This is a genomic window from Granulicella cerasi (genome assembly GCF_025685575.1).
GTDB lineage: Bacteria > Acidobacteriota > Terriglobia > Terriglobales > Acidobacteriaceae > Granulicella > Granulicella cerasi.
This window is the reverse complement of the sequence record NZ_JAGSYD010000004.1, coordinates 229,086-286,756: the sequence shown is the minus strand read 5'-3', so window position 1 is coordinate 286,756 and position 57,671 is coordinate 229,086. Positions and strand designations below refer to the sequence as shown.

The 57,671-nt window shown below is 60.9% G+C and carries 55 protein-coding genes and 1 tRNA gene (2 of these 56 cut by a window edge); 34 read left to right on the top strand and 22 right to left on the bottom strand.

Annotated features, from left to right (window positions below):
• From OHL11_RS14890 to OHL11_RS14880, 3 genes are all read right to left on the bottom strand, one after another.
• Positions 1–343: the start of a glycosyltransferase family 4 protein gene (locus OHL11_RS14890; RefSeq protein ID WP_263372320.1), read on the bottom strand. 857 nt of this gene lie to the left of the window's left edge; the window shows 343 of its 1,200 coding nt (coding positions 1–343); its start codon is at positions 341–343; the stop codon falls past the left edge of the window.
• A gap of 66 nt (positions 344–409) precedes the next feature.
• Positions 410–496 (bottom strand) — tRNA-Leu (locus OHL11_RS14885).
• 42 nt (positions 497–538) lie between these two features.
• The gene (locus OHL11_RS14880) at positions 539–2,908 is read right to left on the bottom strand and encodes a transglycosylase SLT domain-containing protein (RefSeq protein WP_263372319.1); all 2,370 of its coding nucleotides are present in this window, start codon (positions 2,906–2,908) and stop codon (positions 539–541) included.
• A gap of 138 nt (positions 2,909–3,046) precedes the next feature.
• Between OHL11_RS14880 and OHL11_RS14875 the strand changes: the two genes are divergently transcribed.
• Both OHL11_RS14875 and OHL11_RS14870 read left to right on the top strand, forming a co-directional pair.
• Positions 3,047–3,730 carry a sigma-70 family RNA polymerase sigma factor gene (locus OHL11_RS14875; protein WP_263372318.1) on the top strand — a complete coding sequence of 228 codons (684 nt, stop codon included), beginning with the start codon at positions 3,047–3,049 and terminating at the stop codon, positions 3,728–3,730.
• The gene (locus tag OHL11_RS14870) at positions 3,727–4,020 is read left to right on the top strand and encodes an anti-sigma factor family protein (protein WP_263372317.1); all 294 of its coding nucleotides are present in this window, start codon (positions 3,727–3,729) and stop codon (positions 4,018–4,020) included. Before OHL11_RS14875 ends, OHL11_RS14870 begins: the two co-directional genes overlap by 4 nt.
• A gap of 66 nt (positions 4,021–4,086) precedes the next feature.
• Here OHL11_RS14870 and OHL11_RS14865 read toward each other — a convergent pair whose 3' ends face one another.
• The 4 genes from OHL11_RS14865 to OHL11_RS14850 all read right to left on the bottom strand — a co-directional run bounded on the left by OHL11_RS14865 (position 4,087) and on the right by OHL11_RS14850 (position 7,643).
• Entirely contained in the window at positions 4,087–5,028 is a 942-nt protein-coding gene (locus tag OHL11_RS14865) for a hypothetical protein (RefSeq protein ID WP_263372316.1), read from the bottom strand.
• 142 nt (positions 5,029–5,170) lie between these two features.
• Complete coding sequence (ftcD, locus tag OHL11_RS14860; RefSeq protein ID WP_263372315.1) at positions 5,171–6,112, bottom strand: glutamate formimidoyltransferase; 942 nt, start codon at positions 6,110–6,112, stop codon at positions 5,171–5,173.
• A complete protein-coding gene (locus OHL11_RS14855) occupies positions 6,113–6,829 on the bottom strand; it encodes an acyloxyacyl hydrolase (protein WP_263372314.1) in 717 nt (238 codons plus the stop codon).
• A gap of 73 nt (positions 6,830–6,902) precedes the next feature.
• Positions 6,903–7,643 (bottom strand): YebC/PmpR family DNA-binding transcriptional regulator, encoded by a 741-nt coding sequence (locus tag OHL11_RS14850; RefSeq protein ID WP_263372313.1) that lies wholly within the window; start codon positions 7,641–7,643, stop codon positions 6,903–6,905.
• A 310-nt stretch (positions 7,644–7,953) separates the two neighbouring features.
• Here OHL11_RS14850 and purF point away from each other — a divergent pair, with 310 nt between their 5' ends.
• From purF to OHL11_RS14810, 8 genes are read left to right on the top strand one after another with little or no spacing between them, the layout of a single operon-like run.
• Positions 7,954–9,465 carry an amidophosphoribosyltransferase gene (gene purF, locus OHL11_RS14845; RefSeq protein WP_263372312.1) on the top strand — a complete coding sequence of 504 codons (1,512 nt, stop codon included), beginning with the start codon at positions 7,954–7,956 and terminating at the stop codon, positions 9,463–9,465.
• Positions 9,449–13,270 (top strand): phosphoribosylformylglycinamidine synthase, encoded by a 3,822-nt coding sequence (gene purL / locus OHL11_RS14840; protein WP_263372311.1) that lies wholly within the window; start codon positions 9,449–9,451, stop codon positions 13,268–13,270. Before purF ends, purL begins: the two co-directional genes overlap by 17 nt.
• Positions 13,271–13,276: 6 nt before the next feature.
• Positions 13,277–14,332, top strand: a complete 1,056-nt coding sequence (gene purM, locus OHL11_RS14835) for a phosphoribosylformylglycinamidine cyclo-ligase (RefSeq protein ID WP_263372310.1) — start codon at positions 13,277–13,279, stop codon at positions 14,330–14,332.
• On the top strand, positions 14,329–15,282 hold the full coding sequence (locus OHL11_RS14830) for a phosphoribosylaminoimidazolesuccinocarboxamide synthase (RefSeq protein ID WP_263372309.1): 954 nt from the start codon (positions 14,329–14,331) through the stop codon (positions 15,280–15,282). The genes purM and OHL11_RS14830 overlap by 4 nt, the downstream gene beginning before the upstream one ends.
• Positions 15,282–16,604 (top strand): phosphoribosylamine--glycine ligase, encoded by a 1,323-nt coding sequence (gene purD, locus OHL11_RS14825; RefSeq protein ID WP_263372308.1) that lies wholly within the window; start codon positions 15,282–15,284, stop codon positions 16,602–16,604. The genes OHL11_RS14830 and purD overlap by 1 nt, the downstream gene beginning before the upstream one ends.
• Entirely contained in the window at positions 16,601–17,185 is a 585-nt protein-coding gene (purN, locus tag OHL11_RS14820; RefSeq protein WP_263372307.1) for a phosphoribosylglycinamide formyltransferase, read from the top strand. The genes purD and purN overlap by 4 nt, the downstream gene beginning before the upstream one ends.
• Positions 17,182–17,688 (top strand): 5-(carboxyamino)imidazole ribonucleotide mutase, encoded by a 507-nt coding sequence (gene purE, locus OHL11_RS14815; RefSeq protein WP_263372306.1) that lies wholly within the window; start codon positions 17,182–17,184, stop codon positions 17,686–17,688. The genes purN and purE overlap by 4 nt, the downstream gene beginning before the upstream one ends.
• Positions 17,685–18,761, top strand: a complete 1,077-nt coding sequence (locus OHL11_RS14810; RefSeq protein ID WP_263372305.1) for a 5-(carboxyamino)imidazole ribonucleotide synthase — start codon at positions 17,685–17,687, stop codon at positions 18,759–18,761. Before purE ends, OHL11_RS14810 begins: the two co-directional genes overlap by 4 nt.
• Here OHL11_RS14810 and lysA read toward each other — a convergent pair.
• From lysA to OHL11_RS14795, 3 genes are all read right to left on the bottom strand, one after another.
• Positions 18,758–20,032 (bottom strand): diaminopimelate decarboxylase, encoded by a 1,275-nt coding sequence (lysA, locus tag OHL11_RS14805; protein ID WP_263372304.1) that lies wholly within the window; start codon positions 20,030–20,032, stop codon positions 18,758–18,760. The genes OHL11_RS14810 and lysA overlap by 4 nt on opposite strands.
• A 22-nt stretch (positions 20,033–20,054) precedes the next feature.
• Positions 20,055–20,384, bottom strand: a complete 330-nt coding sequence (locus tag OHL11_RS14800) for a PspC domain-containing protein (protein ID WP_263372303.1) — start codon at positions 20,382–20,384, stop codon at positions 20,055–20,057.
• Between the two features lie 66 nt (positions 20,385–20,450).
• On the bottom strand, positions 20,451–21,674 hold the full coding sequence (locus OHL11_RS14795; RefSeq protein WP_263372302.1) for a tetratricopeptide repeat protein: 1,224 nt from the start codon (positions 21,672–21,674) through the stop codon (positions 20,451–20,453).
• Positions 21,675–21,781: 107 nt separating this feature from the next.
• Here OHL11_RS14795 and OHL11_RS14790 point away from each other — a divergent pair, with 107 nt between their 5' ends.
• The 3 genes from OHL11_RS14790 to OHL11_RS14780 are packed head-to-tail and all read left to right on the top strand — an operon-like array spanning position 21,782 to position 23,957.
• Positions 21,782–22,066, top strand: coding sequence for a hypothetical protein (locus OHL11_RS14790; protein ID WP_263372301.1), 285 nt, complete (start codon positions 21,782–21,784; stop codon positions 22,064–22,066).
• A gap of 49 nt (positions 22,067–22,115) precedes the next feature.
• Positions 22,116–23,441 (top strand): carboxypeptidase-like regulatory domain-containing protein, encoded by a 1,326-nt coding sequence (locus OHL11_RS14785; protein ID WP_263372300.1) that lies wholly within the window; start codon positions 22,116–22,118, stop codon positions 23,439–23,441.
• A gap of 12 nt (positions 23,442–23,453) precedes the next feature.
• The gene (locus OHL11_RS14780; RefSeq protein WP_263372299.1) at positions 23,454–23,957 is read left to right on the top strand and encodes a DUF4149 domain-containing protein; all 504 of its coding nucleotides are present in this window, start codon (positions 23,454–23,456) and stop codon (positions 23,955–23,957) included.
• A gap of 69 nt (positions 23,958–24,026) precedes the next feature.
• Here the strand turns inward: OHL11_RS14780 and OHL11_RS14775 are convergent, their stop codons facing one another.
• Positions 24,027–24,851, bottom strand: a complete 825-nt coding sequence (locus OHL11_RS14775) for a thiazole synthase (protein ID WP_263372298.1) — start codon at positions 24,849–24,851, stop codon at positions 24,027–24,029.
• A gap of 374 nt (positions 24,852–25,225) precedes the next feature.
• Between OHL11_RS14775 and OHL11_RS14770 the strand changes: the two genes are divergently transcribed.
• Together OHL11_RS14770 and OHL11_RS14765 are read left to right on the top strand one after the other, a co-directional pair.
• The gene (locus OHL11_RS14770; RefSeq protein ID WP_263372297.1) at positions 25,226–25,447 is read left to right on the top strand and encodes a YidH family protein; all 222 of its coding nucleotides are present in this window, start codon (positions 25,226–25,228) and stop codon (positions 25,445–25,447) included.
• A 112-nt stretch (positions 25,448–25,559) separates the two neighbouring features.
• The gene (locus OHL11_RS14765; RefSeq protein WP_263372296.1) at positions 25,560–26,990 is read left to right on the top strand and encodes a carbohydrate porin; all 1,431 of its coding nucleotides are present in this window, start codon (positions 25,560–25,562) and stop codon (positions 26,988–26,990) included.
• Here the strand turns inward: OHL11_RS14765 and OHL11_RS14760 are convergent.
• Positions 26,987–27,502 (bottom strand): DUF3592 domain-containing protein, encoded by a 516-nt coding sequence (locus tag OHL11_RS14760; RefSeq protein WP_263372295.1) that lies wholly within the window; start codon positions 27,500–27,502, stop codon positions 26,987–26,989. The genes OHL11_RS14765 and OHL11_RS14760 overlap by 4 nt on opposite strands.
• A gap of 113 nt (positions 27,503–27,615) precedes the next feature.
• Positions 27,616–28,134: a hypothetical protein gene (locus OHL11_RS14755; protein WP_263372294.1), complete on the bottom strand. Its 519-nt coding sequence runs from the start codon at positions 28,132–28,134 to the stop codon at positions 27,616–27,618.
• 152 nt (positions 28,135–28,286) lie between these two features.
• Here OHL11_RS14755 and OHL11_RS14750 point away from each other — a divergent pair, with 152 nt between their 5' ends.
• The 16 genes from OHL11_RS14750 (at position 28,287) to OHL11_RS14675 (ending at position 44,106) form a co-directional block, all read left to right on the top strand.
• Positions 28,287–29,210, top strand: a complete 924-nt coding sequence (locus OHL11_RS14750; protein ID WP_263372293.1) for a prepilin peptidase — start codon at positions 28,287–28,289, stop codon at positions 29,208–29,210.
• A 158-nt stretch (positions 29,211–29,368) separates the two neighbouring features.
• Positions 29,369–29,776 (top strand): NADH-quinone oxidoreductase subunit A, encoded by a 408-nt coding sequence (locus tag OHL11_RS14745; RefSeq protein WP_263372292.1) that lies wholly within the window; start codon positions 29,369–29,371, stop codon positions 29,774–29,776.
• A gap of 52 nt (positions 29,777–29,828) precedes the next feature.
• A complete protein-coding gene (locus OHL11_RS14740; RefSeq protein ID WP_263372291.1) occupies positions 29,829–30,338 on the top strand; it encodes an NADH-quinone oxidoreductase subunit C in 510 nt (169 codons plus the stop codon).
• A gap of 56 nt (positions 30,339–30,394) precedes the next feature.
• Positions 30,395–31,699 (top strand): NADH dehydrogenase (quinone) subunit D, encoded by a 1,305-nt coding sequence (nuoD, locus tag OHL11_RS14735; RefSeq protein ID WP_390236371.1) that lies wholly within the window; start codon positions 30,395–30,397, stop codon positions 31,697–31,699.
• Entirely contained in the window at positions 31,700–32,002 is a 303-nt protein-coding gene (locus tag OHL11_RS14730; RefSeq protein ID WP_263372290.1) for a transcriptional regulator, read from the top strand. It begins immediately after the preceding gene.
• A gap of 7 nt (positions 32,003–32,009) precedes the next feature.
• Positions 32,010–32,519, top strand: a complete 510-nt coding sequence (locus OHL11_RS14725) for an NADH-quinone oxidoreductase subunit NuoE family protein (protein WP_263372289.1) — start codon at positions 32,010–32,012, stop codon at positions 32,517–32,519.
• Complete coding sequence (nuoF, locus tag OHL11_RS14720; RefSeq protein ID WP_263372288.1) at positions 32,520–33,854, top strand: NADH-quinone oxidoreductase subunit NuoF; 1,335 nt, start codon at positions 32,520–32,522, stop codon at positions 33,852–33,854.
• Positions 33,854–34,225, top strand: coding sequence for a hypothetical protein (locus OHL11_RS14715; protein ID WP_263372287.1), 372 nt, complete (start codon positions 33,854–33,856; stop codon positions 34,223–34,225). The genes nuoF and OHL11_RS14715 overlap by 1 nt, the downstream gene beginning before the upstream one ends.
• Positions 34,225–34,701, top strand: coding sequence for a hypothetical protein (locus OHL11_RS14710; protein ID WP_263372286.1), 477 nt, complete (start codon positions 34,225–34,227; stop codon positions 34,699–34,701). Before OHL11_RS14715 ends, OHL11_RS14710 begins: the two co-directional genes overlap by 1 nt.
• A 24-nt stretch (positions 34,702–34,725) precedes the next feature.
• A complete protein-coding gene (locus tag OHL11_RS14705) occupies positions 34,726–37,068 on the top strand; it encodes a molybdopterin-dependent oxidoreductase (protein ID WP_263372285.1) in 2,343 nt (780 codons plus the stop codon).
• Between the two features lie 19 nt (positions 37,069–37,087).
• On the top strand, positions 37,088–38,164 hold the full coding sequence (nuoH, locus tag OHL11_RS14700; protein ID WP_263372284.1) for an NADH-quinone oxidoreductase subunit NuoH: 1,077 nt from the start codon (positions 37,088–37,090) through the stop codon (positions 38,162–38,164).
• Positions 38,165–38,206: 42 nt separating this feature from the next.
• The gene (locus OHL11_RS14695) at positions 38,207–38,713 is read left to right on the top strand and encodes an NADH-quinone oxidoreductase subunit J (RefSeq protein ID WP_263372283.1); all 507 of its coding nucleotides are present in this window, start codon (positions 38,207–38,209) and stop codon (positions 38,711–38,713) included.
• Positions 38,714–38,717: 4 nt separating this feature from the next.
• Positions 38,718–39,020, top strand: coding sequence for an NADH-quinone oxidoreductase subunit NuoK (gene nuoK, locus OHL11_RS14690; RefSeq protein WP_263372282.1), 303 nt, complete (start codon positions 38,718–38,720; stop codon positions 39,018–39,020).
• A 21-nt stretch (positions 39,021–39,041) separates the two neighbouring features.
• Positions 39,042–41,012, top strand: a complete 1,971-nt coding sequence (gene nuoL / locus OHL11_RS14685) for an NADH-quinone oxidoreductase subunit L (protein WP_263372281.1) — start codon at positions 39,042–39,044, stop codon at positions 41,010–41,012.
• Positions 41,012–42,577 (top strand): complex I subunit 4 family protein, encoded by a 1,566-nt coding sequence (locus OHL11_RS14680; RefSeq protein ID WP_263372280.1) that lies wholly within the window; start codon positions 41,012–41,014, stop codon positions 42,575–42,577. The genes nuoL and OHL11_RS14680 overlap by 1 nt, the downstream gene beginning before the upstream one ends.
• The gene (locus OHL11_RS14675; protein ID WP_263372279.1) at positions 42,577–44,106 is read left to right on the top strand and encodes an NADH-quinone oxidoreductase subunit N; all 1,530 of its coding nucleotides are present in this window, start codon (positions 42,577–42,579) and stop codon (positions 44,104–44,106) included. Before OHL11_RS14680 ends, OHL11_RS14675 begins: the two co-directional genes overlap by 1 nt.
• 65 nt (positions 44,107–44,171) lie before the next feature.
• Here OHL11_RS14675 and OHL11_RS14670 read toward each other — a convergent pair whose 3' ends face one another.
• The 7 genes from OHL11_RS14670 to OHL11_RS14640 all read right to left on the bottom strand — a co-directional run bounded on the left by OHL11_RS14670 (position 44,172) and on the right by OHL11_RS14640 (position 52,214).
• On the bottom strand, positions 44,172–45,296 hold the full coding sequence (locus OHL11_RS14670; RefSeq protein ID WP_263372278.1) for an acetate/propionate family kinase: 1,125 nt from the start codon (positions 45,294–45,296) through the stop codon (positions 44,172–44,174).
• A complete protein-coding gene (locus OHL11_RS14665) occupies positions 45,293–47,683 on the bottom strand; it encodes a phosphoketolase family protein (RefSeq protein WP_263372277.1) in 2,391 nt (796 codons plus the stop codon). The genes OHL11_RS14670 and OHL11_RS14665 overlap by 4 nt, the downstream gene beginning before the upstream one ends.
• A gap of 183 nt (positions 47,684–47,866) precedes the next feature.
• Entirely contained in the window at positions 47,867–50,188 is a 2,322-nt protein-coding gene (locus tag OHL11_RS14660; RefSeq protein ID WP_263372276.1) for a GH92 family glycosyl hydrolase, read from the bottom strand.
• 125 nt (positions 50,189–50,313) lie between these two features.
• Positions 50,314–50,613: an ATP synthase F0 subunit C gene (locus OHL11_RS14655; RefSeq protein WP_263372275.1), complete on the bottom strand. Its 300-nt coding sequence runs from the start codon at positions 50,611–50,613 to the stop codon at positions 50,314–50,316.
• A gap of 161 nt (positions 50,614–50,774) precedes the next feature.
• Entirely contained in the window at positions 50,775–51,506 is a 732-nt protein-coding gene (gene atpB, locus OHL11_RS14650) for a F0F1 ATP synthase subunit A (protein WP_263372274.1), read from the bottom strand.
• 30 nt (positions 51,507–51,536) lie between these two features.
• Complete coding sequence (locus tag OHL11_RS14645; protein WP_263372273.1) at positions 51,537–51,968, bottom strand: hypothetical protein; 432 nt, start codon at positions 51,966–51,968, stop codon at positions 51,537–51,539.
• A 3-nt stretch (positions 51,969–51,971) separates the two neighbouring features.
• Positions 51,972–52,214, bottom strand: coding sequence for an AtpZ/AtpI family protein (locus OHL11_RS14640; protein ID WP_263372272.1), 243 nt, complete (start codon positions 52,212–52,214; stop codon positions 51,972–51,974).
• A gap of 64 nt (positions 52,215–52,278) precedes the next feature.
• On the opposite strand from OHL11_RS14640, the gene OHL11_RS14635 reads away from it, so the two are divergent.
• Positions 52,279–54,117 carry a lysine--tRNA ligase gene (locus tag OHL11_RS14635; protein WP_263372271.1) on the top strand — a complete coding sequence of 613 codons (1,839 nt, stop codon included), beginning with the start codon at positions 52,279–52,281 and terminating at the stop codon, positions 54,115–54,117.
• A gap of 219 nt (positions 54,118–54,336) precedes the next feature.
• Here OHL11_RS14635 and OHL11_RS14630 read toward each other — a convergent pair whose 3' ends face one another.
• Entirely contained in the window at positions 54,337–54,870 is a 534-nt protein-coding gene (locus tag OHL11_RS14630; RefSeq protein ID WP_263372270.1) for a hypothetical protein, read from the bottom strand.
• A gap of 9 nt (positions 54,871–54,879) precedes the next feature.
• On the bottom strand, positions 54,880–55,944 hold the full coding sequence (locus OHL11_RS14625; RefSeq protein WP_263372269.1) for an aminotransferase-like domain-containing protein: 1,065 nt from the start codon (positions 55,942–55,944) through the stop codon (positions 54,880–54,882).
• Positions 55,945–55,991: 47 nt separating this feature from the next.
• On the opposite strand from OHL11_RS14625, the gene OHL11_RS14620 reads away from it, so the two are divergent.
• Together OHL11_RS14620 and OHL11_RS14615 are read left to right on the top strand one after the other, a co-directional pair.
• Complete coding sequence (locus OHL11_RS14620) at positions 55,992–56,786, top strand: TIGR00282 family metallophosphoesterase (protein WP_263372268.1); 795 nt, start codon at positions 55,992–55,994, stop codon at positions 56,784–56,786.
• A 3-nt stretch (positions 56,787–56,789) separates the two neighbouring features.
• Positions 56,790–57,671 carry the 5' portion of an FAD-binding oxidoreductase gene (locus OHL11_RS14615; RefSeq protein WP_263372267.1) on the top strand. Its footprint extends 609 nt past the window's final position, so 882 of the gene's 1,491 nt are visible here — the first part of the coding sequence; its start codon is at positions 56,790–56,792; the stop codon falls past the right edge of the window.

Sequence of the window (57,671 nt, the reverse complement as noted above, 5' to 3'; positions counted from 1 at the left end):
CATAGTGGCTGGCTCCGGCGATGGAGATCAGAGCTTCCGGTAAGGGTTCGCCGCGACGAAGTTGCCGCTCGAACTGGCGGATCTGCCAGCGATCGAATGTCGGAGCGACGATGGGCTGGAACCAATCATCGAGGTAGGGTGAGAGTCCGGGGACACGGCCAAGCGCGAACTGAAGTGTATGGAAGTACGGGTAGGTCGCCACCTTATCGTGCGCGAGGCCTTCGCGTTGGAGTCGACGCCAAGGCCAGGTGGAGTAAATGCGCTGAAGGTGTCCTCGGCGATCCAGCTCACGCGCAAGGTCAAAGTGATGAAAGACGCCGAATACAGCTTGAGCAATGCGCATAGTGAGCGGATGAATCGAGGGCTACGTCTCGGCATCAGAATATCTGTTATCGGACGTAGATGAACTTGGTGCCCAGAGGGGGACTTGAACCCCCACTCCCTTGCGGGATGCGGATTTTAAGTCCGCTGTGTCTGCCGATTTCACCATCTGGGCTCGGTTGCTTCCATCCTATCGCGTCCGGAGCGATGCCGCTGACTAACGTCCGCTGTAGATGGCGCGATACATTTCGCGGTTGCGGATAATGGCCTGAACGTACTCGCGGGTCTCGGTGTACGGAATGGATTCGACCCACTCCGGGATGTCCTTGTAGCCGCCCATGTTGATCCAGCGGCGGATGGGCGTGTCGCCGGCGTTGTAGCTGGCCAGCGCGTATTCGACCTGACCACCGTACTTGGCGATGCTGTTGTGGAGGTCCTCAACGCCGAGCGCGAGGTTCGTGCTGGGATCCAATAGCATGGACGTCTGGAAATGACGCATGCCTCGGCGCTTGGCGATGGCTTTGCCTGTGGACGGAATCAGCTGCATGAGGCCGTAGGCGTTCGCGTGGCTGACAGCTCCGGGGTTGAACTCGGATTCCTGCCGGATGAGTGCAGCGACGAGATACGGGTCAACTCCCTGCTCTTGTGCGTCCGCGGTCAGCTGCGACCAGTATGGCCGTGGGAAGACGATCTGCCAGTACTCCATGGGGACGTTGCTTACCGGCAAGGAAAAGAACGGAATCTTTGCGCGCTTCATCGCCTGCAGAGCGCGAGTGTTTTCACCAAAGCTCTGATAAATTTGGGCTTCGGCGAATGCGGACCACTCATTGTTGGGATCACCGAGCTGGAGTTCCGGCCGGATGTACTCGTTGAGCGAGGCGTTTGCCAGCAGGCGCGCCTTGATCAGGTGCACGTCATTCTCAGGAAGATCGGCGGTCAGGCGGTAGCCTTCGACAGGATGAATACCCGCCAAAGCCGCAGGCGGCGGCACGCTCTGTGCCTGGGATTGGATCACAGCGAGACGCTGGCGGCCGAGCATGGCGTAATAGCTGTTGATGTAGGACGCGCTCAGCGCCTGGTAGTAGTTCTCCGCCTGGCCGAGGTTGTGCTCGACGTCCTCGTACAGCCGGGCGCGCCAGTAGAGTGCGCCGGGGACCTCACTGCCTGCAGGATAGCGCTGGATCTGCTCATCCATCAGGCGAGCAGCGTCCGAAAAGCGACGCAGGCGGTAGCTGAGCCACGCTGCGTGCCAGTGCGAGGATGGAGCGTAGGTCGAGCGCGGAAAGCGGTCTACGAGCCGTTCGTAGTTGCTCTCCGCGTTCGCCATGTCGCCTTTGACGAGGTACATGTTGCCGCCGGAGTAGAGGGCCTCTTCCAGCCAGCGACTATGCGGGTACTGCTGCTCGAGCTGCGAGACGATGATGTCGTGCTGCGCGAAGTCGTTGTCGTTGCGCGCGAGCTCGGAGTCGAGATAGAGCTTGAGGGCTGCGGAGTCGTCCCCCGTTACCGGCAGGTGTGAAACGTCGGAGTGGCTCAGGCGCTTGAGGCGGAGGTCGCAGACGGCGGCATATATCTCGAGCGCGTCGCGGTCGGCCTGTGAGAGCGAGGCGTCGTTCTTCTGCAGCGCGCGGTACTCCTGCGCGGCGAGCGTGTACTGCTTGGCGTTGTAGAGCGCGTCGGCGTGCTGCTTGCTTTCAGCAGCGGTTAGCGGAACGTTCATCGCCTGCAGTTGCGTCCTGGCGGTCTGGGCCTCGGGTGCGATGGGGTCGCCGAGGTAAATGCCTCGATAGAGGCGCGCCGCTTCGGCCGTGTTGCCACGCATCTGGTTGGCGCGTGCCAGCGTGGAGCGGAAGTCGACCTTGTTCGCTGCGGGAGTTCCCTGCACGGCGCTCAGCACGCGGATCGCGTCGGCAGCGTCGTTATTGGCCAGGTACGCGTTTGCGAGAGCGGTCGGAACGTTCGGGACGAAGAGGCTGTTTGGGTGCTTTTGCGTAAAGCCCGAGAGGATCTGGATGGCGTCGTTGGCGTGGCCCGCTTGCAGAGCAGACTGTGCGCCGAGATAGTCGGCGTAATCGTCGAGCGCGTCCCCTGAGGCGGCGGCTTGCGCGTAGGCGCGCTGGGCGTCGCTGTAGTTGTGGTCGAGCTGTGCGGCGTGTCCGAGCGCGATGTACGCGGCCGCGGAGGCCTCGCCGGTGTGGGAGGCTGCGTAGGAACGGACGCCGGAGTACGCCGCTGCTGAACGCGTGGCGGCGAGCTGCTGGGCCATCGGGCGCAGCTGAGAGCTGGCGGTGAAAGCGCTGGAGAGGCGGCGGCTTTCGGCTGTCGCGGCCACGGCGGGAGCTTTCGTGTAGTGCTTGCCGTGTGCGGCCGCTCTGGAGGGCGCGGCTTTATGCGAGGAACGCGGCTGCGCATGGGCCGAGGACTTATGGCTGCTGGCGGCGGCATGGGGAGGGTGCGACGCGCTGCTCTTGGCGGCCGTAGTGTGCTTCTTTCTGGTTTGCGCTGCGGCATCGGCCGCGCAGCACAACGCTGCGCAACATGCCACCGTGGCGGCCGACATGCGCCACATCGTGAGCCCGAACTTCATCCTGCTCTCCATCAACGTACTGCCCCTCTGCATTGACTCTATGACGCTTGCGAGGTTGCGCCATGCACAGGAGAAGCTTTCGGTGAACCAACAGAGATACCGCGCTTGCATGGTGTCGTACACTGAATAGTGAACCGTATGCCCGTTACCAGCACATCGTCCGATCAGAACGTCGACGCTATCCCCTTCGTACCGGAGGCGGCAGAAGCTCCAGCGACCGGCCCCTTGTCCCCGGACAAGGACCTGGCCACGGTGGAGCGCGCGAAGGCTGGCGACACCGCCGCCTTCGAAGAACTGGTACGCCTGTACGAGCGCCAGATCTTCCGCACTGCGCAACACATTACCCAGAACCGCGAAGACGCCGAGGACATTACGCAGGACGTCTTCTTCAAGGCCTTCCAGAAGCTCGACCAGTTCCAGGGCAACTCCAAGTTTTCGACCTGGCTCGTTCGCATCGCGGTGAACGAGAGCCTGATGCGCTTGCGCCGCCGCAAGACCTCCAAGACCGTCTCCATGGACCAGGAGGTCGAGACGGACGAGGGCTCGATCCCCCGGGATTTTGCCGAGTGGAGGCCGAATCCGGAGCAGAATTACTCGCAATCCGAGCTTGCGGAGATCCTGCAGAAGACAATTGCAGGTTTACCGCCAGGTTTTCGCACCGTTTTCACACTGAGAGACATCGAAAACTTGTCGACGGAGGAAACTGCGGAGGCATTGGGGTTGAGCGTACCCGCAGTGAAATCCAGACTGCTGCGCGCACGACTACAATTACGCGAACGTCTCAGCCGCTACTTCCGGCAGACGAAAGAGGCCACGAAGTGAACTGCACAGAATTTCTCGCCAAACTCACCGACTTCTTCGACGGGACGATAGACCCGTCCATTATGGAAGAGGTGAAGACGCATCTGTGTAGCTGCCATCACTGCGAAGTGGTTGTCGACACGACCCGTCACACGATCGACTTCTATCGCAAGAACGAGCAGTACGACCTGCCCTCGCCCGTTGCCGATCGGCTTCGCGGCGCGATCATGGACCGCTGCCGTGCGATTGGCGTCAACAAAGATGGCCTGACGATCAACTCCAAGTCGGTGACGCCGTCCAAGGCGAAGTAAACAAGTTTTCAGGCAAGCGAAAGGGCGACCATCTGGTCGCCCTTTTCTATTGCTGTGATGCGATGCTTACTTCACGACCTGCTGGAACAGAGGCGAACCGAGCAGGCTGGCGAAGTTCGAGTCCGACGACGAGTAGTCCACGGTGAGCGTACCGCCGCTCGAGTCGATCGTGGTGCCGTCCATGGCCGACTTCTCGAGCGGGCTGCCCGAGGTCTTCTTCAGGATCATGACGCCCTTCATCAAGGTCGCTGCAGTGGCTGCGGTCATGGTGTCCGAGGTGACGACGTACATGTTGAACTTCACACCGTTGTTGAAGTCCATGGTGTAGCGAGCCGACTTCAGGCGCTGCTTTACGGTGTCGTAGTCAGCGAGCGAGGAAGCTTCGCCGAGCACGGACTTCATCATCGTCTGCGTGCCCTTCTGGTCGAGCAGGCTCCAGACCGGACGCGAGTCGACAGCGGTCATTTCGTTCATCATCTCGCTGTTCTGCAGGAAGTTCGAGATGATGCCGTCGCGGGCGTCCAGGGCCGACTTCACGGCTTCGCGGTCACCGAAGATCATGGTGGTCTGGTTCAGGAAGGCAACGCTCATGCCTGCCGAGCCCATCGGCCAGATCTCCGTGTGGCGGAGCATGACCGGCTTGGTCTTCTGCTTGGCGAAGTTTGCCATGATCTGTGCGTTCTGGAACTGACCCTGGGCCACACCGAGAATGCGAGCGCCGTCCGCACCGGGAGCGCGGAAGGCGGCGAAGGCGAGCGTTTCCGCGTCGCGATCCACCTTGAGGCCGGAGGTCTTCAGCGCGGTTTCGAGGCGCTTCAGCTCGGGCGGAAGTACGCGGTCCTTCAGCTGCATCGCGGCCGGCGACTGCTGCATCGCCTTGTAGTCGACAACGATGATCTGCTGAACGTCCTTCGGAATGGAGGAACGAGCGTCTACGCTCAACTGTGCGGCATGAGCGGCGGTGGCGGCCATCATGGCGAGCCCCGCGAAGGTGGTCCCAAACTTCATGAACTTGCTGGTGGTCACGTTTACTCCCGAATCGGTCGCTTCCTGGCGGAAGCCGTTCTTATTCTCGCTGAATCTTTGGGTACTGACAACAGTTTGGACGCACGACCGAGCGAAGGGTTAGAGGAAACCGTCGCTTAGCCATTTAGGGCCATAAAAGAGGACTTTGCAAGCGCCGTTCCAGCACCTTTTGCGCTGGATCGAAATCCGGAATCTCGCGAACCCAGTCGGCCGTGGGGTCAAACGCCTCTTCGGGCACGAGGCCGATGAGTTCCCCGTCGCCAATTTTCGCGCCGTGCTGCTCGGCGATCTCGCGGACCATCGCGTGCACCTTGGAGACCGGCGTCCGGGTAAAGTCGGTAATGTTCATGCTGATCTGCGCGCGATCATTGGCCATCACGCCCATGGTCTTCACGCCGAGATGGCCGACGGAGGAGTTGCGAACCTCCTTGGCGATCGTGCGCGCCAGGCCGACGTCGGAGGTCTCGCCCTCGCCGAGGTAGATGTTGTAGGCGATCAGAAACTGACGCGCGCCAATGGCCGAAGCGCCAGCCGTCGCATGGAGCTCGGGGCCGCCGATGTCCGGACGACGCGTGGAGTCGCGCTGAACTTCGCGGGAGAGTCCTTCAAATTGTCCGCGGCGAACGTCTTCGAGGTTCACGCGGTCCGGGCGTGAAGCTGCAGCCTGGTAGAGATAGACCGGCACGCCGAAACGCCGCCAGATGCCCATGCCCGCCTGCCGCGCCAGCATGGCACACTGCACCAGCGAGACTCCGGAGACAGGGACGAACGGAATAACGTCCGCAGCGCCGATGCGTGGATGAACGCCGGTCTGTTGGGTGAGGTCGATGAGTTCTGCGGCCTTGCCTGCTCCGCGGATGGCGGCCTCGACGACGGCTTCCGGCATACCGGCGATCGTCACGACCGAGCGATTGTGGTCCGAATCCATCGACCAGTCGAGCAGGTGTACGCCGTCCACGCGCATGGCGCGGACGATTTCGACGACCTTGTCGCGGTCTACGCCCTCTGAGAAATTCGGGACGCACTCGACGATAGGATGCTGATCATGGGAGTTCTGGTCAGGCATTTACTTCCACCACGTGTAGCCAAGCGTGAACTGCACACCGGTGTTGACGCCCGGGTTCTTGTCGCCGAGCGAAGCCGAGGAGATGTGCACCCCGTTCGCGCTGAAATCGAGCGAGCGGCGGGGCTTCGGGAAGTAGTGCATGCCGACGCCGAACTGCGGGTCGAAGTTCCAGACGCTCGTGTCGGCGTTGGGGCCGTTCTGCGAAAGGTCGAGCGGGTTTGTGTTGCCGATCGGCGGATATTTGCGGGTGGTGTAGATCAGCCCGCCAGCGCCCTGGATCCAGGGCTGGATCTTGCCGCCGTGGTTCATGTTGATGCGCAGCTTGATCGGCACAATGCTGACGCCGCGGTAGGTTCCGCCGGTGTTCGTGGGGCCGGAGCAGCTTGTCGTGGTGGTGCCGGTGGCGACGCAGTTCAGCTTCTGGAACTTCGGAGTGTAGCTCTGCCACAGCGGCAGCACCTCTACCCCGTACTCGAAGTTCGCCTTGAGCGAAGTGTAGTCGTCGGTGAGGATGCGGCCGGCCTGCACGCCTGCTGAGAAAAAGTGATACGCCGTGCGGTCTTCGAGGCCATTGCCGCCCTGCACGAAGACGCCGTACTCCCACTTGGGGGCAGGCGTGTTCAGGATGCCGTTGCCGGTGTCCTTGCGGATCGCCTGCTGCGCGTTTGCCACGGGGAAAACCATCAACGCCAAAAGGCCAAGAGCAAACTTCTTCACTTACCACTCCTTCACAGGCGAACGCCGCCAGCATTGTGGCGGCGTTCGCGGCTACCTGTACTTCAGATGAACGCTACGCCGAGGCCGATTCCTCATCCATGTCAAAGTTCGAATACACATTCTGCGTGTCGTCGAGGTCTTCGAGCGTGTCGAGCAGGCGGAGCATTGCTGCGGCCTGTGCGCCTTCGAGCTTGGTGTAGGTCGAGGGGATCATCGTGACTTCAGCCGACGCAGGCGTAATGCCTGCCGACGTTACAGCGTCCTTTACGGCCTGGAAATCGCTGGGAGCGGTCGTGACTTCCCAGTAGTTGCCTTCGCCGGAGAGGTCTTCTGCGCCAGCGTCGAGCACGATTTCGGTGAGCTTGTCTTCATCAGCCGCGTCCTTCTCGATGACGATCAGGCCCTTCTTCGAGAACATGAACGACACCGAGCCGGATTCGCCCATGTTGCCGCCCTGTTTGGAGAAGGCGTGACGAACTTCACTCACCGCGCGGTTGCGGTTGTCGGTCAGCACTTCGACGATGACGGCGACGCCACCGGGGCCGTAGCCCTCGTAGACGATGTCTTCGTAGCTTGCGCCTTCGATTTCACCGGTACCGCGCTTCACGGCGCGGGCGATGTTGTCGTTGGGCATGTTCTCGGCTTTCGCCGCTGCGATGGCGGTACGCAGACGCGGATTGCCGTCCGGATCTCCGCCGCCGGCCTTAGCCGCGACCATGATTTCCTTGATCAGGCGGGTGAAGATCTTGCCACGCTTGGCGTCGAGAGCGCCCTTCTTATGCTTGATTGTTGCCCATTTTGAATGGCCGGACATGCTTTGAGACCTCGAACAGATGTGTCGATTTCCGTGGCTCGACATGAAACAGGCCGCCAGAGAGGCGGCCGCGGTGCCACAGTCGTCAGCCGAAGTTTACCACCGGCTGGCGACGCTCGAAAACCTCAGCGTGCTATCGCGTGAGTTTTCAACAACTATCTTGCGTTCATCGCCTCGTCACACGAGCTACGTTACGAAGCTGTAACAAATCGACCGCTCGGCATGAGAACATAGGGTACGTACCACGGCCACTGCGAATGCGTCGTAGGCGTGTTCGCGCAACGTCACTCACTAACGTCTGTGGGGATTCATGTGCGGCATTGTGGGCGTCTTCGGACATCGCCCTGTAAGTCAGGTTATTTACGATTCCCTCTCCATGCTCCAGCATCGCGGGCAGGACGCGGCGGGTATCGCTACATCGTTTCTCAATCGCTTCTATCTGCATAAGGGCAACGGCCTCGTCACCGAGGTTTTTGATGTCGCGTCGATGGCCAAACTGCTTGGCGACATGGGCATCGGCCACGTACGCTACCCGACGGCCGGTTGCGGCTCGGTAGCGGAAGCGCAGCCGTTCTATGTGAACTCGCCGCACGGCATCGTCTTCGCGCACAACGGCAATCTGACGAACGTGGACGAGATTATCGAGACGGTCTTCGAGAAGGACCTGCGGCATCTCAATACGACCTCTGACAGCGAAGTCATGCTGAATGTCTTCGCCCACGCGCTCGGCAAACGAGACGCCATTCGCCCGACGCCGGAAGATGTCTTCGCTGCGGTGGAAGACACGCACAGTCTCTGCAAGGGTGGATACGCCGTGGTCGCGATGATCTCGACGGTGGGCATCGTTGCCTTCCGCGATCTGCACGGCATTCGCCCGCTCGTCTACGGCCAGCGCACCATCCACGGCCGCACGGATTACATGGTCGCGAGCGAGAGCGTTGCGCTGCAGGTGGATGGCTTCGAGTTGGTACGCGACCTCGAGCCGGGTGAATGTCTCTTCATCGACATTCATGGCAAGCTGCACACGTACAAGACGAAGCTCCCGCATACGAATGCGCCGTGCCTGTTTGAGTTTGTGTACCTCGCGCGTCCGGATTCTGTGCTTGATGGCGCGAGCGTCTACCAGTGCCGCATCAACATGGGCGACAAGCTGGCCGACAAGATTCTCCGCGAATGGCCGGACGTGAAGATCGACGCAGTGGTGCCGATCCCTTCGACCAGCCGCACCTCTGCGATCGAGATTGCGAACCGGCTCGGTATTCCCTATCGCGAAGGCTTCGTGCGCAATCGCTACGTGGGCCGCACCTTCATCATGCCCGGCAATGAACAGCGCAAGGCGTCAATTCGTCGCAAGCTGAATCCGATCCCGCAGGAGTTCAAGGACAAGAACGTTCTGCTGGTAGACGACTCCATCGTGCGAGGCAACACGATCAAAGAGATCATCGCGATGACGCGCGAACTTGGAGCGAAGAATGTTTACGTCTGCTCCGCTTCGCCCATGGTGATCTACCCGAACGTCTATGGCATCGACATGCCTTCGCGCGCGGAACTCGTGGCGAGCGGCAAGACACTCGATGAACTGGCCGAAGAGATCGGGGCGGACAAGGTCATCTTCCAGGACCTCGAAGACCTGAAGCAGTCCGTGACCGAGTGTGCGCCACATCTCACGGAGTTTGAAGGCTCGGTGTTTGATGGGCACTACATCACGGGTGACGTGACGGAGGAGTATCTCCGCGCGCTCGAAAAACAACGCAATGACGCAACCAAGATCAACGAAGATGTCACCAGCCACATCACGAGAAACCTTGCAGCACACCTCTAGTTCTGTCTCCGGCCAACGCATCCTGGTACTGCCAGGAGAGAGTGTCTTTTCATCCTTTGAAGCCGATCGCCTGCTGGCGAAGCTCGGTGCTGGTGTGTCTGCGGTAGAAGGCCAGTACGTCTACATCCTTGCGTTGAAGCCGGGTGTAGACGAGCTGCCTGCCGAGGAGTTGAAGAAGCTCGGCGGCCTGGTGGAGTTGAGCGCGGAGCCGCTTCCCTCTTCCGGCCTTTGGATCGGCCCGCGCCCCGGCACGATCAGCCCCTGGTCGAGCAAAGCAACGGACATTCTGCGGAACACGGGCTTCGTGGCGGTCGATCGCATTGAGCGTGCGCGCGTGGTTTCAATCGCAGGTACGGTCTCGATCGATGAAGTCGCGGCGGGGCTGTTTGATCGCATGACGGAGGCGGTCTTCGTAGACGGCGCCGCAAGCTTTTCTGCCCTGTTCGCCGAGCACCATGCGCGTCCGTTGACGCATGTCGACGTGCTGACGCGCGGTGCGGCTGCGATCGAAGAGGCAGATCGCGAGCTGGGACTCTCGCTGGCCGCCGATGAAATCGCGTACCTCGTGCGTGAGTTCACCGCGCTCGGCCGCAACCCGACGGACGTGGAACTCTACATGTTTGCGCAAGCGAACAGCGAGCACTGCCGCCACAAGATCTTCAACGCCTCGTGGACGATTGATGGTCAGCCGCAGGAGCATTCCCTCTTCGGCATGATTCGCAACACCTACGAGAAGTCGAGTGAGAACGTGCTCTCGGCGTATCGCGACAATGCGGCGGTCATCAGCGGATCGAAGGGCTCACGCTTCTTCCCTGAGCCGGGCAGCCATGAGTATAAGGCGCACGAGGAAGATGTCCACATTCTCTGCAAGGTAGAGACTCACAACCATCCGACGGCGATTTCGCCCTTTCCGGGCGCGGCGACGGGCGCGGGTGGTGAGATCCGCGATGAAGGCGCTACCGGTCGCGGCGCGAAGCCGAAGGCTGGGCTTGCGGGTTTCACGGTTTCGAATCTGCGCATCCCCGAGCTGACGCAAGCGTACGAGTTTGCCGAAGACAAGCCTGCAAACATTGCAAGTCCGCTCGACATCATGATGGAAGCGCCGCTTGGCGCCGCGGCTTATAACAACGAGTTTGGTCGCCCGAACCTGACCGGCTACTTCCGCACCTTCGAGCAGCGTGATGGCGATCGCACGTGGGGATATCACAAGCCGATCATGCTCGCAGGTGGTCTCGGTAGCATTCGCGCAGAGCATGTCGAGAAGGGCGCGATGAAGCCCGGCTATAAGCTCGTCGCGCTCGGTGGGCCGTCGATGCTGGTTGGCCTTGGCGGCGGTGCTGCATCGTCTGGTTCTTCAGGACAGAATGAACAGCTCGACTTCGCCAGCGTGCAGCGCGAGAACCCTGAGCTCGAGCGCCGTGCGCAGGAAGTGATTGATCGTTGCTGGCAGATGGGCGACGCGAATCCGATTGCGTTCATTCATGATGTCGGCGCTGGTGGTCTGTCGAACGCGTTCCCGGAACTCGTGAAGGACGGCGGTCTTGGCGGAGACTTCGACCTGAATGCGGTGCCGCGTGCGGAAGCAGGTCTGAGCCCGCTCGAGCTCTGGTGCAACGAGTCGCAGGAGCGCTACGTGCTTGCGATCGCACCGGAGAACCTCGACATTTTCATCGCCCTCTGCGAGCGCGAGCGCTGTCCGTATGCCGTGGTCGGCACGGGCACTGCGGAGCAGGAACTCAAGCTGCGCGACGGCGATGCGAACCCTATCGATCTGCCCATGCAGCTCCTCTTCGGCAAGCCGCCGAAGATGCAGCGCAGCTTCGAGCGTATCGACCTGGCTCAGCGGTCGCTTGATCTTTCGAAGATCACGCTTGCAGAGGCTATCGAGCGCGTCCTCCGCGTGCCTGCGGTCGCTTCGAAGAACTTTCTGATCACCATTGGCGATCGTTCTATCGGCGGACTCACGGTGCAGGATCAGATGGTAGGCCCGTGGCAGGTTCCGGTTGCCGACTGTGCTGTCACGATGACCTCGCACGGCTCAAAGACCGGCGAAGCGATGGCCATCGGCGAGCGCACGCCGCTTGCGGTGATCGATGCGGCAGCGTCGGCGCGCATGGCTGTGGGTGAGGTGATTACGAACCTTGCTGGAGCCGCGATTTCCAAGCTCTCGGACATCAAGCTCTCCGCTAACTGGATGGCCGCTGCCGGCGAGCCCGGCCAGGACGAAGCGTTGTATGACGCGGTGAAGGCTGTAGGCATGGAGCTATGCCCTGCTCTCGGCATCACGATTCCTGTCGGCAAAGATTCGATGTCCATGCGCACACGCTGGAGTGATGACGGTGCGGCGAAGTCAGTTGCGTCGCCGCTCTCGCTGATCATCTCGGGCTTCGCGCCGGTGGAAGACGTTCGCCGCACGTTGACGCCGAGCTTCGAAGACAAGAGCGCGGCGTTGCTGCTTGTAGACTTTGGTGTCGCCGTTCCTCGCATGGGCGGATCCGCGCTCGCGCAGGCGTTTGGACTCATGGGCAACGATGCGCCTGATACGCCGGAGCCTGCGAAGCTCAAGGCCTTCTTCGACGTTATCCAACGCCTTAACCGTGATGGGCTGCTGTTGGCTTACCACGATCGCAGTGATGGCGGCCTCCTCTCCACCTTGCTCGAGATGGCGTTTGCCAGCCAGAGCGGACTTCAAGTAAGCGACGAAGTGTCGACTATTGAGGGACTTTTTAACGAAGAACTTGGTGGCGTGATCGCCGTTCGGCGTGAAGACCGCTCACAAGTTGTGAGCATCATTCTCAGCGCTGGTTTGCATGTGGTCTATGCAGCAGATGCGATTGCCGAGAACCAGATCGTCGTTGGTGCGGAGCTCTACAAGAGTTCACGCACGGGCCTCCAGAAGGTCTGGTCGGAGACGTCGCATGCGGTCGCTCGCCGTCGAGATAATCCCTCATGCGCAGACCAGGAATTTGCGCTGCTCGAGGATGCAACGCGTCCGGGCATCGCGGTCCGCGCGAGCTTCGATCTCGCGGAGCGTCCGGCTGCGCCGTTCCTGAAGCTGGCTCGTCCGCGTGTAGCGATCTTGCGCGAGCAAGGTGTGAACGGACAGGTTGAAATGGCCGCAGCGTTTGATCGCGCGGGCTTCACGGCTGTCGATGTGCACATGAGCGATCTGCTTGCCGGTCGCGCGCATCTGAACGACTTCACCGGCCTCGCCGCTTGCGGTGGATTCAGCTATGGCGACGTGCTTGGCGCGGGCTCCGGCTGGGCGAAGACAATTCTCTACAACGATCAGCTTGCGGAGATGTTTGCGAACTTCTTCGCGCGCGAGAGCACCTTCTCGCTCGGCGTTTGCAACGGTTGCCAGATGATGGCGCAACTTCGCGACCTGATCCCCGGCGCCGCACACTGGCCGCGATTCCTGCGCAACACTTCCGCGCGCTTTGAGGCTCGCATCTGCATGGTGGAGATTCCTGAATCGCCTTCGATCATGTTCGCGGACATGGCTGGATCGCAGATGCCGATCGCGATTGCGCACGGCGAAGGCCGAGTGCACGAAGCGCCTGCTGATGCTGCCGTCGCCATGCGCTATGTCGACACCTACGGCAAGGCAACGCAGCAATATCCGCTGAATCCGAATGGATCGGCCGACGCCATCGCTGGTTTCACGAGCGATGATGGTCGCGCGCTGATTGTGATGCCACACCCCGAGCGCGTCTTCCTGGGTGAGCAGCACACGTGGACCCGCAAGCTTGAACACAGCCCCTGGCAGCGCATGTTTGATAACGCGCGCAAGTGGATTGGATAAGGACTCATGAGCAAACCTGAAACCATCGATTACAAATCTGCAGGCGTCGACATCGAGGCCGGTAACGAAGCTGTCCGCCGCATGAAGCAGCATGTGGCGAAGACGCATACCTCCGCCGTGCTCTCGGGCCTCGGCGCGTTCGGCTCGCTCTTTTCGCTGAAGGACGCCGTGGCCGGGCTCGCTGATCCCGTGATGGTGCAAAGCACCGACGGCGTTGGCACGAAGACGAAGGTCACCGTGATGGCCGGTCGCTACGAAGAGCTCGGCCGTGATCTTGTCGCCGCGGTTGCAGGCGACATCGCCGTGATGGGCGCGCGTCCGTTGACCTTCCTCGATTACCTCGGCATTCACAAGGTGGAGCCTGAGATCATCGAGGCGATTGTGCGCGGCATGAGCGATGCTTGCGCCGAAGCAGGCATCGCCCTCGTGGGTGGCGAGACCGCCGAGATGCCTGCGGTCTATGCTCCGGGCGAACTGGATGTGGTGGGGTTCGTTACAGGTGTTGTGGACCGCGAGAAGCTGCTTGATGGCTCGACTACGCAGGAAGGCGATGTGGTGTACGGCGTAGAGTCCACGGGCCTGCACACCAATGGCTGGTCGCTAGCGCGCAAGCTGCTCTTCCAGGTCGCGAAGCATAAGGTGGACGACACGCCTGCAGAGCTCGAAGGCAAGAGCCTTGCGGATGTACTGCTCGCGCCACATGCGAATTATGTGAAGCCGATTCGTCGCGCGCTCGATGCAGGGCTGCCGATCCGCGGCATGGCGCATATCACCGGCGGTGGACTCGTGGAGAACACGCCGCGCGTGCTGCCCGAAGGTTTTGGTGCGGACATCGATGTTCGCTCGTGGGCTGCACAGCCGATCTTCGCGCTGCTGCAGAAGCTTGGCAACATCGATGCGGAAGAGATGCACCGCGTCTTCAACATGGGTGTTGGTCTTGCGATCATCGCTCCTGCCGGACTGCTTGAAGAGTTGAGCACGGCGTTTGCGCCCTTCCGCGTTTGGGAGATCGGCAAGGTCACGAGAGCACATGCGGGCGTCAAGCTCGTGGAGGCAGAGTGATCGATCCGCAAACACTCATCGCTGCTATCCCGGGTTGCCTTGCGCAGACGGACGTTCCAACGGGCACGAAGTACACAGGCAAGGTGCGCGACACGTATGACCTGAATGATGGTCGCTTGCTGTTGATCACCACCGACCGTCAGAGCGGCTTCGATCGTTTGCTGGGCGCGATTCCCTACAAGGGGCAGGTGCTGAATCGCACGTCTCTGTGGTGGTTTGAACGTACGCAGCACATCGTGCCGAACCACGTGCTGGCAAGTTCGCACGCGAATGCGTTGCTGGGCCGCAAATGTACGGTGCTTCCGATCGAGTTCGTGGTGCGTGGATACCTCACGGGTTCGACCGATACATCGATCTGGACGAAGTATCAGAACGGCGAACGCAGCTTCGCGACGATCACGCTTCCTGATGGCATGAAGAAGAACCAGCCGTTGCCGCAGAACATCGTGACGCCAACGACGAAGGAAACGACGCATGATCGCCCCATCACCGGGGAGGAGATTGTGAGTGAGGGCTGGCTGACCGCAGAGCAATGGGCTTACTGCCAGATGAAGGCGCTTGAGCTCTTCGCGTTCGGTCAGCAGGAGGCCGCGAAGCATGGGCTGATTCTCGTCGATACGAAGTACGAGTTCGGCGTGGACAGCGAAGGCACGATTCGCCTGATCGACGAAGTGCATACGCCTGACTCGAGCCGCTACTGGTTGGCTGATTCTTACGAGCAACTCGTGGCGGATGGCAAAGAGCCGCACATGATCGACAAAGAGTTCTTTCGCCTGTGGTTCCGCGAGCGCTGCGATCCTTACGCAGATGCGACATTGCCCACGCCGCCGCCAGAGCTGATCGCGGAGCTTGCAGCGCGCTACATTCAGCTCTTCGAGACCATTACGGGCGAGACCTTCGCGCCCGATCCTCGTCCGCTGAACGCAACGATCGCGGAGGCGCTCGCCTAATGTCGGAATGCATCCTCATCGTTGGCTCAGGCGCTCGCGAACACGCTATTGCTGTCGCGCTCGCTCGCTCGCCGCAGCAGCCCGAAGTGCTTTGCTTCGGCAGCGCACGTAACCCCGGCATCGCGGCACTCGCTTCCGCCTACACCACGGGCAAGACGACGGATGCTGTCGCTGTGGCGCGTTTTGCGGTGGAGCATCAGGCGACGATTGCGATCGTTGGGCCTGAAGATCCGCTTGCTGCAGGTGTGGCCGATGCGCTGTGGAGCGCTGGCGTTCCGAATGTGGGGCCTACGGCTTCGCTGGCGCGGCTTGAATCGAGTAAGGGCTTTACCCGTTCGCTGCTGGACACTGCGGGCATCGACGCGAACCCTGCGTTTGAGCGCTTCACTTCGATGGATGGCGTTCAGGAATGGCTCGACCGTTTCCCCGCTGCCCATGTCATCAAGGACGATGGCCTTGCTGGCGGCAAGGGCGTCAAAGTCTACGGCGATCATCTGCATTCACTGGAAGAGAGCCTGGCTTACTGCGAAGAGTTGACCGCTGCGGGGCGTCCGTTTGTGCTGGAGGAAAAGCTCATTGGGCAGGAGTTTTCGCTGCTGAGTTTTTCTGACGGCACAACGCTGCGACACATGCCCGCCGTGCAGGACCACAAACGCGCCTACAACAACGACGAAGGCCCGAACACCGGCGGCATGGGAACGTATACCGATGCTGATGGATCGTTGCCGTTCCTCGAGCCGAACGACATTGCCCTTGCGCAGAGCATCAACGAGCGCACGATTGCGGCGTTGCGTGAGCAATGCGGTGAGCCGTATCGCGGCATCCTCTACGGCGGCTTTATTGCGACAGCAACGGGCGTTCGGCTCATCGAATACAACGCGCGTTTCGGCGATCCTGAATCGCTGAATCTTCTAACCTTGCTCGAGAGCGACTTCGTTGCGATCTGTCGCGGAATCGCCGATGAGAAGCTTGACTCCGTTGAAGTGAAGTTCAACGCGCAGGCGAGTGTATGCAAGTACATCGTGCCTGAGGGATATCCTGAAGCTCCGCGCAAAGGCGATGATGTTGTGTTGCCTTCAGGCCTTCCCTCCGCGGTGACGACATACCTTGGAGCGGTGGACGAGAAGGATGGTCAGCTCGTCGCGACTGGTTCGCGCACGGTGGGGTTTGTTGCTGTGGGCAGCACGATCGCCGAAGCTGAAGCGCTCTGCCAGCAGGCTTGCGATGCTGTCAGTGGCCCGTTCTTCTTCCGTTCGGACATCGCGACAAAGCCCGCGCTGGATCTCCGCATTCGCATGATGAAGGAGCTGCGCGCACGATGAGCCAGACTCCACTCAAGGTCGCGGTACTCGGTTCCACGCGGGGCACCGCCATGCAAGGTCTGCTGAATGCGATTCGAGAGAAGTCGCTCGACGTTGAGCTCGTGCTTGTACTCTCCGACCGCGAAAACGCAGGGATTCTTGAGCGCGCACAACTGCATAATGTGCCGTCGCTCTGGATTCCGGCGAAGGGCGTGTCGCGCGAGGCGTGGGAGGCGGAAGCGACGAAAGCTCTACGAGCAGTGGGTGCGGACTTGGTGTTGATGATCGGCTTCATGCGTATCGTGACGCCGCAGTTCGTGAATGATTGGCGAGGCAAGCTGCTCAACGTGCATCCCTCGTTGCTGCCGCTATTCGCAGGCGGCATGAACATGGACGTTCACGCGGCCGTGCTTGCTGCTGGCGTCGACGAGACGGGATGCACGATCCACCATGTGACTGAAGAGGTGGATGGAGGCCCGATCGTGTTGCAGATGCGCTGCCCTGTTTTGCCGGGCGATACCCCTGAAACGCTGAAGGACCGCGTGCAGGCTCTCGAACAACAAGCGTTCGTAGAAGTGCTGCGCCACTGGAGCAAACGATGACAACGAAGAAGAAGGTCGCGCCCGTTGCGGGCATCATCATGGGCTCGAAGTCTGACTGGCCCACCATGGAAGCTGCTGCGAAGACGCTCGATGAGTTTGGCGTGGCGTATGAAGTTGAAGTGGTGAGTGCGCATCGCACGCCCGACAAGATGATGCGTTATGCGGAGTCGGCGAAGGCCCGCGGCTTGCGTGCCATCATCGCTGGCGCTGGCGGAGCGGCGCATCTGCCGGGCATGGTCGCATCGAAGACGACCGTTCCGGTACTCGGTATCCCGGTGAAGAGCCGCGCGTTGAATGGCCTTGATTCGCTGCTTTCGATCGCGCAGATGCCAGCTGGCGTTCCTGTTGCGACGTTTGCGATCGGCGAAGCGGGAGCGCGCAATGCGGCGCTCTTTCTGGTGTCGATGCTCGCGGCGCACGATGAGACGTTGGCGAAGAAGATCGAACTCTTTCGCTCCAAGCAAACGAAGACGGTTTTGAAGGGACCTGACCCCCGCAAATGAGTAATGCATCCAAGCCGCGCGTCGGCATTCTTGGCGCTGGACAACTTGCGCTTATGCTCGCTGAGGCGGGTGAGCGCATTGGCGTCGACGTGATCTGTGCTGGGTCCACGGGCGATTGCGCAGAGCAAGTCGCTCCGCTCATCGTGGTGGATCTGGAGCATGTCGATGAGGTTCAGACCTTCGCCGATACGGTGGATGTGCTGACGCTCGAAAGCGAAAACATCGAGGCTCCCGTGCTCGCGAATCTTACGAATCTCGCACCGAATGCTGGTGCCGTGAAGATCGCGCAGGACCGTCTCTTTGAGAAGGACTTCCTTCGTTTCAATGGCGTGGCGACAGCTCCTTACGCGGAGATCAATTCCCTGCGCGATTTGACCGAGGCGCTCAAGGTCATCGGTGCGCCGAGCATCCTGAAGACGCGTCGTCTCGGCTATGACGGCCGCGGTCAGGTTCGCATCTCGCATGTGGATGAGGCTGCATCGGCCTGGGCACATACCGGCGGAGCGCCGTGCATTCTTGAGGGCATGGTGGACTTCGAATGCGAGGTTTCGCTGATTGCTGCACGCAGCGCTAACGGCGAGCTGGCGTTCTATCCACTAGTACGCAATGAACATCGCGCCGGCATTCTGCGTGTTTCGACGGCCCCGTACGAGAACAAGAAGATGCAGAAGCTTGCGGAGAAACACCTGAAGTCTCTGCTGCAGGCACTGGATTACGTCGGTGTGCTCACGGTCGAGTTCTTCGTGACGTACGACAGCCTGATTGCGAACGAGATGGCCCCGCGTGTTCACAACAGCGGCCACTGGACGATCGAAGGCTCAGAGACTTCGCAGTTTGAAAACCATTTGCGCGCGGTACTGGGATGGCCGTTGGGTTCGACGGCGAGCAAGCCCACCGTGATGCTCAACTGCATCGGCTCCATGCCGACGCTGGAAGAGACCAAGGCGTTCCCTGCGCTGCACCGCCACGACTATGGCAAGGCTGCACGCGAAGGACGCAAGGTCGGCCACCTCACGATCGCCGCAGAAGAAACTGCGACGATCGAAGAGTGGAAGAAGCGACTGGCAGACTAGTACAACTCGGCGACGAAGAGGTCGTCGAGCGTTTCACGGCGACGAATCAGGACGGTCTTGCCGTCTTCGATCAGCACCTCTGCCGGATGGACGCGCGTGTTGTAGTGCGACGCGAGCGACATGCCGTAAGCGCCTGCATCGAGCAGCGCTACCAGATCACCGGAGCGAAGCTCTGCGGTCTCACGGTCCTGCGCGAAGAAGTCTCCGCTTTCGCACACCGGCCCGACGATGTCGGCTTTGCTGGCCGGACGCGACGCGTCGAGCAGCACCGGCACGATCTCGTGGTGGGCCTTGTACAGCGCGGGGCGGATGAGATCATTCATCGCAGCGTCCGCGATCACGAAGCGCTTGGCGCCGTTTTGCTTGGTGTAGAGCACACGCGTAACGAGAGCGCCCGCCTGCGCGATGATGAAGCGGCCGGGCTCGAGTAGCAGATGTGCGTCGAAGCCTTCGAGCACCGAGCGGAGTGCCTTGGCGTACTGTTGCACGCTGGCTGCCGGATCGAATGCGGCTGTTCCGTATTCGATGCCGAAGCCACCGCCTGCATCGACGTTGCGAAGGTTGATGCCATCCTTACGCAGCTCTTCGACGAGTTCGCGCACGCGCTGCAAGGCAGCCGCGAAAGGCTCAACGGAGCGGATCTGCGAACCGATGTGAACGCTGACGCCGGTGGGTTCGATGCCTTCCAGTTGCGCCGCGCGGGCGTATACCTGGCGAGCACGCGCGATGGCGATGCCGAACTTGTGCTCGCTCATGCCGGTCGAAATGTACGGGTGCGTTTCCGCGAAGACGTCCGGGTTCACGCGCAGTGCTACGCGTGCTGTCTTGCCGAGTGCTTGCGCGCGTTCTGCGAGCAACTCAAGTTCGGCTTCGCTCTCCACGTTGAACTGCAGGATGCCTGCTTCGAGAGCAGCATCCATCTCCCACGCCTGCTTGCCGACGCCGGAGAACACGACGCGGCTAACGGCCTCTGGCGCCGCGCGTCGAACACGCTCCAACTCGCCACCGGAGACGATATCGAAGCCGCATCCTAATGCGCCGAGACGCTTCAACAAGCCAAGCGCGGAGTTGGCCTTCACGGCGTAGCAGATGGTGTGATCGACACCAGCGAAGCCGTTGGCGATCATCGCCACGCGCTCGCGGACGGCGTCGGCGCTGTACACGTAAAGCGGTGTGCCGAACTCATCGGCGAGCGCGGCGACGTCGACGCCGGAACATACGAGGCGATCGCCGTCGTACACGAAAGGTCTGGGAGAAGCTGAGGAACTCACCAGACCATTCTAACGGGCGGCGTTACTGCGCTCCAGCGCTGTTCTGCGGCGGAGCCATCGGCACGAACTCTTCGTTCGGCATCACCAGCCAGGCAATGAGGTAAGCAACGATCGGCAGGCCTGCGAACAGGATGCAAAGCGCCACCACGAGACGCACGATCGCTACGTCGATCGCGTAGTAGCGCGCGATGCCTGCGCAAACACCGGCGATCATGCGGCCTTCCTGTGGCCGAACGAAGCGCGAACGCGGTCCGCTATAGCCATAGAGGGTTTCGGGAACGACATACGCTCCACAATGACTGCAAAAACGAGCGCCGGACTGAACTTCCTTACCGCAAACTGTGCACATCATGATGACACCTCCGAAAACTGCAACGTTCTCAGATACGCAAACATCACGAGCTCGGTTCCCTGCGATTTAGCGGGTGTACGGCTGTTTCAGATATTTCCTCGCCGCGTCAGCTTGCGACTGATCTCCGCCGGGAGCTGCGGCCATGTTGTAGAGCCGCACCGCCTGTGTACGGTCGTGCAGCAGATCGTACATATTGCCGGCGTTCAACTGCGCGCGCTTGCGAAGCCAGTCGCTGCAGTTAGGCTGTTGTGCCGCCTTGAGGAAGCTATCTGCCGCGCCTTGAATATCGTTGTAGCCGCGCTGCGTCTCGCCGAGACCGAAGTACGCGAGCTGAAGGCGGGGCTCCGTGAAGTAGCCCGGCTTCCCTGCATCTTCGAGCACCTTCTTGTACTCGGCGATGGCTTGCACGCCCTGGCCATCATCCTTCAGCAGGTTCGCAACTTCGAGGCGAAACAGAAAGTCGCGCGGATACTGCTGCGCGAGCGAACGCTCCACCTGAAGAGCTTCGGAGTAGCGGCCGTCGTGACGCAGAAAGAGGCTCAACGCTGTGCGTGATTCAACGCTCGTCACAGGGCCATGCGCTGCGGAGATGCGCAGCATTTCGAGGCCGCGCTGCTTGTTGCCTCCCACGCCGAAGAAGCCTACAAGGATGCGGATGACGCGCGGCAGGCTTGCGACTGCGTACTGCTGGATGCCCACAGCCATATTGGCGTCGGCGTACTGCGGATCGATCTTCAGCGCGGCCTCGGAGTCGTTGCGAGCAGACAAGCCCTGCTTCGCTGCGGCCGACCAGGAATGGTCGACGAGAATCAGAAACGACGCGTGCATTCCCTTTGCATACGAGCGCGCGAAGAGGGCGTTCTTGTCATTGGGATCTTTCTTCAATGCCGAATCGCACATGTCGATGACGCGATTGGAGAGGTCTTCGATCTGCTGTCGCACGGCGGGTGACACGTTCACCTGACGTTTGTTCAGCAGGAAAGAATCGTGCGCGTAGTACGTCGTGTCGAGCAGATCCTGAATGTAAAGCTCGCGAAAAAGCGTGCCCAGCAACAGGTAGTTGTAGGCCATAGGATCGTTGGGATGTTGCTGCGCGACTATTTGCCAACCATGCAGCGCGTCGTTGAAGTCGAGGCTGTAAAAGTGGTCGAACGCCTGGCGGACCTGCGGATCAACGTTCAGCGGCGCCGTGTGTGGCGGCACGGCCATCTGCGCGGATGCGACTGAGGAGATCGACGTTGCGGCCACGGCCAGCAACAGGAGACGACGAAACTGTCCGCAAACACCCACGAGACCACTCCTTCGCGTCCGCGTACGACGCATCTAAAACTATACCGGCCAAGGCGCCAACTATACCGGCCACGGCGCCGAGGCGTATAAGTAGAGACGAGATGGAAATGTTTCTGTTTATCGCGGCTGTTGCTCTGCTGGTCATTGGCAGCGCGGTGTATATCTTCTTCGGCACCCAGCGCGCCATCGTCCCGCCCGTTCGCCATACGCGCGCCGAGTACCTGCATGACCGTAAGACCGTGATTTACGACAACCTGCGTGACCTGAACTTCGAGTTCCGCGCGGGCAAGTATCCTGTGGCCGATTACGAGTTGCAACGCACGGCGCTGGAGGCTGAGGCCGCGTCGGTTGTCAGCGAACTCGAGCGGTTGCAGTCGCATCAGACCGCCTAAGCTCCCGATAACAGAACAGCGCAAGCCGCGACGATAGTATCCTTGAGACGTGCTACAGCTACGTTTTCGCCCTCTCGTCCTGGCTCTCTGCTCTCTCTCGCTTCCGGCGCTTGCCGCGACGCCGATCACCGGTACGGTGACGAACAAGACCACGGGCAAGCCCGCGGCCGGCGACGACGTGGTGCTCATCCGTCTCGCGCAGGGCATGCAGGAGTCCACGCGCACCAAGACCGACAGCAAGGGCCACTACACGCTCGAGGTGCCGGACGAAGGTCTGCACCTCATCCGCGTCATGCACGACAAGGCGAACTACTTTCGCCCCGCGCCTCCGGGAACGCAGTCGGTGGACCTCGAGGTCTACAACGCAGCGGAGCATGTGAAGGGCGTCTCGACCGAAGCCGAGGTCATGCGCATCCAGACGGATCCCTCGGGCACGAGCCTGAAGGTCGTTGAAAACTTCTTCGTGAAGAATGAGTCCGAGCCTGCCTTGACGCAGTTCTCGAACCAGCCGTTCGACTTCTACCTGCCGGAAGGAGCGGTCGTCGAAGGCTCCGCCGCACTCGCGCCGGGCGGTATGCCTGTGCAGGCTGCGCCCGTGCCGCTGGCTGACAAGGGACACTTCACCTTCATCTTCCCCATCCGCCCCGGCGAGACTCGCTTTCAGGTGACGTATCACCTGCCGTACAGCGGCAAGATCGACCTCGTGCCGAAGCTTCCGTGGAAGGTCGGCACGATCGCGTTGATGATGCCAAAGGCGATGAAGTTCACGCCGGTTCCGGGCAGCCCGTTCTCCTCGGTCGATGATGAGGTGAACGCGCAGACGTTTGTGGCGCGCAATGTGGCTCCGGGCTCACCGCTCAGCTTCACGCTTACCGGCACCGGCCAGCTTCCGCGCGACTCGCAGAACCCGGACCAGGGTAGCGGACAGCAAGGTCCCGCAGCCGGCGGAGCTGCCGCTGGTGGAAGCGATGCGCCTGTCGCCGCAACGGAAAATACGAAGCCCGGCAAGGGTATCGACAACCCGCTCGATCCTGACGGCAACCGCACGCCGCTGGATAAGTACAAGTACTGGATCCTCGCAGGCCTGCTGCTCGCCTTCGCTGTAGCCGCTGGCATCCTGCTGCGCAAGCCTGCAACGCCCTCACTCGCGGGTGGCACGCCGCCCCCTGTGCCGCCTACGAACTATCCGCCTGTGACTCCGGTCGCGCATGGTGATCACACGCTCAACGCGCTGAAGGAAGAACTCTTCTCGTTGGAGACTGAACGCCTTGAAGGCAAGCTGAGCGAGGCCGAGTATGCGTCGCAGAAGCTCGCGCTCGAAACCGTGCTCAAGCGCGCTCTGGCTCGTCGCGACAGCGGCAAGCTGGGAGCGTAGTCTAGGAGGCGTATGGCACTTCTCTTTCGCAGCCTCCGATTGATCGCGCTTTCCATCTGGGTGGGCGGCATCGTCTTCTTCGTCGCGGGCGTTACGATCGTCGCGTTCAAGTCGATGCCCGACGCGCATACGGCGGGCATCATCGTGCGCGGCAGCCTGCTGTCGCTGCATCGCATCGGGCTGATCGCTGGTGGTGTCTACCTCTTCTTCACGCTGGCGCTGTTGGCCTCTCAGCGTGATACACATCCGGTGCGCGCGGTGGAACTTGCGATCGTGATCTCGATGATCGTGCTCACAGGCTACTCACAGATGTCTGTGATTCCCCGCATGGACACCGACCGCCTCACGCTTGGCGGCGATGTCTCGAAGGCATCGCCCGATAACCCGGCGTATAAGCACTTCAGCCGTCTGCACGGCCTGAGCGAGAAGCTTGAGGGCGTCGTGCTGATCGAAGGTCTGGTGTTGCTGATCCTCGCACCAGTTCACGGTCGCGATGACTTCGACCGCTTCGCCTAAACCGAAAGCAGTTCAAAAAGAAACGGCCTGAGATCACTCAGGCCGTTTCTTCGTGCGTGAGAAGCCCGACTAGCTGCGCGGGGAAACACCTTCGAGAGGCGAGCTGGCGGTCGCGTAGAGCTTTTTCGGCATACGACCTGCGAGGAACGATTCGCGGCCCGCTTCGGTGGCCTTACGGAACGCGGAGGCCATCTTCAGCGGATCCTTCGCGCCTGCGATGGCGGTGTTCAGCAGTACGGCATCGAAGCCCATCTCCATCGCAAGCGCGGCATCCGAAGCTGTTCCCAGACCGGCATCCACGATCAGCGGAACCTCCGTGATCAGCTCGCGCATCATGCGCAGCGTGTAGGTGTTTGCGATGCCCAGGCCTGTGCCGATCGGCGCGCCCAATGGCATGATCGCCGCGGCTCCGGCATCGATCAAACGCTTCGCAAAGACAATGTCATCCGTCGTATACGGCAAGACCGTGAAGCCTTCCTTCACGAGAACTTTCGTCGCTTCGAGTGTTGCTTGAACATCCGGGTACAGCGTTGCCTGATCGCCGATGACCTCGATCTTCACCCAGTCCGAGAGACCCACTTCTCGCGCCAGCATCGCCGCGCGGATCGCTTCGTCTGCGGTGTAACAGCCTGCGGTGTTCGGCATCAGGAAGTAGCGCTTGGGATCGATGAAGTCGAGCAGTGACTCCTTGGAGCGGTCGAGGTTCACGCGGCGCACGGCGACGGTGACCATCTCGGTGCCGGAAATCTCCATGCAGGCGGCGGTTTCGGGGCCGTCCTTGTACTTGCCGGTGCCGACGATCAGGCGCGAACGAAAGGTGCGGCCTGCAATGGTCAGCAGATCTTCGGTGGCAGCGGAGGCGGTCGTCGTCGGCTCAAGAACATCGATACTCATGACACAAGCTTACGAGAAGCCGCGCTGCGTTGCGAGTCTCTGACGCCGCTTACCGTGCAACACAAACAGCAAACGGCCCGCGAGTAAGATTCGCGGGCCGCCTGGTGGTGAACTGTTGAGATTGACCTGAGGACACCCGTTCTCGGAGTGGGCCTCGGCAGAAGGAATGCTACGAAATACTGCCAGGTCTAGAGCAACAGGAGCCCTAAGCCTCAGTCACCTCACGTTGCGGGTTGTAACTGTTACTGTCAATTTTCATAGATAGGGATCATCCTCCTTTCCCGTGTACACAGAGATGTACGCCCCTTCGCTGTGCAAATCAAGAGCGCACCTGCCCACTTTTTGCATCACACCGAAAAGAGGAGACATACACCATGAAGGCAGCAACTGTAATTGGTATTGTTCTGGTCCTGCTCGGGATCGTAGGGTTCGCAATGGGAGGCTTCTCGTTCTCACACGAGAAGAAGGACGTGGACATGGGGCCGCTGCAGATCTCGCACCAGAAGAAGGAAACAGTGCCGATTCCGCCGATCCTTTCGGGCATCGCCCTGCTGGGCGGCATCGGCTTGATCGTCGTCGGCGCGAAGAGCAAGTAAGACAGGCGCTGAGCGCGCCGTCGCGTCACAGGATCCAGGCCTGCGTGTAGGAAGCTCTTCCCTGCGTGGGCCTTTATCTTTGTCTCAACGACTTCGAGTAGGCTGATCCCTGATGAACTTACCTCGCTTTGCCTGTGCGGCCGCGCTGATGGCTGCAGGCACTCTCTTTTCTGTCTCGGCGCAGGCGCAGGATCCCACCGCGCCGAAGACCGACGCGTCAGCCTCCGTGCCCACCACGATGTTCCCGCACTCTGACGCGTGGCCGTTGTATATCGCCGGTCAGGCGAACATCGTCTTCCAGGCGCATCCGGGCTTTCATTCGACGTACTCGGACACGAACTCCATGTTGAGCCGTGGCGAATACAAGGTTTCGCTCGTAGGAACGCTTTTTACGGGCGTGCAGCTGGTGCGTAAGCCACGCTACGACACAGATTTCATCTTCGATCTCGAAAGCGCGGGTGGCCGAGGCATCTCCGAGGCTCTCGGGCTTGCCGGCTTCACGAACCTCGACGTCGTGCGCAATCCTTCGCTGGGTTCGACGCCTTACGTCGCGCGTGTGCAGCTTCGCACGACGATCGGCTTTACCGACAAGATGGTCGCTGCGCAACGCACGCCGTACTCGCTGGCAACGCAGACGCCGGTTCGCAGGATCGAGCTTCGCGTGGGGCGCATGAGTATGCCGGACGCCTTTGACAACAATAGCGTCGGCACAGACTCGCATCTGCAATTTCTGAACTGGACCGCAGACAACAACGGCGCGTGGGATTACGCCGCCGACACGCGCGGATATAGCTACGCCGTGGTTGCCGAGTACACCGATCATGACTGGCAGGCGCGCTATGCCATCGCACTGATGCCTACGATCGCGAATGGCATCGATCTCGACTGGAGCCTGCGACGCGCCAGTGGACAGAACTATGAAGTGGATTGGAACAACGGCCCCGTTTCGCACTGGTTGAAGGACAAGAAGGGCGCAGTGCGCGTCATGGGCTTCACGAACCACGCGGATATGGGACTCTATCGCAACGCCAATCGCGCCGCGCTCCAGGCCCGTGCGCTCGGGGATGCGAGTGCAACGCCCGACATTACGGCTCATCCCAGGCAGATCACCGTGAAGTACGGATTCGGTGCAAACGTCGAGCAGGAGCTCGGTCATAACCTTCGCGCCTATGGTCGCTTCGGTTGGAACGAGGGCCAGCACGAAAGCTACGCGTACACAGAGGTCGACCAAACATTTGCTGGCGGCATGGATCTCGCTGGCAACGGATGGAACCGCGCGAATGACAAGGTCGGCCTGACGTTGATCAGCAACGCGATCAAGCGTGACCATCAGCAGTACCTGGCGCTCGGCGGGATAGGCTTCATCCTTGGGGATGGCCGACTGAACTACTCGCGCGAAGATATCCTCGAAAGCTACTACAACATGCACAACTGGCGCGGGCTGTTTACGGCCTTCGATGTGCAGTTGATCGCGCACCCTGGCTACAACAACGACCGCGGACCGGTGGCTGTTTTCACCGTCCGCACTCACGTAGATTTCTAGCGCTGTTGGCGGGCGAGACGCGCCATGTCGCGGCGACGATCGCGGATCCAGAAGATGCAGCCGATGTCGAAGAGGACCACGCCAAGGATGGCGACGTTGCGCGCTGTTGCGTACTCACGCCAAACCGTAGCAATGCGTGCCTGCTCCGGGTGGCCGTGCGGGTAGAGGAGCGGAAACTGCATCGACGGGTGATACTTCGTCTCTTCGCCCTTGGGTGACAGCGTGAACTCGCGGATCGCGTCATGCTCGTCGCGGAAACGGACATGCGCAACGTAGACCAGGTCACCATCGCCACTGGTGAGGGTGTCGTTCATCTCCACAGTTCCGGTAGCACGCACGAGAGGACGGTCGATCCACCACGTGTGCAGCGCGAGCCCGACCGCGATTGTCATGAGGATGATGCCCGTCCACAGCAGCGCGAGCTTGAGCGCGTGCGGGAAGCGGCCAGTGGGTACAGGCAGCGCAGCACGGCGTGCTCGAGAGACAACCAGTGGCGAAACGTACGACGGCAAAGCGACCTCTTTCCTTGCCGTCACAACGGCCTACCTTCATTATCGCGCGTGGTTCAACGCAAACAACAACGGCTGCCCCGAAGGACAGCCGTTGCCGATGTTTTGTGCTGCGATTAGCGATGGCCACCACCGCCGCCACCGTGGAAGCCACCGCCTCCACCGCCGTGGAAGCCGCCACCACCGCCGCCGCCGTGGAAGCCGCCGCCTCCGCCACCACCATGGAAGCCGCCGCCACCGCCGCCGCGATATCCGCCGCCGACGTAACCGCGTGCGCCGCCACCATAGTAGCCGCGACCGCCGCCGTAGTAGCCACGACCACCACCGTAGTAGCCGCCGCGATATCCGCCACCGTAGTAGCCGCGGCCGCCGCCGTAATAGCCACGGTGATACCACGGGCCGGCGCCGATGAACGCGCCGTTATAGAACCAGTCCGAGCTGTAGTAGCCGTAGGGCGCGCAAGCATACGGCGCATAGCCGTAGTAGCCCCACTGGCAGGACGAACCGTAGGCGCCATAGTAGCCAGGGCCGCCGATACCGATACCCACCGAGACCTGGGCCTCAGCCTTCGGAGCAGCCAGCGTCAGCGGCGCGAGTACCAGGCTGAGAAGTAAGAGATTACGAAGAATACGCATTGGGGAGCCTCCTTCCCTGCATCCGCGAAAACCGCGAATGTCCGGGGCCATCCTGAGCGCCCCGTACATTCAGTTAGAACCCAAAGCCTCCGCGAATGTTGCTCACAGATGCAACTGCCTGTTTTCGCCCGCCGCAAAACTATACTGAGCACATGAGTTCCCTGCTTTGGCTCGAGATCGCTGCAATCCTTCTAGGCTTACTGCTGGGAAGCTTCCTGAACGTCTGCATCGCACGACTTCCTTTCCATGAAAGCATCGTCAAACCGGGCTCGCGCTGCCCTCACTGTCAGGCGCCGATACGCGCGTATGACAATATCCCGGTGCTGAGCTTCCTGCTGCTGCGCGGACGTTGCCGCCATTGCAAGGCAAGCATCTCGTGGCAGTATCCGCTGGTGGAACTGGCGGTGGCCGCTTGGTTTGTGATTCCCACGCGCCACATCTACTTCGCCGCTGTGGGCGGCCCGGAGGTGAGCTACGCCTTCGCACAGATTCTCATTGAAAGCATCGGCCTCGCGATCCTTGGATGGTTGCTCATCGGGCTCATCTTCATGGACTGGCAGACGCATACGCTACCGGACGCCTTTACACTTCTCGGCATCGGCATCGGCTTCTTCCTCATCTGCGCCGAGTCGATCTTTGAGCCCAACGGCGCAAATGACATTCACATGCATCAGCAGTTGCGCATGTCCAGCCCCGGATCCTTCACCGCCAAGGGCGATGTCTTCCTCACAGGTACGGAGCACTTGGTCTTTGGCCGCCTGGCGGCGATTCTCGCGGCCACATTTCTGCTGTGGTTTGTGCGCTGGGCATACAAGCGCGTGCGTGGGTGCGAGGGACTGGGTGCCGGCGACGTGAAGCTGCTGGCGATGATCGCTGCGTTCCTCGGCTTCTGGCCGGCGATGCTGGCGCTCTTCCTCGGCGTCATCGGGGCGGCGCTCTACGCCGTGGTGCTGCTCGCGCGAGGAAAAGCGCAGCGAAGCACACCGCTTCCCTTCGGAGCTTATCTTTCGATGGGTGGAATTGTTGCAGCCGTCTTCGGCGAGGCGATTGTGTCGTGGTACGCACGTCTGCTCTAGCGCATGTTCAATAATGACGCGGGGATGCGCGCTAACCCTTGAAATACGACCGTTTTCGTCGCATTGCTGCATCTGCCGACAGTCGCGCAAAGTGTTCCACAGATGAGTCCTCGCCGACTTGATTCTTGACGCTCACGCTCCTAAACTCAAAAATGTCCATGCAAGCGAACCCTTACATCTGGCAATACTTCCCGCTCGCGATGCAGATTCTGATCGCGCTCGCGATGGCCGGTGGCATGATCACCGCCTCATTCCTTCTTGGCAAGCACAAGCGCAACAAGACCAAGCTGAGCGCCTACGAGTGCGGTATGGACCCGGTGGGCGACGCCCGCGGCCGGTTCTCCGTCCGCTTCTACATGGTCGCCATGCTCTTCATTCTGTTCGACGTAGAGGCTGTCTTCACGCTTCCGTGGGCAGTGATCTATAAGCAACTTCCGCACATCACCGGCAACCCCTTCTTCGGCTTCTGGGAGATGTTCATTTACATGGCATTCGTGGGTGTGGGTCTCTTCTACGTCTGGAAGAAGGGCATCCTGAACTGGTCGAATGACCGCGCCGATCTGTAAACCTTTGCCTCGCTGAGTTCGCTCAGCCGCTTTATCGAAGTAGGAGTCACGGATGTCCGATCCCGCAACCAACCCGGCAACTCCCGAAGCCGTATTCGGCAAAGAAGCTGTTGCCGCTGCGCTGGCCGACCACGCCGCCGTCAAGGGTCTTGAAGCTTTCATCGTCGATGCGAAGTGGGACCGCAATGAGCTGACCCTCACCGTCGCCCCCGAGAGCATCGTCGAGGCCTGCAAGGCCGCACAGGCCTCGGGCTACAACTTCTTCGAGGACTGCACCTGCGTCGACTGGTTCCCCACCGAGCCGCGCTTCCAGGTCACCTACCACCTGCTCTCGCACAAGCTGAAGCAACGCATCCGCCTGATCGCGCGCGTGCACGGCGACACGCCGTCGATCCCCTCGATCACCTCGGTTTGGCCTGCGGCGAACTTCTACGAGCGCGAAGTCTTCGACCTCTTCGGTGTGCGTTTTGAAGGCCACCCGCGCCTCACCCGCATCATGATGCCCGACAACTGGAACGGCCACCCGCTCCGCAAGGATTACCCGGTGGAGGGATACCGCTAATGAGCCCGACCGACCTGCTCGAAAAGAACGAATCTGCCGAAGAAGTCCGCCACCCGATGGCTGGGTTGAACACCCAGATCTCCGGCGCAACGCTCACCACCTTCCGCCCGGCGGAAGACCTCATCATTCCTGACGTCAAGGATGTCGTCGAAGAGTCCGTCTCCGGCCGTGCGCCAGAAGGCTCTGATCCGATCTCCGACAAGACGATGGTCCTGAACATGGGCCCGCAGCACCCGTCCACGCACGGCGTGCTCCGTCTCGTCATCGAGATCGACGGCGAAACCGTCGTCTCGCTCGCACCCGACATCGGTTACCTGCACACTGGCATCGAGAAGACCTGCGAAGCCAAGTTCTACAACCAGGTCACGCCTCTCACGGATCGCATCGACTACCTCTGTCCGATGACGAACAATACCGCGTATGCGCTGGCAGTCGAAAAGCTCCTCGCGCTCGAAGTTCCCGAGAAGGCCCAGTGGCTGCGCGTGCTCTTCAACGAGCTGACCCGCATTCAGTCGCATCTCGTGTGGCTCGGCACGCACGCCATGGATATCGGCGCGCTGACGGTCTTCCTCTATTGCTTCCGCGAGCGCGAAGAGCTGCTCCGCATCTTCGAGGCCGTCTCCGGCCAGCGCATGATGACCAGCTACGTTCGCATCGGCGGCGTCGCACTGGAGCCGCCCGTCGGTCTCTTCAAGCGCATCCGTGCCTTCCTTGCGGACTTTCCTTCGAAGATCGACGAGTACGAAGGTCTGCTCGAGAAGAACCCGATCTGGATCGGCCGCCTCAAGGGCATCGGCTACCTCACCGGCGAGCAGGCCATCGCTCTCGGCGTCACTGGCCCGCCGCTTCGCGCCTCGGGCGTCGACTTCGACCTCCGCCGCGACATGCCGTACTCCAGCTACGAGAAGTTCCAGTTCAACGTCCCGGTTGCGACCGAAGGTGACGTATGGGCTCGCTACAAGGTCCGTATGCTGGAGATGCGCGAGAGCGTCAAGATCTGCCTGCAGGCTCTCGACGGCATGCCGGAAGGCCGCTACGTCGCGCATGCCCCGAAGATTCTCGTTCCCGACCGTGAGCAGATGAAGACCCAGATGGAGTCGCTCATCCACCACTTCAAGATCGTCACCGAAGGCTTCCAGGTCCCGGCCGGCGAAGCGATGAGTGCGGTGGAAGCTCCTCACGGCCAGATGAACTACTACGTCGTCTCCGACGGCACCACGAAACCCTACCGCGTCCATATGCGCAACGCCGATTTCTGCACGCTGCAGGCGCTGGAGACGATGTGCAAGGGGCAGTTGATCGCCGACGTCGTGGCTGTGATTGGTTCTATCGATATCGTGCTTGGGGCAATTGACCGCTAGGTGAATGCCGCCCTCCACACCGAACTTTGGACCTCCTGGGCGGCAGTCCTCCGCAGCTACGCCGCCGCCCACGGATTGAACGCACCGCAGCACGCCGTGGTTGAGGTAAGCGCGGAAAAAATTACGCTTCGGGTGGGCAGCCGCTGGCTGGCCTTCACCCCGGAGCAGATGGAAACCAGCGAAGGCGCCGCAAAGCCCTTCGCGTTGCATGAAGACGGGACCGTTTCCGCAGGAGACGACGCCCCCGAAGAGATGGACTTCGCCGCCGAGCGTTTGGTGCGCGGAGTGATGTTTGAGGAGTAGGCCAACGATGGCAGCTGTAACCAACTCGATCTTTTCCCCGGCTTACGCCGCGCGGTTCGACAAGCTCGCGACCATCTATCCGATGAAGCGCTCGGCGCTCGTCCCCATGCTGCTCTATGCGCAGGACGATCTCGGCTACGTCACCGATCCGGCCATTGCGGAGATCGCCACCCGCCTCGACCTGCTCGAGTTGGACGTGCGCGGCGTGCTCAGCTACTACTCGATGCTCCGCACCAAGCCTGCCGGCAAGTACAACGTGCAGGTCTGCACGAACATCTCCTGCATGTTGCGTGGCGGCTTCGAGATGCTTGACCACTGCAAGAAGGAACTCGGCATCGGCCACAAGGAAGTCACCGCCGACGGCCTCTTCTCGCTTGAAGAAGTCGAGTGTATTGGTGCCTGCTGCTGGGCACCCGCCGTCCAGGTCAACTACGACTTCCACGACAACCTCACCCCCGCCAAGATGACCCAGATCCTCACGGACTACCGCGAAGGCCGTGGAAAGGACGTGAAGTAAATGCCCACTCTCGTCTCCCATCCCGACGAAGTCAAAGTCATCAGCCGCCGCTTCGGTGCAGGCGCAGCCGACATCGACAAGTACGTCGAACTCGACGGCTATAAGGCCGTGCAGAACGCCATCGAGAACGGTCCCGAATGGATCATCAATGAGATGAAGGCCTCCGGCCTCCGTGGCCGTGGCGGCGCAGGCTTCCCCACCGGCATGAAGTGGTCGTTCGTGCCGAAGGTTTCCGAGAAGCCGAAGTACGTTCTCGTCAACGGTGACGAATCCGAGCCCGGCACCTGCAAGGACCATGTGATCTTCCTGCATGACCCGCACTCGGTCATCGAAGGCACCATGATCGCGGGCCTCGCCATCGGCGCGAAGACCGGCTTCATCTATCTCCGTGGTGAGTATCGCTACCTTCTCAAGATCGTCGAAAAGGCCGTCGCTGACGCCTATGCCAAGGGCTTCCTCGGCAAGAACATCTTCGGCAAGGAAGGCGTGGACTTCGACATCATCACGCAGTCCGGCGCGGGCGCTTACGAAGTCGGCGAAGAGTCGGCCCTGATGGAGTCGCTCGAAGGCAAGCGTGGTGTGCCGCGCATCAAGCCTCCGTTCCCTGCTGTTGTCGGCCTCTACGGTGGCCCCACGGTCATCAACAACGCCGAGACGATCGCTTCAGCTCCGCACATCCTGCTGATGGGTGGCGAGAAGTACGCCAAGCTCGGGTCTGAGCGCAACGGCGGCACGCGTCTCTTCGGTATCAGCGGCCATGTCGAGCGCCCAGGTGTGTACGAACTCCCCATGGGCTACAACCTTCACGACGCCATCTACAAGGTTGCGGGCGGCGTGAAGGATGGCAAGAAGCTGAAGGCTGTCGTACCCGGCGGTTCGTCCTGTCCGGTGCTGCGCGCCGATGAGCTGAACGTCGGTCTCGACTTCGATCAGATGGGCAAGGCCGGCACGATGCTCGGCTCCGGCGGCATCGTCGTCCTCGACGAATCCGTTTCGATCGTCGAGTTCGCGCTGCGTACGATCCGCTTCTACCAGCATGAATCCTGCGGTTGGTGCATCCCCTGCCGCGAAGGCACGGATTGGCTGAAGAAGACGATGACGCGCTTCCACGCCGGCGGCGGAACGAAGAAGGACATCGACAACATGCAGTACCTCGCTGAGAACATGATGGGCCGCACCTTCTGCCCGCTCGGCGACGCGGCTGCCATGCCGATGCTGGGTTTCTACAAGAAGTTCCGGGCCGAGTTCGAAGAGTATCTCGAAGGCAAGCGCGTCGCGAATCCCCTCATCCAGATCACGCCGGTCGGAGAACCGGCTCTGGCAGGAGCACACTAATGCGTACCCTCGTGGCGGTAGCTGTTCTGGCAGTGTCCTCTCTGGCGGCTTCGGCGCAGACCAACCCACGCCACACCGGCAAGTGGTGGCTGGAGAAGAGCAATACCTACCGCTCGGCCTACATCAACGGCTATCAGTCCGGTTGGCATCGTGGCCTCGGTAAGGACACGCCGCTCAAGCCTTTCGGCGCACAAGCGGTGACGGACGGCCTCGACAAGTTCTACGGCGATTTCAAGAACCGCATCATTCTGCTAGACGATGCGATCACTTACGTCACTGATGAGTTGACCGGTACTCCCAAGGAAAAGCTCGAGGCGGAGCTGTTGGGCTTCCGTAATAAGGCCGCAAAGCTGGGAACAGAAGAAGAATAGTGGCTGCATTCACTCCATCACGGCTCCTCCTCGCAACGCTCGCCGTTGCGTGCGTCTTCGCGTCCGGCTGCAAGGCCCGCGAGATGGGGGTGAAGTACGCTGACAAGCGCGCAGCGCATGTGGACACGACCTGGCTGCTGGCAGCGAACGCCTGCTGGCCTGACCTGGCGCACGCGGGCTACACCCTCGGCGACGTGAAGAGTTACCTCTCGGATCCGCTGCACTTCCGCGCGACCTTCGCCGCGTATGCATCGCTTTCCAACGACGAGTTGATCACCGTGGCCGAAACTCCGGTGATGAAGGCACCGCTTCCCGACTCCGGCATCTTCAACCAATCGCAGAACCCTGTACTTACTCGCCAGCAAGCGCTGCAAGGAAACAACGCGCGCGGCACTCTCGTTTCAGACACCAACGGCATCGCGCCCCAAGACAGCCTGTGCGCTATTCAGGCTGGAACCCCGGTAGGATTTCGATAGGCCTCACCCAGAAGGACTCGTTTTATGGCTGATGTGAATTTCATCGTCGACGGAAAGAAGCTGACCGCACCTGCGGGCACGCTGCTGATTGATGCCTGCAAGAGCGCGGGCATCGAGATTCCGGCGTTCTGCTACTACCCTGGCCTCTCGCTGCAGGCCGCCTGCCGCATGTGCGTCGTGCGCATCGAAAAGATGCCGAAGCTCCAGACCGCCTGCACCACGCCGGTCGCGGAAGGCATGAACGTCACTACTGAGTCGCCGGAGATCGCGCAGGCCCGCAAGGCCACGCTGCAGCTTCTGCTCGGCAATCATCCGCTCGACTGCCCCGTCTGCGACGCCGGCGGCGAGTGCGAACTGCAGGACATGACCTTCAAGTACGGCGCTGCGGAGAGCTTCTACGCGGAGCCGAAGAACCATCGCGAAGAGCAGCAGTGGTCGCCGGTCGTCTACTTCGACCGCCCGCGCTGCATCCTCTGCTACCGCTGCGTGCGTATGTGCGGCGAAGGCATGGACATCTTCGCGCTCGGCATCCAGAACCGCGGATCGTCGGCTGTGATCGCGCCGAACGTTCCCGCAGAGCTTTCGCCCGACCACCTCGCCCACGTCGATTGCGAGCAGTGCGGCATGTGCATTGACGCCTGCCCCGTTGGAGCGTTGACCTCCGGCACCTACCGCTACAAGACCCGTCCGTGGGAGATGAACCACGTCGCCACCATCTGCACGCATTGCGGCGATGGCTGCAAGACGACCCTGGGTGTGCGTTCGGTCAACCAGGGCGCGGAGATCGTTCGCGGCGACAACCGCGACAAGAGCGGTATGAACGGCGACTTCCTGTGCAACAAGGGTCGCTTCGCCTTCGACTTCGCCAACAACACCGAGCGCCTAACGGCTCCGCTGGTGCGCAAGAACGGCGTGCTGACCGAAGTGAGCTGGGAAGAGGCTCTCACGGTCGCAGCTGAGAAGCTTGCGGCGGCCAAGTCGGGCAAGGGTGTCGGCGTCATCGGCTCCAACCGCACCACCAACGAAGAGAATTACCTGCTGCAGAAGTTCGCGCGCACGGTTCTCGGCACCAACAATATTGATCATCACCGCACGGCCGATTACGTCACCCTCGCAGCAGCGCTGCAGGGTGCGGAAGGTCGCTTCGCGTCGCAGCATGACGTGGAGAAGTCCCCGGCGGTCCTGCTCATCGGCGGCGACCCGACCAATCAGGCTCCGTTGACCGCGTGGAACCTGCGCTCGAACGTTCGCCTGAACAAGGCGCGCGTTTACGTCGCAAATCACGAAGAGATCAAGCTGCGCCGTCAGTCGAAGCGCTTCGTGCAGGTCTCAGAGTTCGGCTACGGCGCGTTCGCGGGCTACCTCGCAGGCGATGACGCTCAGGCCAACGCTGCTTCAACGATCGCTCAGGCCGACGAGCTCTCGAGCTTCCGCGAGACCGTGAAGGGCGAAGAGAACCTTGTTGTCGTGATCGGCAATGAAGTGCGCGGTGGCGAACTCGCCAACCTCATCGCTGCACTGCCGAACGCCAAGTTTGCCCTCACCGCCGACTACGCGAACTCGCGTGGCGCAGCCGACATGGGCCTGCTGCCGGACCTTCTCCCCGGCTACCAGCCGTTGATTGGTGCTGCGGGGCTCGACCTGCTCGCCATGATGGACGCAGCCGCCAAGGACCAGCTCGATGCGCTGTATGTTGTCGGCGCAAACCCGGTAAAGCGCTTCGGTATCGAAGCCGCTTCGCTCGCGGGCACCACGCTCATCGTGCAGGACCTATTTCTCACGGAGACTGCGCAGCTTGCTGAAGTCGTTCTTCCCGCAGCGACGCTCTACGAGAAGACCGGTTCGGTCACGAACAGCTATGGCGACGTACAGCTTGTCTCGAAGGCGGCCGACAAGGCCGGCACGCGTTCGGACTTCGAAATCATCGTGCGCCTCGCCGACAAGCTGGGTCACGAAGTGAAGCAGCTCGTGCCGTTCGGCAAGGGGCTGCGTTCGGACCTCGGCCAGACCCGCGGTGCGCAGTCCGGTGAAGCCGATCGTCACGCGGTTTGGCTCTCGGCCAACAACCTCGAGCCTAAGGTTTCGCCTTTCGATCCGTTCGCGATCCTCGACGAGATCCAGCGCCTCGTGCCCGGCTACGACAAGCTTCTTCGTCTCCAACTGCTCTCGGGCAACGATCAGCACATCGCTCCGGCATCATCGGGTCTTGTGCAGATCCAGACCGCCGTGTCCCGCAAGGACCTCGTGCTGCCCGCATCCGATACGCTCTTCACTTCCGGTTCGCTCACGGCCTACTCGCCGATGCTCAACGAAGTGCAGCGCCACGAGGCCCGCGAAGTGGCCGATCACCTGGCGAGCGCCGACTAACTGCAAAGAGACTTAGAGAATGCATCTTTCGCCACTCATTACGTTTCTCCTGCTCTCACTACTGAAGATTGTGGTGGTGCTGGTGATCACGCTCACGGCAGTCGCCTACACGGTGCTGCTGGAGCGCAAGCTGCTCGGCCGCATGCAGAACCGCTGGGGACCGTCGCGCGTCGGCCCATTCGGCCTGCTGCAGCCGCTCGCTGACGGCATCAAGCTCTTCCTGAAGGAAGACATGATGCCGCTTGCCGTCGAGCGTCCGCTCTTTGTGCTGGCTCCGCTCATCGCTCTCGGCTGCGCGCTCATGTCGATCGCCATGGTGCCCTTCGGCGCACCGACCCCGATCACCGTCAACGGCGTGACCATCGACATCGGCCAGATTGCCGACGTCAACATTGGCCTGCTGATCATCCTCGGCATCACTTCGGTTGGTGTCTATGGCATCGCGCTCTCCGGATGGAGCTCGAACAACAAGTACTCGCTTTTCGGCTCGCTCCGCGCGTCGGCACAGCTCATCAGCTATGAACTCGCTCTGGGGCTTTCACTGGTCGGCGTGGTGCTCCGCGCTGGTTCGCTGCGCCTTCGCGACATCGTCGACTCGCAGTCGGCACACGGCGCGCTGAGCTGGAACATCCTCGGCGGCTTCCAGATCATTGCGTTCTTCATCTACATGATGAGCGCCTACGCCGAAACGAATCGCGCTCCGTTCGATCTTCCCGAAGCGGAGTCGGAACTCGTCGCCGGTTACCACACCGAGTATTCGTCGATGAAGTTCGCCATGTTCTTCATGGCAGAGTACGCGAACATGATCACCGTGGCTTGCGTGGCTTCGGTCATGTTCCTCGGTGGTTCGGGTTCGCCCTTCGGCCATGTTTTCGATCATGTCCTGAATAACGCGGTTTTCAACTTCCTTCTCCCCTGCCTCTGGTTTGTGGCGAAGGTCATCTTCTTCATCATGCTGTACATCTGGGTGCGCGCTACGGTTCCGCGCTTCCGTTACGACCAGCTCATGAGCTTCGGCTGGAAGTTCCTGCTCCCCATCGCGATGCTCAACATCCTGGCCACCGCTCTGGCAATGGCCCTCCACAGCAAAGTTTAGAATCGGCAGTAACAGAACAAGAAAAGAGCAGCAAAGCCCACAATGCAACTTGCACTGTTCACAATCTTCGGACTGCTGGCGGTCGTCGCAGCCATCAACATGCTGGCGCAGAAGCACCCGATCAACTCGGCGCTCTCGCTCGTGGTGGTGATGATGTCGCTCGCCGTCCTGTACTTCTCGCTGGGCGCAGAGTTCCTCGCCGCAGCGCAGGTCGTCGTCTACTCCGGCGCCGTCATGGTGCTGTTCGTCTTCGTCATCATGCTGCTGAATGCGGGTGAGGAAGAACAGACGGAAGGCTCTCGAGTTGCCGCCATCGCCGGGTTCCCGGGCGCAGCCGCGGTGCTCTGCCTGCTGACCTTCCTCTTCCTACGCGAGAAGAAGAACCTCGGCTACGTTCATGCAGGTGCAGCGCTCTCGGGCGTCATCTCGAACATCACCGAGATTTCGCATCAGCTCTTTACGTCACTGCTGCTGCCGTTCGAAGTCACCTCGATCCTGGTGCTCGTCGCCATCCTCGGAGCCGTTGTGCTCGCGCGAAAGGAGCTTTAGGCAGATGGTTCCTGTTTCCTACTACCTAATCCTCGCGGCCATCCTCTTCACCATCGGCATGGCGTCGTTCCTCGTCAAGCGCAACGTCATCTCCGTCTTCATGTCGATTGAGCTGATGTTGAACGCCGTGAATCTCACGTTTGTCGCCTTCAGCCACATGTGGCACCAGGTGAGCGGACAAATCTTCGTTTTCTTCGTGATGGTCGTCGCTGCGGCAGAAGCTGCCGTGGGTCTCGCCATCATCATCGCGCTCTTCCGTGCGCGCCAAACGCTCTCGATCGATCAGGTCGACCTGATGAAGAACTAGCAAGGATAGCGACCGATACCGATGAATCCGAATCTCCTCTGGTACATTCCGCTGCTTCCGTTCCTGGGCTTCCTGCTCAACGGAACGATTGGCCGCAAGTTTCCGCGCCCGCTCGTCGTAGCGGTGGCGCTCTTCTTCACGGCGATCCCTGCCGGCATCGTGGCTTATCTTTGGACGGTCCTGAAGGCCGCCGGTGCACCGCTCGCCATCAGCGTGGTGTCGAAGCCCTGGATTGCAGTCTCCGGTTTCACCGTGAACTTCGCCTTCACCGTCGACCACCTGACGCTCCTGATGCTCAGCATCATCACCGGCGTCGGCTTCCTGATCCACCTCTACTCTGCCGGCTACATGGCGCATGAGGAAGGTTTCTGGCGCTTCTTTGCCTACCTGAACCTGTTCATGTTCTTCATGCTGGTGCTGGTGCTCAGCGCGAACTTCCTGCTGCTCTTCGTCGGATGGGAAGGTGTGGGCCTCGCGTCCTACCTGCTGATCGGCTTCTACTTCACCAAGGACTCGGCCGCAAACGCAGGCAAGAAGGCCTTCGTCGTCAACCGCATCGGTGACCTCGGCCTGCTGATCGCAATGTTCCTGCTGATCGCCAACTTCCACACGCTTAACTTCGACGGTGTCTTCGCGCAGATCGCTGCGAACCCGACGATCAGCACCTGCCTGCTGACGGCGATTGGTTTCATGCTGCTGCTCGGCGCCACCGGTAAGTCGGCGCAGATTCCGCTGTACGTCTGGCTTCCCGACGCAATGGAAGGCCCCACTCCCGTGTCGGCCCTGATCCACGCAGCGACGATGGTCACCGCGGGCATCTACATGATGGCTCGCTGCCATGTGATTCTCGACCGCGCCCCTTCGGTGATGATCACGATCGCGATCATCGGTGCCGTCACCGCGCTCATGGCTGCCACCATCGGCCTCGTGCAGCATGACATCAAGCGCGTGCTGGCGTACTCGACGGTCTCGCAGCTCGGCTACATGGTGCTCGCCTGCGGAGTCGGAGCCTACACCGCTGGCGTCTTTCACCTGATGACGCACGCCTTCTTCAAGGCACTGCTCTTCCTCGCGGCGGGTTCGGTGATCCACGCTGTTGGTGGTGAGCAGGACATGCGCAAGATGGGCGGCCTTCGCTCGAAGATTCCCGTCACCTTCTGGACGATGACGATCGGCGTCTTCACTATCGCCGGCGCCCCGCTTCTCGCAGCCTTCTTCTCGAAGGACGAGATTCTGTATCAGGCGTTCATCTCGCCGTCGCCGGTCGGGAAGCTCGTCTGGCTGATCGGTGTGATCACCGCGGGCCTGACCAGCTTCTATATGTTCCGCCTCTGGTTCAAGACGTTCTTCGGTGCACCTCGCTTTGAAGAAGCGACGGACGCGCACCACGGTCATCATGACGCTCACGCAGGCCACGGGATCCATGTGCACGAGTCGCCGCTGGTCATGACGCTCCCGCTGATGATCCTCGCAGTGCTCTCGGCGCTCTCCGGCTTCCTTGGAGTGCCAGAGGCCTTCGGCGGACACGACGAGTTTGGACACTTCCTCGCTCCGGTACTTTCGTCCGGCGAAGCCGAGCATGCTGCTTCTGCAGCAAGCCCAATCCTGTTGGCAAGTGTATCGGTCGCCATGTTCGCGGTTGGACTGCTCGTAGCCTGGCAGATGTACTACCGCAAGCCCGGCACCGGCGCGGCCCTCGCAGCCAAGCTCAAGCCCGTCTACTCGTTGTTGGATCACAAGTACTGGGTGGATGAGATCTACGGCACCGTTATCGTGGCACCGTTGGCCATGATCTCGCGCTTCGGCTTCGGCGCTGTCGAATCAGGTGTGGTGCAAGGCGTGCCCACCGCGGGAGCCGGTATCACTCGCGGCGTCGGCGCTATCGCTCGCCGCATGCAGTCCGGCAACATTCGCTCGTATGCAGGATGGTTGGCGCTCGGCGCCGCTGTCATTCTTTTCCTCGCAATCTTTACGCAGGTGCCGGTCCGCTGATGAATTTCGATCACACCATCCTCTCGTTGATTGTCTTCACTCCACTCGTCGGCGCAGCTGTGCTCGCGCTGCTGCCCGAGCGTGAAGGCAGCAAACTTCATGCAGCCGCGGCGCTCGTCGTCACGCTGCTGACGTTCTTCTTTACCCTCCACCTGCCGACGTACTTCCGGTACGGCGTTTCGGGCTTCCAGTTCGAGCAGAACTCCGTCTGGATCAACTCGCCGGCGATCCGCTACCATCTCGGCGTCGACGGTCTGTCGATGTGGCTCGTAGTGCTCGCAGGCCTGCTGGCTCCGCTCGGTGTCCTGGCTTCGTGGAAGGCCGTCGCAACGCGCACGAAGCTCTTCTACACGCTCTTCCTGCTCCAGCAGGTGGCGATGCTCGGCATCTTCGTCTCGCTCGACCTATTCCTTTACTACGGCTTCTGGGAGCTTTCGCTCATCCCGATGGCGCTGCTGATCGCGGCCTTCGGCCGCACCGAGAATCGCCGCAAGGCAGGCGTAAAGTTCTTCCTCTACGCCTTCATTCCGTCGGCGCTGCTGCTTGTTGCGATGCTTTGGCTTTATACGAAGACCGGCACCTTCGACTTCCCCGTCCTGGCGGCGCTCGCAGCCAAGGGACAGCTAGCCACCAGCCACCACGCGTTGTGGCTCTGCTCGCTGGCGTTCCTCGCCGCATTTGCGGTCAAGGTTCCGGTGTTCCCGCTGCACGGCTGGCTCTCCGACGCAGTTCAGGAAGCGCCTACCGCTGCGGTGATGGTGCTCGCTGGAAAGCTCGGCCTGTACTCGATCCTGCGCTTCTCCTTCGGCATCTTCCCGGCGGAGTCGCACTACATCGCGCCGCTGCTCATCGCGCTGGGAGCCATCGGCATCGTCTACGGTGCGCTGTTGGCCTGGGTTCAGAATGACCTGAAGAAGCTCGCCGCGTTCTCGACGCTCTCGCACGTCAGCTTCATCGTGCTCGGCATTTTCAGCTTCACGATCCTCGGCATCAATGGTGGCGTCTACCAGATCCTCAACGAATCGCTGATCGGTGCCGCGCTCTTCATCCTGCTCGGCTTGCTTTACGAGCGCTACGGCAGCTACGACATGCGCGACTACGGTGGTCTTGCTACCAAGCATCCGTGGATGGTGACGATGTTCGTCGTTACCGGACTTGCCGCTGTCGGTCTTCCGATGCTCAACGGCTTTGTCGGCGAGTTCCTGATCCTCGCCGGAACCATGCAGTCGGTCGCAACCCATCACATCCTCTGGACCGTCGTCGGCACTACCGGCGTCATCTTCAGCGCGGCCTACATGCTTACGCTGATCCAGAAGGTCTTCTACGGCAAACTCGGCGTACGTTCGACCGAAGTCGCAGGCTTCGATCTCAATGCTCGCGAGCATGTTGAACTCTGGCCGCTGGCGATCCTCTTCCTTGTGATGGGTGTGGCTTCACCCTTCTGGATCAAGGCGATCGACCCCTTCGCCACCAGCGCTTCTGGCCAGGTTCAACATCTGATCAGTGCGCCGAAACATCTCGAAATGGAAACATACGTCCCCGCGACGACGCAGGAGGTCCGCTAATGTCCAACAACCTCCTCGCACTACTGCCTGAGATCATCCTGACGGTAGCTGGCGTGCTCATTATGCTCGCGGAGCCGATGATCGCTCCCGGCAAGAGCCGCAAGCCGCTCGGATGGCTCGCGATCCTCGGCACCATTGGTTCAATGGGCGCTGCCGTGCAACAGCACATCGTCACCGACCGTGCCGGGAATCTGCCGATCACGGCGTTCTATGGCACCATCCAGTTCGACAATTTCTCGGTCTTCTTCCACCTGCTGATCGCTTGTATCGTACTCGCGGTGCTGCTGGCGTCGCTCGATTACTTCGAAGGCCCTGTTTCGCACGCCGGTGAATACTTCGCGCTGCTCTGCTTCGGCGCGACCGGCATGATGCTGATGACCAGCTCGGTTGAGCTTCTGCTCGTCTTCATCGGCCTCGAGATCTCCTCGATCACGACCTACATCCTCGCGGGCTTCCGCAAGGGACAGGCGACAGCTTCCGAGTCGTCTTTGAAGTATTTCCTGCTGGGTTCGTTTGCCACGGCGTTCACGCTCTACGGCATTGCGCTCGCCTTCGGCGCGACGGGTTCGACATCGCTCGCAGTGTTGGCGATGACGTTGCATTCCTCCATGACGCCGACGTTGGCTCTCCTTGCGGTCGCGATGATGCTCATCGGTTTCGGCTTCAAGGTGTCAGCGGCTCCGTTCCACGTATGGACGCCCGATGTTTACCAGGGTGCACCAGCGCCCGTCGTCGCGCTGATGTCCACGGCCCCGAAGGCGGCAGTGTTTGCGGTGTTGCTACGCTTACTCTTCAACGGCGCTCCCGCGCTGCGTGGTGAGTGGCTGCTGTTGGTCACGATCCTGGCGGTCGCCTCGATGTGCATCGGCAACCTCGGCGCGCTGGCGCAAAAGGACGTCAAGCGCCTGCTAGCGTACTCCTCCATCGCGCACGCTGGTTATCTGCTCGTGGCCTTCACCTGCTTCCAGGCGGATGCTGTGTCGGCAGCGTGCTTCTACACCGCGGCGTACGCTGCGATGAACGTCGGTGCGCTGCTCGTCATCACCCAACTGGGTGGTTTCGACGAGCACCTGCGCAGCATTGAAGACTTCACCGGTGTTGGCTTGAAGCGTCCGTTCCTCACGGCGCTGCTGGGCTTCTTCCTCGTCTCGATGATCGGTATCCCGTTCACGGGCGGCTTCTTCGGTAAGTTCTATGTATTCAGTGCGGCGGTTCATGCGGGGCACACCTGGCTTGCGGTGGTCGGCCTGCTGAACTCCGGTGTTGCCTGCTTTTATTACATCCGCCTGCTTGTGGCGTTGTACTCGAAGCCGGCTGCGCAGAAGGAAGTTTCTGTCGGCAAGGCATCGCCGGTGGCTGCGGTCGCGCTTATCGCTTGTGCGCTCGGTACGTTGGCACTCGGCATCGCTCCTGGCAAGTTGCTGAACCTGCTTCAGCGTTCGGCTCCGACTCTCGAGACTGGACCGAGCGAATCGGAACTCCAGCCCGCGGCTGTTCCAACGAGCGCGGTCGCATCGATTACGCGCTAATCGTCGTCGCTCCGCAAACCGAAGGGCCTCTTGATGATTCAAGAGGCCCTTCTTCTCTTGTAGCGCTAGGTCTTCAAAAGCTCTACGCAGTGTCGAGCAATCTGCAGTTCTTCCTGCGTCTCTAGCACCTTCACCTTGTCGCTGGCAGGTTCGACACCAAGAAACTCGAGCCCCTCGCAGATCTGCTGACGGATCGCTTCCGCATGCTCGCCGATGCCACCGGTGAACACGAGCAGATCAAGTCCACCCATCAGCGCCGCGTAGGCACCGATCTGCTTGCGCACAGCGATCACGAACGCATTCATTGCAAGGAGCGCGTGTTCGTCACCGGCCTGAGCCTTCTTCATCAGCTCCTGCATGTCACTCTCGCCGCTCGAAAGAGCGATCAGTCCACTCTTACGGTTCAGCAACTCCTCCAGCTCATCGGCATTGCGACCTTCAGCGCGCAGAAGGTAGATGAGTACGCCGGGATCGAGGTCGCCGCTACGTGTCGCCATCGGAATACCGCCAGTGGGCGTCAGTCCCATCGTGGTGTCGATGGATTTCCCCTCTCTCACGGCGACCAGGCTCGATCCGCTGCCAAGATGCGCGATGATGCAGCGCGCCGGCACACTCGGCTCGAGTCGGTGCACCACGGACTCATACGAGATTCCGTGAAAGCCATAACGCATCACGCCTTTTTCGTACAGCTCGTCAGGAACCGGTAAGCGCGCTGCCACTTCTGGCATCGTGCGATGAAAGACCGTGTCGAAACAAGCGAACTGCGGCACATCCAGAAAGATTTTCTGAGATTGCTTCACAAGCTTGAGTGCCGTCGGAATATGGAGCGGCGCGAAGTGCACGGCACGCTCCAACTCCTCAAGGACATCATGCGTGATGCGTTGATGCTCACGCAGCTTCGGCCCGCCATGAACAATGCGATGCCCCACAGCAACGGGCGCCGCATGGAGATGTTCGCGCAGAGCCTTATCCAGCGTCTTGAGCGCGTCTTCCTGCGACTCCAATACAGACTCGCGCTCGACGAGAGTCTGGCCCTCCCCATCGCGAATGTGCAGGCTGCCTGATGCGTGACCGATGCCTTCTGCCGAACCCGACAGTAAGACCTTCTCCGAAGCATCGGCGGCATAGACGCCAAACTTCAACGAAGACGATCCACTATTGAGAACGAGGATCCCGCCGGTCTCGCTCACTTTGCTGCTCCCAAAGGCCACTGCCAGTTGTTGATTGCTGGCGGGTCAATCCCTTCGCGATGAGCATAGTTCACGTGATCGATGCGCTGGTCCTTCAACCACTCCTTCAGGTGAGCGGCGCTCTGCTGCAGTCGCGGTACGCGATCGATCACGTCGATCGCCAGGCTGAAGCGATCGATCTCGTTGATGATCGCCAGCTCCAGCGGCGTGTTGATGTTGCCGCGCTCGCGGTAGCCATGAATGTGCATGAGGTCGTGGTTCGTTCGCTTGTAGGCAAGCTTATGAATCAACGACGCGTAGCCGTGGAAGTTGAAGATCACGGGAATGTCCGTGCCGAAGAGTGAATCGTAATCTTCCTCGGACATACCATGAGGGTGCGCGGCCTCGGGCATCAGACGGAAGAGGTCGACGACGTTCACGAAGCGCAGCTTAATGTCTGGGCACTTCTCTTTGAGGATCGCCGCTGCGGCGAGCGCTTCTTGCGTCGCTACATCGCCTGCGCAGGCAAGGACAGCATCCGGCTTTGCGCCATTGTCCGTACTCGCCCAGTCCCAGATACCGATGCCCTTCGTGCAGTGCTGTACCGCCTGCTCCATGCTGAGCATGGTGAGATGCGCTTGCTTGTCGGCGACGATGACGTTGTAATAGTCCTCCGAGCGCAGGCAATGATCGGCGACACTCAGCAGGCAGTTCGCGTCTGGTGGCATGTAGATGCGCACTACATCCGGTCGCTTGTTGGTCACGATGTCAAGGAAGCCGGGGTCTTGGTGCGTGAATCCGTTGTGGTCCTGGCGCCACACAAGCGAGGTGATCAGCAAGTTGATCGACGAGATCGGCGCACGCCAGCTCAGTTCGTTTTTCGACTTTTCCAACCACTTTGCATGCTGGTTGAACATCGAGTCGATCACGTGCACGAACGCTTCGTAGCTCGAGAAAAAACCATGACGGCCGGTGAGCACGTAACCTTCGAACCAGCCTTCCAGCGTGTGCTCGCTCAGAATCTCCATCACGCGGCCGTCGAGCGCAATCTCGGTTCCGTCTTCGTCTTCCGGATAGAACTCCGCTTCCCAGGTCTTCTTGGAAGCCGCGTAGATGCCGTCGAGTTTGTTCGACGCGGTCTCATCCGGCCCGAAGACGCGGAAGTTCGTCATGTTGCACTTCATCACATCGCGCAGAAACTTCGCGAGCGTCGCTGTCGGCGAAACATAGCCCTGAGCAGGTTGTTCCACTACAACCGCATACTCCTTGAAGTCCGGCATCAACAGCGGTTTGCGCAGCAGTCCACCGTTCGCGTGAAGGTTCGCACTGATGCGCCGTTCACCGCTGGGCGCAAGCTCTTGCAGCGCGGGGATGAGCTTGCCGCTTTCATCGAAGAGAATCTCCGGCTTGTAGCTCCGCATCCAGTCTTCGACCACTTTCAGGTTTGTGGGGTTCGTTGCAGGATCAAGCACCGGCACCTGGTGCGCGCGCCAGAAACCTTCGACCTTGTGGCCATCGACTTCCTTGGGGCCGGTCCAGCCCTTCGGCGAGCGCAGCACAATCATAGGCCAGCGTGGACGCTCGTACTTGCCTGTCTCGCGTGCTTGCTTCTGTATCCTGCGGATCTCCTCGACACAGTGCTCCATCGTCGCGGCCATCGTCTGGTGCATCGTCGCGGGATCGTCACCTTCGACGAAATAAGGTGTGTACCCATAGCCGCGGAGCAGGTACTCCAACTCTTCGTGCGTGATGCGCGCGAGCACCGTGGGGTTCGCGATCTTGTACCCGTTCAGGTGCAGGATCGGCAGGACCGCGCCATCGCGAATCGGATTGAGGAACTTGTTCGAGTGCCATGACGTCGCCAGCGGTCCGGTTTCTGCTTCGCCATCACCGACCATGCACGCGACGATCAAGTCGGGGTTGTCGAACGCCGCCCCGAACGCATGCGACAAGCTATAGCCGAGCTCGCCGCCTTCGTGGATGGAGCCGGGAGTCTCCGGCGTGCAGTGGCTGCCCAGCGCCCCCGGAAACGAGAAACGGCGGAAGAGTTCCAGCATGCCGCGCTCGTCCTGGCTGCACTGCGGATATATCTCCGAGTAGTGGCCTTCGAGGTAGCCGTTCGACAACGTTGCCGGCGCACCGTGGCCCGGGCCGGCGATGTACATCACGTTCAGATCGAGCTTCTTGATCAGGCGATTCAGATGCACCCAGGTGAAAGATTGTCCCGGATCCGATCCCCAGTGGCCGAGCAGGCGGTGCTTGATGTGCTCCGGCTTTAGCGGCTCGCGCAGCAGCGGATTCGCCCGCAAATAAATCATGCCTGCACTCAGATAGTTGCAGGCACTCCAGTAAGCGTTGATCTTTTCAAGCTCTTCTGAGCTCAACGGCGCAAGCGAATCAAGAGGCATCTTCAGGCTCCAAGGCAAAAGTTCGGGGTCCCGGTGAATGTGCGGCGGCAAGAGGTTTGCGCGGCTTCTCCATCGTTGGATGCACCGCGCCTCTGTCTCGTTCGCACAGACTACCGAATATCGGCAGTGACAACATCAACCTTATGGACTACTTCGAAGAATTTCCGTGATGCCCGTCACCCTTCACGCCTTTAGCGACGGCGGAGCGAACTCCGGCGCAGCGCCAAGCTGAAGATTCGGCTGTGATCCCATCACAAAGCTGAGTTTGCCGCCGTGCTTGATGTCTTCATAGCTGAACCAGAGCTTCTTCTGCGGTACGTCGTTCAAAGCAAACGACTGCACGTAGACATCCTTCGGACCATTGCGGCGAGCTTCTACAACAAGCTCTTTGCCGCCAGCGAGTTGCATCACCGCCCGATCAAACAGCGGGCTGCCTACGACGAAGTTACCGCTCGCAGGATCGACCGAATAGAAGCCCATGGAGCTCATCACGAACCACGCGGACATTTGCCCGACATCTTCGTTGCCCGCCATACCATCGGGGTTTGGCGAGTACATCGTCTCCATCAGGCTGCGCACGCGCTCCTGTGTCTTGTGCGCTTCGCCTCCATAAACGTAAAGGTACGCGATGTGATGCGATGGCTCGTTGCCATGTGCGTACTGCCCGACCATACCGGCGATGTCTGGCGGCGCATCCGGCGGAAGCTCCGAGGACTGATTGAACAACTCGTCGAGTTTTGCGAGGAAGGCCTGTCGCGAGCCGAAGAGTTTGATAAGACCTGCGGGATCATGCTGCGCGCCGAAGGTCGTCTGCCAGGAGTTCGACTCCGTGAAGTCGCGGTACTGCTTGAAGTGCCCCATGCCTTTCGGATCAAACGGTGTGGCCCACGATCCATCGGCCATCACCGGCTGCATGAACTGGCTTTGTTTGTTGAAGTAGCGCCGGTAATTCGTAGCGCGATTGCGCAGCATGGCGGCGTCTTCCGTGTGCCCCAGCCTTTCCGCTACCTGCGCGATCGCCGCATCGTTATAGCAGTATTCGAAGGTGCGCGAGACTGACTCATCCACCTTGTCTGCCGGGATGTAACCCTTCGAGCGGTAGTACTCGAGGCCGTGCAGATTCGAGGTCTGGGCATGTTTCAGCATCGCCGCGTAGGCACGCTTTACGTCGATACCGGGCACGCCCTTCACGATCGCCTCCGAGATTACGCTCGCCGAGTGATAGCCCGTCATGCAGTCGGTCTCACGACCCCAGAGCGGCCACACGGGCATTCCTGCAGGGCTCTCGTGGGCCATACGGACGAGCGTGTTGCAGAACTCTGGCACGCGCTCAGGCTCGAGGAACACGTACATCGGATGTGCTGCGCGGAAGGTGTCCCAGAGGGAGAAGCACGTGTAGTTGTGCTGGCCGTGATGCAGCGAATGAACCTTGTTGTCCATGCCGCGGTACCGCCCGTCTACGTCGTCGAAGAGCGTCGGCCCCATCGCCATGTGATACATCGCGGTATAAAAGACGCGCTTATGATCATCGTTCGTCGTATCGACGCGGATCTTGCTGAGCTGCTTTGCCCAAGCCGCGCGAGCCTTGGCGCGAACGCCGTCAAAATCCCATCCCGGCAACTCTCCTGCATCCCACGCCCCGACCTCGCCGCGAAGGTTCTTCTCGGCCCCTTCTTCGTCGACCGCAGAAATCGCGACCCTCACGACGATCTGTTCACTCTCTTCCGTATGAAAGTGCAGCACCGCCTTCAGATCTTTACCGCTTGTGCGCTGCGAGCTATCAACGAGTTTCCCTTCGCTGAAGAACTCCACATTCGTTGGCGTTTTCGAGAGCTCCAAGGCGAAATACGAGTGCCGAGCATCGGCCCAGCTGAATGACTGATGTCCGCCTCGCAAACCCTTCTCGCCCTTACGAACCATGGTCGCCGAACGCACACTGTCCCCGTTTACGTGCGATAGATCGACGATCAGCCAAGCTTCTTGGCTCGCGGGAAAGGTATAGCGATGGAGACCAACGCGCTCTGTCGCCGTCATCTCGGCTCGCACATTGGGCTTGCTCAACACCACCGAGTAATAGCCCGGTTCCATCTGCTCGGTGCTACGGTCAAACTTCGAGCGATAGCCCTCCTCCGGATGCTCCCGCTTGCCTGGAGAGAGCACAACTCGTCCCGTCCCCGGCATGACGAGGAAATCAAGCAGATCGGCGGCGCCGGTTCCGCTCAAATGCGTGTGGCTGAACCCGATGATCGACGAGTCCGAGCGGTGATAGCCGGAGCACCAGTCCCAGCCCCGCGTGCCCGTGTCCGGCGAAAGCTGCACCATGCCGAACGGCAGCGTCGCCCCTGGGAACGTGTGTCCATGGCCGCCAGTACCGATCCTCAGATCCACCCAACGCAGCGGATCGTCGTGCTGTTCACCCTGCGCCCAGATCGAGGCGGGTAGAGTAGCTGCAGCGCAGGCGGCGGTAGAAGAGGCGAGGAATCGGCGGCGGGAAATCGTTTCCAAAATCATCCTGAACAGCTTAGACGAAGGACCCGACCCACGCGCAACCGCTCATGCAGAAACAGCAAAGCCCCCGCCGGAGCGAGGGCCTTTGCCAAAGCGAACTGCCTCGACGGAGGCAAGCCAGCTTACTTCACCTTGAGGAAGATGATCACGAAGGTGAACAGAGCCAGGGACTCGATGAACGCGAGGCCGAGGATCAGGAAGATGAAGATGCCAGGACGTGCGCCCGGGTTACGTGCGAGAGCTTCCGAAGCCGAAGCGGTTGCCTTGCCCTGAGCCAAACCGCAGATACCAGCGGCGAGAGCCATCGAGAGGCCTGCTGCCAGGGGAACCCACTGGTTGGTAGCTGCTGCTTCCTGAGCGAATGCCGGAGCAGCGAGGAACATCGCTGCCAGCGCTGCGAAAACGTATTGAAGAGTCTTCATTGATTACTCCATGCTCCCGTCGAATGTCGCTGCCAGTGGGTGGTTGAGACTCACCGTGCTGGTCCCCTCACGCTGTGCAGCAGAAACCTCCATACGAACAGGGAGCGCCCAATCGTAGGATTCTTTTGTGCGAGATGGGCCGAAGCCCACCCCGCAAAATTCTAGTGGTCGTGCGATACCGCGAGCGACAGATAGATCGACGCCAACAGGATGAACACGTACGTCTGAACCAGTGCCACACCAAGGTGGAGGCCCATGAACACCAGCGGAATACCGACCGGCAGCAGCGAGAAGAACGCCAGCGTCAGCAGGTCGCCCGCGAACATGTTCGCGTAGAGACGAACCGTGAGCGAAAGCACACGCGCAAAGTGCGAGATGATTTCGATCGGCAGCATCAGCCACGAAATCGCCCAGACCGGTCCGAGGAACTGCTTGATGTAGCCAAAGCCGTTCGCGCGCACGCCGTGGTAGTGGTAGTACACAAACGTGACGAGAGCCAGGCCCAGCGGCACAACCACGTCAGCGGTCGGCGAAGCCAGCCCCGGAACCAGGCCCATCAGGTTCGAAAGCAGGATGAAGAACGCCAGCGCCGTCAGGTAGCCGACGAAGCGCTCGTGGCCGTGGCCGATGATCTGGTGAGCCAGATCGTCCACGAAACCGTCGCTCATCTCTGCGAGGTGCTGCACCGCACCGGGCTTTTCCACGCTCAGCGAAGCCCGCACCGCTACGAAGAACAGCAGCAGGATCGCGAAAACGAGAATCTCCATCGCGAACGAGTTCGTGATGGGCGCCTCGGGATACTTCGGCGCGACGTGCACCGCGGCCAGCAGCTTGTCCACTGGGCCCGCGAAAAGATGATTCAGAAACTTGGTAAAAAGCAGTTGTGTCGGCATAGCAATCTTTGGTGGAGGTGCGCTGTGCGTCTAGGTCGTCCACGCCTTGACCGTGCGTACAGCCTCAATGGTCAGCGCGACGATCCCCATTCCGAGCCCCGCAAAGAGCGCGTAAACAGAACCATCCAGTAGCTTAAGACTACCATAGAGCGCAGCCAGCATCAGGGCCAGCATAAGGAAGAATCCAGCGAGGACTCTCCCTAGAGGCGTCGGCGTTTTTGCGGTTCCATCACCGGAACCGGCGGCGTCCATGAGCGCGATCACCGTCGTCATCAGGCGGAGCCACTTCCACAGCCCGAGCGCCGAAATCGCGGCGCCGACCAGCAGTAGCGTTGCCGACTGCCACCCCATCTTCCACCACACGATCGGCGCAACGATGACCGCCATGATCGCCACCAGGCGCAGCGCGCGCTTGATGATCGCCGAAGCCTCGGCGTCCGAAAAATTCGTCAGGTCAAACAAGCCTTACTTCCCTTTCAGGTACTTCTGCGCGGTACGGAAGATCTGGATGAAGCCGCCAATCGCGCCCATCACGATGCCGATGATCCCGCACACGTCGCCAAGGTGGAAATGCTCGTCGAGCGCATGGCCGATCAGCCAGCCGAGCACGCAGCCGATCGGCAGCACGAGCGCGAGCTGAATCATCGACTCGGCCTTCACCAGGTCGCCCAACGCGCCAGCTTTCTTCGGTTGTTGCTCATCCGCCATCGCGACAGCTCCAGTGCCCAACTATACTAAGCCCTGAGATTTCGTAGCAAAGAGAGTGACGCCGTTGCCCCAGTTTGATTCCGAATACGAGAAGAAGCTTTACGACGACCGCCTTGCCAGCCTCAAGAAGATTGAAGAGCTCGGCACCAGCAAGTTCGGTCTGAACGCGGGTGAGGCCACCTACCCGAACAGCTTCCGCTTCTCGCCCGAAGGCACCTCCGTGCCCAAGATCCGCGCTGCATTCGCCGAAGTCAGCGGTGAAGACCTCGAGCGCGACCAGCCCACCTTCGCCGTCGCAGGCCGCCTTATGGCCATCCGCGCTCAGGGCAAGGCCGGCTTCGCCCAACTCCAGCAGGGCGGCGAGCGCATCCAGCTTTACGTCCGCAAGGACGACGTCGGCGAAGATGCCTTCGAGCTCTACAAGAACCTCCACCTCGGTGACCACATCGGCGTGCGCGGCCACCTGATGCGGACCCGCACCGGCGAGCTCACACTGAAGGCCACCCCGGTCGATGGCCGGCAGCCGCTCGTCTTTCTCTCCAAGGCCACACTCACGCTCCCCGACAAGTACCACGGCCTCGAAGACGTCGAACTCCGCTACCGCCAGCGCTACGTCGACCTCATCATGAACTCGACGAAGCCCGAGCCTGTAGCAGCGACCGAACCGGGTGCCCCATCCGTATCGCCGTCTTCTGGCGAGACGGGTGGGCCAGCCACCGAAGAACACCGCAACGTCCGCGAAGTCTTCATCAAGCGCGCCGCCGTCCTCCGCGCCATCCGCAAGTTCTTCGACGAGCGCGAGTACATCGAGGTCGAAACCCCGATGCTCCACTCGGTCGCCGGAGGCGCCACCGCACGCCCGTTCACCACGCACCACAACGCGCTGGACATGCCGCTCTACCTGCGCATTGCGCCAGAGCTCTTCCTCAAGCGCCTCGTGGTCGGCGGCTTCGACCGCGTCTACGAAATCAACCGCAACTTCCGCAACGAAGGCGTCAGCACGCGCCACAACCCCGAGTTCACGATGCTCGAATTCTACCAGGCGTACGCGAACTACGAAGACCTGATCGCGCTCACCGAAGAACTCATCAAGTTCGTCGCGATGGAAGTGAACGGCAGCTACATTACCCACTTCAACGGCAACGAAATAGACCTCAGCAAGTGGACGAAGTTATCGATGCGTGAGGCGATTGCTAGATACCTTCCCTCCGAAGCAGGGGTCGAGATATCCAAGGCAGATCTAAATTCCCGTGGGGTTTTCGCTGAGAAACTGCTTACCGCAAGTCAGAACTTGACGTCACATCTCAAGTCGCTCCCCCAGAATGCGGAATGGAACTCCGATCCACAACCGTGGACTCCAGAAGCTGACCATCTTGATCGGTTGAGGGACGCCTCTCTTTTCTTCGCTCTTATCTCGGCGAAGCTGACGAACGGCGATACGCTCGGAAAGATGATCGCAGAGGTTTTCGAGTTCCTCGCCGAGCCACACCTCATCCAACCGCACATCATCTACGACTTCCCACTAGCCGTTTCCCCACTCTCGAAGATCAACCCGCTCGACCCCGAGTGGACCGAACGCTTCGAGTTCTACATCGGCGGCTTCGAAGTCGGCAACGCCTTCTCCGAGCTGAACGACGCCGCCGATCAGGAGCGCCGCTTCGAGGCTCAGGTCAACGAAAAGGCCCGCGGCGACGACGAGGCCATGGAGATGGACTCCGACTACGTCCGCGCCCTCGGCTACGGCCTTCCGCCCACGGCTGGCGAAGGCATCGGCATCGACCGCCTCACGATGCTGCTCACCGGCAGCAAGTCGATCCGCGACGTCATCCTCTTCCCGCTGATGCGCCACCAGGGCGGCCAGCCCAAGGACGAAAACGAACCCCACGGCGAATCCGCCGAGTAATTTCAGTAGCAACAAACGCGAAGCCACCAGTAAAACTGGTGGCTTCGCGTTTGTTGCTCTCTTCATCCTGACTACGACTCAATCAACGGTTTGGTGAGGGATTCATACGAACTGATGCGTCCGGCAATCCGCGCAGAGAAAATGAGCCGAGATTGATGGCAAACGCTCTTCTACGTTCCTCATCCGTGGCTCTTTCATCCATGCGTACCTCTTGCTTCGTCATGAACCCACTTCCTGTAACGACGCACCAGACTTCTGATATCCATTCTGTTCCAGGAGATAGCCGCTAAATGGATCGACTGGAGCAAAAGGCGAACAGACACATGTCGCTGTCCACTGTTCCGCCTCTACATATGTTGGATGAATCGGATCCTTGCCACGACCACTAGAACCCAGACGAATCTCCTCGACCATGCCCCCAACGAGAGTCACGCCTAAGTAAAAGTCCTCGATCGCTAGCCCCTTACGTCCTAGCGTAATCCGATAAATCAATACCCTCGGAGGGATGCCGTTGCGGGTAGCTCCGATCAAGTTGATGATTTCCGTGTCTTTGTACTTCTCGAACGGCTTCATCCGCGCTAGAAAGTCACGCTCAGTCGTCTGCCCGAGAAGCACCTCCTGCCCTACCGAGAGGAGTCTCTCCGCCTGATGACGCACGTGCACCACATACGCGTACAAGCAAATCGTCACAGACAGCACGACCGCCCCAACCGCCACCAATCCCCGCAACGCCCACCGACTCGACTTGCGCATGCCCGCACTTTACCGCAACCGCAACGCCTCAGCAATTCTTTCCACACCCACCATCATCCGCTCGCGCTCCACCTCACCACCCAACGCCACGCGCACCCCCTGTGGCGCATCTTCGCGGGTCGCAAACCAGTTTCCGCCCGACACCAGCACCTCAAGCTCGCGCATCTTCGCCTCGAACGCCTCACTCGTCCCCGTCGGCACATCCACCCACAGATGCCACGCCGTCCCGACGCCCTCAGCGCACCATTCGCCCAATACAGCACGCGCTGCCGCGTTCCGTATAGCGCCCTCAGCGTTCTTCTCCGCAATCACGCGATCCACCGTGCCATCCGCGATCAAACTCGCCGCCGCGCGCGCATGCGGCAGCGACACACCCGTCGCTGTGGCCTTCACCGCAGACTCCACACGCGCGCCCCAACGCTCCGGAGCCACCAACCATCCGCTCCGCGCCGCAGGCACGAACGACTTGCTCAGCGCCGTCAGCAGAAAAACACGCTCTGGAGCCATCTCCACCAACCGCGTCGGCGCAGACGCATCCATGAAGCCGTAAGCGTCATCCTCCAGCACCACCAGATCGAACTCCCGCGCTACCGCCAGCAATTCCTGCCGCCGCGCCGCCGGCATCGTCGCTCCCAGCGGGTTCTGCACCGTCGGCATCAGGTAAATCGCCTTCACGCCGCGCAGCTCACAAGCCTCCAGCAGCGACTCCGGCATCATCCCGGCCGTGTCCATCGCGCAGCCCACAATCTCGCAGCCAAGCATCCGCATCTGGTCCAGCGCGCCTGAGTATGACAGCCCATCCACCGCAATAGCCTTGCCCGCAAGCCCCGCCGAAAGCATCGCGATCAATGCCGCATGATGCGTCCCCTCCGTCAGCCACGTCCGCTCCATCGGCACACGCAGCCAACCCGCGCCAACCTTCACCAACTCACGCACATCCTGGCGAAACGAAGGCCGTAGCGAGTTCATGTCCAGCCGCTCGGACACAACCTGTTGGAACCGCGTAGCCCAGACCTCAGCCAAGCCCGGCAAAAGAGGAAAGTTGTACTGCATTTCGATCATGTTCCACAGCATAGCCCTCGCCTCTCCAAACCACATCGCATCCGCGTAAACTAGCCAACGTGAATATTCTCTTTGTCGGCGACGTCTTTGGTTCTGCGGGTCGCCATATCGTGCGCGAACATCTGCCCCACGTCCTCGAATCCAATGCGGTCGATCTGCTCATCATCAACGGCGAAAACGCTGCTGGCGGCTTCGGCATCACGCCCTCCATCGCCGAAGAGTTCTACGACATGGGCGCGCACGTCATCACCACCGGCAACCACATCTGGGACAAGAAGGAAATCTTCGAGTACATGAACGTGCCGGTCGACTCGCACGATCGTCCGCGCCGCCTCATCCGCCCTGCGAACTACAACGACAAGGCCCCAGGCTACGGCGTCTACGAAGGCACGCTGCCCGATGGCACCACCTTCGCCGTCTTCAACATGCAGGGTCGCGTCTTCATGAGTTCCTGCGATGACCCATTCCGCAAAGCCGACGAGATCCTGTCGAAGCTCACCGCGAAGGTCATCCTCCTCGACTTCCACGCCGAAGCCACCAGCGAAAAAGTCGCGATGGGCTGGTACCTCGACGGCCGCGTCACCGCCGTGCTCGGCACGCACACGCACATTCCTTCGGCTGACACGCGCGTCCTCCCCGGCGGCACCGCCTACCAGACTGACGTTGGCATGAGCGGCCCGTATGATTCGGTCATCGGGGTCGAAACTGAACTCGTCCTCAAGCGCTTCCTCACCGGCATGCCCGGCAAGTTCGAAGCCGCCAAGGGCAACCCGAAGATGTGCGCCGTGCTTATCGAGTGCGACCCCAGCACCGGCAAAGCGCACCGCATTCAGCGCATCATGCTCGGCGAGTAAGCCATGCTCACACCCACCGCACCGGCTCCGACGATCACGATCCCCGCAGCCATGCTCGCGGAGCTTTCGCGCGTGCTCGGCACCGGCCTCATCCTCGATGAAGCGCAGCGTCAGACCTACGAGTGCGACGGCCTCACCAACTTCCGCGCCGTGCCCGGAGCCGTCACGCTCCCACGCACCACCGCCGAGGTGCAAGCGATCGTGCGCCTCTGCCACCAACACCGCATCCCCTTCGTCTCGCGCGGCGCGGGCACGGGCTTGAGCGGTGGAGCGCTGCCCACCGAAGGCTGCGTCGTCATCGGACTCGCCCGCATGAACCGCATCCTTTCCGTGGACTTCGATAACGAACGCGTCTTCGCCGAGCCTGGCGTGACGAACTCACAGGTCACCGAAGCGGTGAAGCATCGCGGCTACTTCTTCGCCCCCGATCCGTCATCCCAAACGGTCTGTACACTCGGCGGCAACGTCGCCGAAAACGCCGGCGGCGCGCACTGCCTCAAGTACGGCTTCACCTCCACGCACGTCCTCGGCTGCGAGGTCGTCCTGCCCACCGGCGAACTCACCTGGCTCGGCAGCGAGCATGGCGTTGTCAACGAACCCGGCTACGACCTGCTCGGCACCTTTGTCGGCAGCGAAGGTACACTCGGCGTCGTTACCAGCGTGGTGCTACGCATCGTGCGCAAGCCCGAGACCGTGCAGACGCTGCTCGCAGCCTTCGACAACATCGGCGCCGCCGCACAAACCGTCTCCGATGTCATCGCCAGCGGCATCCTCGCCTCCGCGATGGAGATCATGGACCACACCAGCATTGTGGCGAGCGAGGCTGCTGTGCACGCTGGCTATCCAGACTGCGAGGCCCTGTTGCTCGTCGAGCTCGATGGCCCC

Coding starts and splice junctions, on each gene's coding strand:
- OHL11_RS14880 (WP_263372319.1), bottom strand. CDS start 2,908: ATGAAGTTCGGGCTCACGATGTGGCGCATGTCGGCCGCCACGGTGGCA.
- OHL11_RS14875 (WP_263372318.1), top strand. CDS start 3,047: ATGCCCGTTACCAGCACATCGTCCGATCAGAACGTCGACGCTATCCCC.
- OHL11_RS14865 (WP_263372316.1), bottom strand. CDS start 5,028: ATGAAGTTTGGGACCACCTTCGCGGGGCTCGCCATGATGGCCGCCACC.
- ftcD (WP_263372315.1), bottom strand. CDS start 6,112: ATGCCTGACCAGAACTCCCATGATCAGCATCCTATCGTCGAGTGCGTC.
- OHL11_RS14850 (WP_263372313.1), bottom strand. CDS start 7,643: ATGTCCGGCCATTCAAAATGGGCAACAATCAAGCATAAGAAGGGCGCT.
- purF (WP_263372312.1), top strand. CDS start 7,954: ATGTGCGGCATTGTGGGCGTCTTCGGACATCGCCCTGTAAGTCAGGTT.
- purM (WP_263372310.1), top strand. CDS start 13,277: ATGAGCAAACCTGAAACCATCGATTACAAATCTGCAGGCGTCGACATC.
- purD (WP_263372308.1), top strand. CDS start 15,282: ATGTCGGAATGCATCCTCATCGTTGGCTCAGGCGCTCGCGAACACGCT.
- purN (WP_263372307.1), top strand. CDS start 16,601: ATGAGCCAGACTCCACTCAAGGTCGCGGTACTCGGTTCCACGCGGGGC.
- purE (WP_263372306.1), top strand. CDS start 17,182: ATGACAACGAAGAAGAAGGTCGCGCCCGTTGCGGGCATCATCATGGGC.
- OHL11_RS14810 (WP_263372305.1), top strand. CDS start 17,685: ATGAGTAATGCATCCAAGCCGCGCGTCGGCATTCTTGGCGCTGGACAA.
- OHL11_RS14800 (WP_263372303.1), bottom strand. CDS start 20,384: ATGATGTGCACAGTTTGCGGTAAGGAAGTTCAGTCCGGCGCTCGTTTT.
- OHL11_RS14790 (WP_263372301.1), top strand. CDS start 21,782: ATGTTTCTGTTTATCGCGGCTGTTGCTCTGCTGGTCATTGGCAGCGCG.
- OHL11_RS14780 (WP_263372299.1), top strand. CDS start 23,454: ATGGCACTTCTCTTTCGCAGCCTCCGATTGATCGCGCTTTCCATCTGG.
- OHL11_RS14775 (WP_263372298.1), bottom strand. CDS start 24,851: ATGAGTATCGATGTTCTTGAGCCGACGACGACCGCCTCCGCTGCCACC.
- OHL11_RS14770 (WP_263372297.1), top strand. CDS start 25,226: ATGAAGGCAGCAACTGTAATTGGTATTGTTCTGGTCCTGCTCGGGATC.
- OHL11_RS14765 (WP_263372296.1), top strand. CDS start 25,560: ATGAACTTACCTCGCTTTGCCTGTGCGGCCGCGCTGATGGCTGCAGGC.
- OHL11_RS14755 (WP_263372294.1), bottom strand. CDS start 28,134: ATGCGTATTCTTCGTAATCTCTTACTTCTCAGCCTGGTACTCGCGCCG.
- OHL11_RS14750 (WP_263372293.1), top strand. CDS start 28,287: ATGAGTTCCCTGCTTTGGCTCGAGATCGCTGCAATCCTTCTAGGCTTA.
- OHL11_RS14745 (WP_263372292.1), top strand. CDS start 29,369: ATGCAAGCGAACCCTTACATCTGGCAATACTTCCCGCTCGCGATGCAG.
- OHL11_RS14740 (WP_263372291.1), top strand. CDS start 29,829: ATGTCCGATCCCGCAACCAACCCGGCAACTCCCGAAGCCGTATTCGGC.
- nuoD (WP_390236371.1), top strand. CDS start 30,395: ATGGCTGGGTTGAACACCCAGATCTCCGGCGCAACGCTCACCACCTTC.
- OHL11_RS14725 (WP_263372289.1), top strand. CDS start 32,010: ATGGCAGCTGTAACCAACTCGATCTTTTCCCCGGCTTACGCCGCGCGG.
- nuoF (WP_263372288.1), top strand. CDS start 32,520: ATGCCCACTCTCGTCTCCCATCCCGACGAAGTCAAAGTCATCAGCCGC.
- OHL11_RS14715 (WP_263372287.1), top strand. CDS start 33,854: ATGCGTACCCTCGTGGCGGTAGCTGTTCTGGCAGTGTCCTCTCTGGCG.
- OHL11_RS14705 (WP_263372285.1), top strand. CDS start 34,726: ATGGCTGATGTGAATTTCATCGTCGACGGAAAGAAGCTGACCGCACCT.
- nuoH (WP_263372284.1), top strand. CDS start 37,088: ATGCATCTTTCGCCACTCATTACGTTTCTCCTGCTCTCACTACTGAAG.
- OHL11_RS14695 (WP_263372283.1), top strand. CDS start 38,207: ATGCAACTTGCACTGTTCACAATCTTCGGACTGCTGGCGGTCGTCGCA.
- nuoK (WP_263372282.1), top strand. CDS start 38,718: ATGGTTCCTGTTTCCTACTACCTAATCCTCGCGGCCATCCTCTTCACC.
- nuoL (WP_263372281.1), top strand. CDS start 39,042: ATGAATCCGAATCTCCTCTGGTACATTCCGCTGCTTCCGTTCCTGGGC.
- OHL11_RS14680 (WP_263372280.1), top strand. CDS start 41,012: ATGAATTTCGATCACACCATCCTCTCGTTGATTGTCTTCACTCCACTC.
- OHL11_RS14675 (WP_263372279.1), top strand. CDS start 42,577: ATGTCCAACAACCTCCTCGCACTACTGCCTGAGATCATCCTGACGGTA.
- OHL11_RS14665 (WP_263372277.1), bottom strand. CDS start 47,683: ATGCCTCTTGATTCGCTTGCGCCGTTGAGCTCAGAAGAGCTTGAAAAG.
- OHL11_RS14655 (WP_263372275.1), bottom strand. CDS start 50,613: ATGAAGACTCTTCAATACGTTTTCGCAGCGCTGGCAGCGATGTTCCTC.
- atpB (WP_263372274.1), bottom strand. CDS start 51,506: ATGCCGACACAACTGCTTTTTACCAAGTTTCTGAATCATCTTTTCGCG.
- OHL11_RS14640 (WP_263372272.1), bottom strand. CDS start 52,214: ATGGCGGATGAGCAACAACCGAAGAAAGCTGGCGCGTTGGGCGACCTG.
- OHL11_RS14630 (WP_263372270.1), bottom strand. CDS start 54,870: ATGCGCAAGTCGAGTCGGTGGGCGTTGCGGGGATTGGTGGCGGTTGGG.
- OHL11_RS14625 (WP_263372269.1), bottom strand. CDS start 55,944: ATGCTGTGGAACATGATCGAAATGCAGTACAACTTTCCTCTTTTGCCG.